The 57,671-nt window shown below is 62.2% G+C and carries 52 protein-coding genes and 1 pseudogene (1 of these 53 running past the window's edge); 21 read left to right on the top strand and 32 right to left on the bottom strand.

Features of this window, described 5'->3' with window-relative positions:
* The 15 genes from gmd to FJ319_03730 form a co-directional block, all read right to left on the bottom strand.
* Window positions 1-138 carry the 5' portion of a GDP-mannose 4,6-dehydratase gene (gmd, locus tag FJ319_03800; protein ID MBM3933417.1) on the bottom strand. 909 nt of this gene lie to the left of the window's left edge, so 138 of the gene's 1,047 nt are visible here — the first part of the coding sequence; the start codon lies at window positions 136-138; its stop codon lies off the left edge, out of view.
* 59 nt (window positions 139-197) lie between these two features.
* Window positions 198-1,037, bottom strand: coding sequence for a glycosyltransferase family 2 protein (locus FJ319_03795; GenBank protein ID MBM3933416.1), 840 nt, complete (start codon window positions 1,035-1,037; stop codon window positions 198-200).
* A gap of 149 nt (window positions 1,038-1,186) precedes the next feature.
* Window positions 1,187-2,404 (bottom strand): glycosyltransferase, encoded by a 1,218-nt coding sequence (locus FJ319_03790; protein ID MBM3933415.1) that lies wholly within the window; start codon window positions 2,402-2,404, stop codon window positions 1,187-1,189.
* Window positions 2,401-4,134: a carbamoyltransferase gene (locus tag FJ319_03785; protein MBM3933414.1), complete on the bottom strand. Its 1,734-nt coding sequence runs from the start codon at window positions 4,132-4,134 to the stop codon at window positions 2,401-2,403. The genes FJ319_03790 and FJ319_03785 overlap by 4 nt, the downstream gene beginning before the upstream one ends.
* A 43-nt stretch (window positions 4,135-4,177) precedes the next feature.
* Window positions 4,178-4,999, bottom strand: coding sequence for a glycosyltransferase (locus FJ319_03780; protein MBM3933413.1), 822 nt, complete (start codon window positions 4,997-4,999; stop codon window positions 4,178-4,180).
* The gene (locus FJ319_03775) at window positions 4,992-5,960 is read right to left on the bottom strand and encodes a glycosyltransferase family 2 protein (GenBank protein ID MBM3933412.1); all 969 of its coding nucleotides are present in this window, start codon (window positions 5,958-5,960) and stop codon (window positions 4,992-4,994) included. Before FJ319_03775 ends, FJ319_03780 begins: the two co-directional genes overlap by 8 nt.
* A complete protein-coding gene (locus FJ319_03770; GenBank protein MBM3933411.1) occupies window positions 5,950-6,843 on the bottom strand; it encodes a glycosyltransferase family 2 protein in 894 nt (297 codons plus the stop codon). The genes FJ319_03775 and FJ319_03770 overlap by 11 nt, the downstream gene beginning before the upstream one ends.
* Window positions 6,844-6,850: 7 nt before the next feature.
* Window positions 6,851-7,729, bottom strand: a complete 879-nt coding sequence (locus FJ319_03765; GenBank protein MBM3933410.1) for a glycosyltransferase — start codon at window positions 7,727-7,729, stop codon at window positions 6,851-6,853.
* Window positions 7,726-8,949, bottom strand: coding sequence for a colanic acid biosynthesis glycosyltransferase WcaL (locus tag FJ319_03760; protein ID MBM3933409.1), 1,224 nt, complete (start codon window positions 8,947-8,949; stop codon window positions 7,726-7,728). Before FJ319_03760 ends, FJ319_03765 begins: the two co-directional genes overlap by 4 nt.
* Window positions 8,946-10,046: a glycosyltransferase family 4 protein gene (locus tag FJ319_03755; protein ID MBM3933408.1), complete on the bottom strand. Its 1,101-nt coding sequence runs from the start codon at window positions 10,044-10,046 to the stop codon at window positions 8,946-8,948. The genes FJ319_03760 and FJ319_03755 overlap by 4 nt, the downstream gene beginning before the upstream one ends.
* Window positions 10,028-11,071 (bottom strand): class I SAM-dependent methyltransferase, encoded by a 1,044-nt coding sequence (locus FJ319_03750; protein MBM3933407.1) that lies wholly within the window; start codon window positions 11,069-11,071, stop codon window positions 10,028-10,030. The genes FJ319_03755 and FJ319_03750 overlap by 19 nt, the downstream gene beginning before the upstream one ends.
* A 1,619-nt stretch (window positions 11,072-12,690) precedes the next feature.
* Window positions 12,691-14,259: a lipopolysaccharide biosynthesis protein gene (locus FJ319_03745; protein ID MBM3933406.1), complete on the bottom strand. Its 1,569-nt coding sequence runs from the start codon at window positions 14,257-14,259 to the stop codon at window positions 12,691-12,693.
* A gap of 76 nt (window positions 14,260-14,335) precedes the next feature.
* Entirely contained in the window at window positions 14,336-15,703 is a 1,368-nt protein-coding gene (locus FJ319_03740) for a UDP-glucose/GDP-mannose dehydrogenase family protein (GenBank protein ID MBM3933405.1), read from the bottom strand.
* 140 nt (window positions 15,704-15,843) lie between these two features.
* A complete protein-coding gene (locus tag FJ319_03735) occupies window positions 15,844-16,464 on the bottom strand; it encodes a hypothetical protein (GenBank protein MBM3933404.1) in 621 nt (206 codons plus the stop codon).
* An 88-nt stretch (window positions 16,465-16,552) separates the two neighbouring features.
* Window positions 16,553-17,227 carry a winged helix-turn-helix transcriptional regulator gene (locus FJ319_03730; GenBank protein MBM3933403.1) on the bottom strand — a complete coding sequence of 225 codons (675 nt, stop codon included), beginning with the start codon at window positions 17,225-17,227 and terminating at the stop codon, window positions 16,553-16,555.
* Window positions 17,228-17,478: 251 nt separating this feature from the next.
* Between FJ319_03730 and FJ319_03725 the strand changes: the two genes are divergently transcribed.
* From FJ319_03725 to FJ319_03710, 4 genes are read left to right on the top strand one after another with little or no spacing between them, the layout of a single operon-like run.
* Window positions 17,479-20,082 (top strand): DUF4012 domain-containing protein, encoded by a 2,604-nt coding sequence (locus tag FJ319_03725; GenBank protein MBM3933402.1) that lies wholly within the window; start codon window positions 17,479-17,481, stop codon window positions 20,080-20,082.
* Between the two features lie 53 nt (window positions 20,083-20,135).
* Window positions 20,136-20,870, top strand: a complete 735-nt coding sequence (locus tag FJ319_03720) for a hypothetical protein (GenBank protein MBM3933401.1) — start codon at window positions 20,136-20,138, stop codon at window positions 20,868-20,870.
* A gap of 57 nt (window positions 20,871-20,927) precedes the next feature.
* A complete protein-coding gene (locus tag FJ319_03715) occupies window positions 20,928-21,764 on the top strand; it encodes a hypothetical protein (protein MBM3933400.1) in 837 nt (278 codons plus the stop codon).
* Between the two features lie 8 nt (window positions 21,765-21,772).
* On the top strand, window positions 21,773-22,600 hold the full coding sequence (locus FJ319_03710; protein MBM3933399.1) for a hypothetical protein: 828 nt from the start codon (window positions 21,773-21,775) through the stop codon (window positions 22,598-22,600).
* 121 nt (window positions 22,601-22,721) lie between these two features.
* Here FJ319_03710 and FJ319_03705 read toward each other — a convergent pair whose 3' ends face one another.
* Complete coding sequence (locus FJ319_03705) at window positions 22,722-24,245, bottom strand: cupin domain-containing protein (protein MBM3933398.1); 1,524 nt, start codon at window positions 24,243-24,245, stop codon at window positions 22,722-22,724.
* Between the two features lie 324 nt (window positions 24,246-24,569).
* Between FJ319_03705 and FJ319_03700 the strand changes: the two genes are divergently transcribed.
* Window positions 24,570-25,025, top strand: coding sequence for a hemerythrin domain-containing protein (locus tag FJ319_03700; protein MBM3933397.1), 456 nt, complete (start codon window positions 24,570-24,572; stop codon window positions 25,023-25,025).
* A gap of 48 nt (window positions 25,026-25,073) precedes the next feature.
* Here FJ319_03700 and FJ319_03695 read toward each other — a convergent pair whose 3' ends face one another.
* Window positions 25,074-27,194 carry an O-antigen ligase family protein gene (locus FJ319_03695; GenBank protein ID MBM3933396.1) on the bottom strand — a complete coding sequence of 707 codons (2,121 nt, stop codon included), beginning with the start codon at window positions 27,192-27,194 and terminating at the stop codon, window positions 25,074-25,076.
* A gap of 142 nt (window positions 27,195-27,336) precedes the next feature.
* A complete protein-coding gene (locus tag FJ319_03690; GenBank protein ID MBM3933395.1) occupies window positions 27,337-28,311 on the bottom strand; it encodes an NAD-dependent epimerase/dehydratase family protein in 975 nt (324 codons plus the stop codon).
* A 73-nt stretch (window positions 28,312-28,384) separates the two neighbouring features.
* Here FJ319_03690 and FJ319_03685 point away from each other — a divergent pair, with 73 nt between their 5' ends.
* From FJ319_03685 to FJ319_03660, 6 genes are all read left to right on the top strand, one after another.
* Window positions 28,385-29,830 carry an FAD-binding protein gene (locus tag FJ319_03685; protein MBM3933394.1) on the top strand — a complete coding sequence of 482 codons (1,446 nt, stop codon included), beginning with the start codon at window positions 28,385-28,387 and terminating at the stop codon, window positions 29,828-29,830.
* Window positions 29,831-29,928: 98 nt separating this feature from the next.
* Complete coding sequence (locus FJ319_03680) at window positions 29,929-31,113, top strand: FAD-binding oxidoreductase (GenBank protein MBM3933393.1); 1,185 nt, start codon at window positions 29,929-29,931, stop codon at window positions 31,111-31,113.
* The gene (locus FJ319_03675; GenBank protein MBM3933392.1) at window positions 31,113-32,438 is read left to right on the top strand and encodes a 4Fe-4S dicluster domain-containing protein; all 1,326 of its coding nucleotides are present in this window, start codon (window positions 31,113-31,115) and stop codon (window positions 32,436-32,438) included. Before FJ319_03680 ends, FJ319_03675 begins: the two co-directional genes overlap by 1 nt.
* Window positions 32,438-33,232, top strand: a complete 795-nt coding sequence (locus FJ319_03670) for an SDR family oxidoreductase (GenBank protein ID MBM3933391.1) — start codon at window positions 32,438-32,440, stop codon at window positions 33,230-33,232. Before FJ319_03675 ends, FJ319_03670 begins: the two co-directional genes overlap by 1 nt.
* Before the next feature lie 5 nt (window positions 33,233-33,237).
* Window positions 33,238-33,498 carry a DUF4258 domain-containing protein gene (locus FJ319_03665; GenBank protein MBM3933390.1) on the top strand — a complete coding sequence of 87 codons (261 nt, stop codon included), beginning with the start codon at window positions 33,238-33,240 and terminating at the stop codon, window positions 33,496-33,498.
* Complete coding sequence (locus tag FJ319_03660) at window positions 33,495-33,692, top strand: DUF2283 domain-containing protein (GenBank protein MBM3933389.1); 198 nt, start codon at window positions 33,495-33,497, stop codon at window positions 33,690-33,692. The genes FJ319_03665 and FJ319_03660 overlap by 4 nt, the downstream gene beginning before the upstream one ends.
* A gap of 37 nt (window positions 33,693-33,729) precedes the next feature.
* Here FJ319_03660 and aroC read toward each other — a convergent pair whose 3' ends face one another.
* Window positions 33,730-34,839, bottom strand: coding sequence for a chorismate synthase (aroC, locus tag FJ319_03655; protein MBM3933388.1), 1,110 nt, complete (start codon window positions 34,837-34,839; stop codon window positions 33,730-33,732).
* A 201-nt stretch (window positions 34,840-35,040) separates the two neighbouring features.
* On the opposite strand from aroC, the gene FJ319_03650 reads away from it, so the two are divergent.
* Window positions 35,041-36,393 (top strand): MFS transporter, encoded by a 1,353-nt coding sequence (locus tag FJ319_03650; GenBank protein MBM3933387.1) that lies wholly within the window; start codon window positions 35,041-35,043, stop codon window positions 36,391-36,393.
* Window positions 36,394-36,559: 166 nt separating this feature from the next.
* Here the strand turns inward: FJ319_03650 and FJ319_03645 are convergent, their stop codons facing one another.
* The 5 genes from FJ319_03645 to FJ319_03625 form a co-directional block, all read right to left on the bottom strand.
* Complete coding sequence (locus FJ319_03645; GenBank protein MBM3933386.1) at window positions 36,560-37,132, bottom strand: peptidylprolyl isomerase; 573 nt, start codon at window positions 37,130-37,132, stop codon at window positions 36,560-36,562.
* A 210-nt stretch (window positions 37,133-37,342) separates the two neighbouring features.
* Window positions 37,343-39,727 (bottom strand): pyruvate dehydrogenase, encoded by a 2,385-nt coding sequence (locus FJ319_03640; GenBank protein ID MBM3933385.1) that lies wholly within the window; start codon window positions 39,725-39,727, stop codon window positions 37,343-37,345.
* 81 nt (window positions 39,728-39,808) lie between these two features.
* Window positions 39,809-40,591, bottom strand: coding sequence for a hydroxypyruvate isomerase (gene hyi / locus FJ319_03635; protein ID MBM3933384.1), 783 nt, complete (start codon window positions 40,589-40,591; stop codon window positions 39,809-39,811).
* Between the two features lie 115 nt (window positions 40,592-40,706).
* Window positions 40,707-41,156, bottom strand: a complete 450-nt coding sequence (locus FJ319_03630) for a VOC family protein (GenBank protein MBM3933383.1) — start codon at window positions 41,154-41,156, stop codon at window positions 40,707-40,709.
* Window positions 41,157-41,259: 103 nt separating this feature from the next.
* The gene (locus FJ319_03625; protein MBM3933382.1) at window positions 41,260-42,243 is read right to left on the bottom strand and encodes an ATP-NAD kinase; all 984 of its coding nucleotides are present in this window, start codon (window positions 42,241-42,243) and stop codon (window positions 41,260-41,262) included.
* 179 nt (window positions 42,244-42,422) lie between these two features.
* Here FJ319_03625 and FJ319_03620 point away from each other — a divergent pair, with 179 nt between their 5' ends.
* The 5 genes from FJ319_03620 (at window position 42,423) to FJ319_03600 (ending at window position 46,660) form a co-directional block, all read left to right on the top strand.
* A complete protein-coding gene (locus tag FJ319_03620) occupies window positions 42,423-42,848 on the top strand; it encodes a hypothetical protein (GenBank protein ID MBM3933381.1) in 426 nt (141 codons plus the stop codon).
* Complete coding sequence (locus FJ319_03615; protein MBM3933380.1) at window positions 42,845-43,750, top strand: hypothetical protein; 906 nt, start codon at window positions 42,845-42,847, stop codon at window positions 43,748-43,750. Before FJ319_03620 ends, FJ319_03615 begins: the two co-directional genes overlap by 4 nt.
* 283 nt (window positions 43,751-44,033) lie before the next feature.
* Window positions 44,034-45,143 (top strand): hypothetical protein, encoded by a 1,110-nt coding sequence (locus tag FJ319_03610; GenBank protein MBM3933379.1) that lies wholly within the window; start codon window positions 44,034-44,036, stop codon window positions 45,141-45,143.
* A complete protein-coding gene (locus tag FJ319_03605; GenBank protein MBM3933378.1) occupies window positions 45,115-45,555 on the top strand; it encodes a GxxExxY protein in 441 nt (146 codons plus the stop codon). The genes FJ319_03610 and FJ319_03605 overlap by 29 nt, the downstream gene beginning before the upstream one ends.
* A gap of 37 nt (window positions 45,556-45,592) precedes the next feature.
* Window positions 45,593-46,660 carry a 3-isopropylmalate dehydrogenase gene (locus tag FJ319_03600; GenBank protein ID MBM3933377.1) on the top strand — a complete coding sequence of 356 codons (1,068 nt, stop codon included), beginning with the start codon at window positions 45,593-45,595 and terminating at the stop codon, window positions 46,658-46,660.
* 155 nt (window positions 46,661-46,815) lie between these two features.
* Here FJ319_03600 and vsr read toward each other — a convergent pair whose 3' ends face one another.
* From vsr to FJ319_03570, 6 genes and pseudogenes are all read right to left on the bottom strand, one after another.
* A complete protein-coding gene (gene vsr / locus FJ319_03595; GenBank protein MBM3933376.1) occupies window positions 46,816-47,199 on the bottom strand; it encodes a DNA mismatch endonuclease Vsr in 384 nt (127 codons plus the stop codon).
* 37 nt (window positions 47,200-47,236) lie between these two features.
* Window positions 47,237-47,800: an HNH endonuclease gene (locus FJ319_03590; GenBank protein MBM3933375.1), complete on the bottom strand. Its 564-nt coding sequence runs from the start codon at window positions 47,798-47,800 to the stop codon at window positions 47,237-47,239.
* Window positions 47,793-48,550: pseudogene (locus FJ319_03585) on the bottom strand (DNA cytosine methyltransferase). Before FJ319_03585 ends, FJ319_03590 begins: the two are co-directional and overlap by 8 nt.
* Window positions 48,551-48,848: 298 nt before the next feature.
* On the bottom strand, window positions 48,849-49,676 hold the full coding sequence (locus FJ319_03580) for a sugar phosphate isomerase/epimerase (protein ID MBM3933374.1): 828 nt from the start codon (window positions 49,674-49,676) through the stop codon (window positions 48,849-48,851).
* A 126-nt stretch (window positions 49,677-49,802) separates the two neighbouring features.
* A complete protein-coding gene (locus tag FJ319_03575) occupies window positions 49,803-50,654 on the bottom strand; it encodes a sugar phosphate isomerase/epimerase (GenBank protein MBM3933373.1) in 852 nt (283 codons plus the stop codon).
* 221 nt (window positions 50,655-50,875) lie between these two features.
* Window positions 50,876-51,715, bottom strand: coding sequence for a sugar phosphate isomerase/epimerase (locus FJ319_03570; GenBank protein MBM3933372.1), 840 nt, complete (start codon window positions 51,713-51,715; stop codon window positions 50,876-50,878).
* Between the two features lie 214 nt (window positions 51,716-51,929).
* Here FJ319_03570 and FJ319_03565 point away from each other — a divergent pair, with 214 nt between their 5' ends.
* From FJ319_03565 to FJ319_03555, 3 genes are all read left to right on the top strand, one after another.
* The gene (locus FJ319_03565) at window positions 51,930-52,856 is read left to right on the top strand and encodes a hypothetical protein (GenBank protein ID MBM3933371.1); all 927 of its coding nucleotides are present in this window, start codon (window positions 51,930-51,932) and stop codon (window positions 52,854-52,856) included.
* 90 nt (window positions 52,857-52,946) lie between these two features.
* Window positions 52,947-53,576, top strand: a complete 630-nt coding sequence (locus FJ319_03560) for a hypothetical protein (protein MBM3933370.1) — start codon at window positions 52,947-52,949, stop codon at window positions 53,574-53,576.
* Window positions 53,577-53,676: 100 nt separating this feature from the next.
* Complete coding sequence (locus FJ319_03555) at window positions 53,677-54,579, top strand: hypothetical protein (protein MBM3933369.1); 903 nt, start codon at window positions 53,677-53,679, stop codon at window positions 54,577-54,579.
* A gap of 143 nt (window positions 54,580-54,722) precedes the next feature.
* Here FJ319_03555 and FJ319_03550 read toward each other — a convergent pair whose 3' ends face one another.
* Both FJ319_03550 and FJ319_03545 read right to left on the bottom strand, forming a co-directional pair.
* Window positions 54,723-55,946 (bottom strand): hypothetical protein, encoded by a 1,224-nt coding sequence (locus FJ319_03550; GenBank protein MBM3933368.1) that lies wholly within the window; start codon window positions 55,944-55,946, stop codon window positions 54,723-54,725.
* Window positions 55,947-55,976: 30 nt separating this feature from the next.
* A complete protein-coding gene (locus FJ319_03545) occupies window positions 55,977-56,903 on the bottom strand; it encodes an exonuclease (protein MBM3933367.1) in 927 nt (308 codons plus the stop codon).
* Between the two features lie 164 nt (window positions 56,904-57,067).
* Between FJ319_03545 and FJ319_03540 the strand changes: the two genes are divergently transcribed.
* On the top strand, window positions 57,068-57,671 hold a 604-nt coding region (locus tag FJ319_03540; GenBank protein ID MBM3933366.1), incomplete at its 3' end, for a hypothetical protein.

Genomic DNA, 57,671 nt, shown 5'->3' with positions numbered 1-57,671 from the left:
ATGGTCGATTCTGTCGGTGTTGAACGTGCTGGCCTTGCGGATGAGGCCGTGCACCTCGTACCCCTTGTGGAGGAGGAGCTCGGCGAGGTAGGAGCCGTCCTGGCCGGTGATGCCGCTAATCAGCGCGCGTTTGACCATGTGACCTCGGAGGGGAGATTAATCGCAGGGTTCGCAGAGAACGCAAAGTTTGAACAGAGTTATGACCGTTTGGCTTCGCGCCGCGCTTCAAGGATGTATGCATCCACCAGGAAACGGTACCAGAAGCCCTGGAGGAAGTGGAAGACGAGCCCCTGTCTCCCATCCAGGAATCCAAGCTGTATGAAGTACCGGAAGAGGAAATATATCACAGGGCGGACAAACAGGGGCATGCGGCCATATACCTTGACCTTGAGCCAGCGCCTCCGCGCGACCGGCCCACCGCGCAGGGACGGCTTGACCTCGTTGTCCGCGGGCGGGGCCATGATCGTCTGGGCCTCGCGCCGCGCGTAGCCGTTGTGGCGGGCGATCCAGTGGAAAAGCCCCTTCCGGTTATCCTCCCGGATATCGTGCCGCAGCTTGCCCGCCCTGCCCTGGCTCAGCACCATGTGCTCGTCCATCGGCCTGTCCTCGGCCCTGGCCTTGCCGCAGCGCCATGCTCGCAGTATCCACGTGGGATAGTACCCCCCGCGGCGTATCCACTTGCCCATGAAGAAGACGCGGCGCTTTACGTAGAGGCCGGTGACGGCGGCATCCATCTTGGGCAGCGAGACGGGGAGCTCCTTCGCCAGCTCCGGCGTGAGCCGCTCGTCTGCGTCCAGCCGGATGACCCACTCGCCGCTCATGGGCACGTTGTCGAGCGCCCAGTTGAGCTGGCGCGCTTGTGTCTCGAACTGGTGCGTTACGACCCTTGCGCCGAAGCTCTCGGCGATCTCCACGGTGCGGTCCGTGCTGCCGGAGTCGACGACGACGATCTCCGCCGCCAGCGGCTTGAGGCTGGCGAGGCAGTCCGGGAGGTTGGCCTCCTCGTTGAGGGTGAGGACGATGACAGTGAGATTCACGGAGATATTAACCGCAAATTGCGCAGACCTTTCATTGGCGAAAATCCTTGTAGGGGCGCACAGCAGTGCGCCCGTTACGTTGTGAACGCAATGTCGTGCCCTGGCAGGGCGCGGGCGCCCCGATGAATCGGGGCGCCCCTACAAGGACTTCACGTGACGGTTGGTGCTCGTCTCGGAGCCACTTGCTCATATAGCCCTGCGATCCTTTTTGCAGCGATGTCCCACGTGAACTTCTCCGCCACGAGCTGGCGGCCGTTCGCGCCCATGCGCTGCCGCAGCTCTGCGTTGTCAAGCAGGAGCGCCAGCGCCTCCGCGACTTCTATGGGGCTCATGCCGGTGACGACGCCCGCGCCGGCGTCCTTCACCTCGTGCCAGATGTTCACGCGATCGGAAATCACCACCGGCAGGCCGGATGCCATCGCCTCAACGACCGCCACGCCGAAGTTCTCGTGGTAGGATGGAAGCACAAACACATCCGCGTCCGCGAAGTACGACCACTTCTGCTCGGCGTCCACCAGCCCCGTAAAGACCGTCTGCGAGGTCAGGCCGCTCGAATCGACCATCGCCCTGACCTGGTCTTCGTACGGCTTGTCTCCGATCCCGGCGATGACAAACGCGAATTCCTTAGTCTTTGCCAGCTCGGCCAACGCGGGGACCAGGATGTCCATCCCCTTAACCGGGTCGAGGCGCGAGAGGTGCAACACGATCTTCTTGTCGGCCAGCTCGGGGTACCGCGAACGCAGCCCAGCGACGGGAGTTGTCACCGACTCCCCGGGGAGCTCCACGCCGAGCGGGAGGACACGCCTGGGCGGCTTCAGCCGCATGCGGTCGGTGGCGTCCTTTTCCGCCTGGGAGGTGAAGTGTATGGCTGAAGCGCGGTTGATGTCCGACCGGCCAAACGACTTCAGGTAGATGTTTTTCCGCACCTTGCTGAGCATCGAAGCCTTCGAGCCGGCGTACGCCTTCGAGAGCATTGCCGGGCTCAGCATCCCCGCCGGCCGGAGAATGTACGGTACCTCGTACCGGCGGCACCAGGCGGCAGCGACCGTCGTTGGCCACAGGAAGACGGAGTGGATATGCACGACGTCGAACTCCTGCACGCGCTCCTTCAGCGCCCTGGCGAGCCCGCTGGAGTAGCAGTACCACCGGGGACGCTGCACCGGGAAGTACCATACTTTCACGCCGTCCAGGTCCACAGCCTCGCCCGTCGGTACGTCAAGGACGCCGGGGCCGTCGATGTTGGTGGTGAAGACGGTCACCTCGTGTCCGAGCCTCACGAGCGCCTTCGTCATGCCGAGGCCGGCGACGATTGGCCCGCCGTAGCGCCACCCGGGCGCGAAACTCGGGATGATGTGGAGGACCTTCACGGCTCCTCCGCGCCGTTGCGCTCCACCATGAACGGGCCCATCGCCAGCACGTCCATCTTTGTCCGCAGGAAGCACGCCACCGCCTCTTCCGGCGTGTTCACTATGGGCTCGCTTTCGTTGAATGAGGTGTTCAGCACCATCGGAACTCCTGTCAGGCGGTCGAACGCGCTGATAAGGTCCCAGTACAGCGGGTTGGCGTCCTTCGTTACCGTCTGCAGCCTGCCCGTGCCGTCCACGTGCGTCGGCGCCGGAATCTGCGCGCGCTTCTCTTCCCTCACCGGGTAGGTCATCAGCATGAACGGCGATGGAAAGTCCTTTTCGAACCACTCGCCTGTGCGCGTCGCCAGGACGGACGGCGCGAACGGCCGGAAGGTCTCGCGCATCTTGATGCGACGGTTGAGGATATCCTGCATGTCCGGTCGGCGTGGGTCGGCGACGATACTGCGGTCACCGAGCGCCCTGGGACCCCACTCGCTTCGGCCCTGGTACCAGCCCACGACCTTCCCCGCCTCGATGTGCTGGGCGGTGCGGTCGATCAGGCTGGGCATGGCGAGCCTCTTATAGCTGACGGTCTGCGCCTTCAGGGCCGCCTCCATCCGGTCGACGCCGTATTCCGGTCCCCAGTAAGAGTGGGTCATTCGCACCTTGCGCGGCTGGCCGAGCACCTGGTGGTAGACGTACAGGGACGCGCCTATCGCCAGCCCTGCGTCTCCCGCGGCGGGCTGTATGTAAATGTCCCTGAACGGCGTGCGGTCGAATATCTTGCCGTTGGCCGAGCAGTTGAACGCGACGCCGCCCGCGTAGCAGAGGTTCGCGTTGCCGGTGCGCTTGAAAAGCTGGTTCATCAGGACGAACAGGACCTCTTCCGTCCGCCACTGGAGGGTGGCCGCCACGTCCTGGTGATGCTTCTCCACGGGGCCGCGAGGGACGCGCGCGGGTCCGAGAGCCTTTTCAAGCTCCGCTGAAAAGAGCTTCCCGATCTTGGGCTCGCCTTCGGGCCAGGACATCTCCGGCCCGCCCTTGTGGTGGGCGAAGTACCTCAGGTCAAGGCTGAAGGTCAGGTCATTGTGCGCGCGGACCAGCTTGTCGAACATCTCCTTGTACTTAGGCTCGCCGTACGCCGCAAGGCCCATGACCTTGTACTCGTCGCCGTAGCTCCAGAGTCCCAGGTACTGCGTTATGGCCGTGTAGAAAATGCCCAGAGAGTTGGGGAATAGCGTGAAGCCCTCCGCCGACATGTCTCGCCCCTTCCCCGTTCCCCAGAGCATGCTGGCGAAGTCGCCAAGCCCGTCCAGAGACAGGACCGAAGCGCTTTCGAACGGCGAAGCGTAAAACGAGCTTGCGGCGTGCGCGACGTGGTGCTCAACGTAGTGGTACTGCGCCTTGAGCCGTGCCGCCGGCACATCAACAGCGGCTGCGAGGAGGTCCTGCACAGTGCCGAACTTCTTCCAAACCTTCGCCCTGTCCAGCGCCAGCGAAGGCATCCGGGCGGCCCACAGGGCCTTCCGGGCCAGGTGCGCCGAACGCTTCCGTGGAATCGCCACGTGGTCGATCTCCTCGGGCCGCACGCCGGCAGTCTCGAGGCAGTACCTGATCGCACGGGACGGGAATCCCGCCTCGTGCTTGACCCGGGTGAACCGCTCCTCCTCCACCGCCGCCACCAGCTCGCCGTCTCGGAAGATAGCGGCTGAGGCGTCCCCATGAAACGCATTGAAACCCAGAATTATCATGAAGAATATTTCCGCAGATTACGCCGATTACGCAGATTAGGGATCAAGGGACGAACCTGTACTTGTCTTTGAGGCGGCCGAACTGGTAGCGGCCGCCCGTGTCCACTATATCGTAACCCAGACGCCAGGCCCGGCAGATGCTGCGGACCGCGAGTTTGTATGCCGCTGGCCGTGGCGGGACGTATGAGGAGATACTCGCCCACTCCTTCCTGGCCGTGTCCTTGATAGTGGATGTCTTTGATGCCTCATGGACGCGGAAGTAGACAAGCTCGCGCCGGATGAACTTGAACCTCGCCCCTGCCAGGGCGAATTTGACAAATAGGTCCGTGTCCATGGCGAATCGAAAGGTTGGGTCAACCCCGCCGACGCTGTCATAGAGCCGCTTTGTCCAGAACGCTGCCGGCTGGTAGACTCCGAACCCGCCGTAGAGCATGCCGCGGCGAGAAAAGTACGGAAGGAAGGGGCTCAGCCTGCGCTCCCCTAGCCATCGCCCGTCGGCGTCGATGAGCCCCCTATTCCCGTACACAACGTCCGCGCCACTCTTTTCCAGGGCCGTAACAGCCGTTTGCACGGCGATGGGCGGGTAGACATCGTCGGAGTTTACCCAGGCAAGAATTTCGCCTGAGGCCATTTCGAGACCCTTGCGGAGTGCGTCCGCCTGTCCTCCGTCCTTTTCGCTGACCCACTTCGTCACCGTGCCGGCGTGTTGCTTGATGATATCGACCGTCCCGTCGGTGGAGCCGCCGTCCACGATAATGTATTCGATGTTCCTGTATGTCTGCGCAGCCACGCCCAGGATAGTCTGCTCAAGGAATGCAGCGCTGTTGTAAGACGGGGTGATGATGGAAACGAGCGGGTCAGCCACGGCGCGCCGGTCTCAGATCGTAAACTGCGCCGGCAATTGCGCGACCCCCGGTGATGTAGGCCTCCGGCCTGGCCGGCCAGCGCCGCACCACCCTGGCCAGAGCGCCGATACCGTTGCGGTAGCGCCCCGAACGAAGCGCGTCCCGCCCTGCTGCGCCCATCACCCGCATGAAGTACGCCGTCTCGTAACGCGCCGCGCCCTTCTCGCCCATCCATTCGACCAGGTGCGGTCGCCATTTCTTGAAGTACATGGCGGTGGCCTTCCATCGGGCCTCCGTGTCGCTCGTCATCCTCCTCCCTGTGGGCGCTCCGACCGTCACGAGCGGCTCGTTGACGTAGTCCGCTCGCAGGCCGGCGAGGGCCATCGACATCCATACATCGTGGTCGAGGTGACTCGGGAGCGTCGCATCGTACCCGCCTACGCGTCGAAGCAGGTCAGTCCTGAAAAGGGGCGTCGATGGAATTGTGCTCAGCCGGCCGGACGCTACGAAATCCTGGATAGGACCCCGGAAAGCCGGGAGAGAGGTTGAAAGGATGCGACCGTCGCGGGCCGCTATTCTTCCGCCGCAGTAAACAACGGCACAGTCAGGGGCCACGCCCTCCGCGACAGATACCTGCTTTTCAACCTTTTCAGGAAGCCACTCGTCGTCATCGTCCAGGTACGCGATGTACATCCCGCTCGCAGCATCCAGGGCCGTGTTGCGCGAGGCCCCGAGCCCCCGGTTGCTGTAATGCCTGATGTACCGCGCCCGCCCGTTGCCGGCTTCCGCCACTACTGCCTCCGTTTCGTCCTGTGAGAAGTCGTCGACGACGATTACCTCGATGTTCCGGTACGTCTGCCGTAACGCGCTTTTCAGCGCCCCTGCCAGAATGTGCGGCCGCCGAAAGGTCGTGATCGCGGCTGTCACAAGCGGCGCGGGACGAACGATGCCCTCGTTCAAAGGCGGTCGCTCAGCGGCCAACGTTGGCCTTCACGAACCTGGCGAGGTCGAAAAACAGCCTGCCCGGCTCCGGCGAAAGAGTAGCGCCGCGCATAAAATTCCGCCACGCCGAGCGGCGCCTCCCCAGACGGGCCTCCAGGACCGCCAGGTGGCGCAGCGTTGCCCCTCGTTCGCGGGGTCGCCGGGCATATTGCGCCTTGAACTTCTCCAGGCGGATTTCCACTCCCCTGGCGTCGGCTGCTATGCCCCTGGCCGTTGAGCTCGTGAGGCGGGGGCCGTGTCCCACATGCACCTTAACCAGCACCTTCGGGAGCACGTCGACCTTGTACCGCAGACAGACCCGGCGAATGAAGTCGCCGTCGTTCCCTCTAACGAGGCGTTCGTCGAACCCGCCCATTTCCCGCGCGACTTCCGCCCTCACGAGTAGCGTAGGGCAACCTGCCAGCCGCTGCCTGTCCAGGAGCTGGTCGAAGACGTAACCCTTCAGCGTCGGGTGGGTCTCGCCGACCAGCTTGCCATCCTCGTCGAAATAGTCCATCCAGCAGTAGACCATCCCAACGTCCGCGGGCTCGGAATCCAGCTGACTGACCTGCTCCTCCAGCTTGGTCGGCAACCACTCGTCGTCATCGTCGAGGAACGCAACGTACGTTCCGCGCATGTTCGCCAGGCCAGTATTCCGGGCTCCGGACGCGCCGCGGTTCTGCTCGTGCCGGAGATAGCGGACGCGAGGGTCCGCTATGGCCTTGACCACCCCCTCCGTGCCATCGCTCGATGCATCATCGACGACCAGCAGCTCGAAGTCGGCGAACGTCTGCGCCAGCACGCTGTCTATTGAGCGGCTCACCAGGTGCGCCCGGTTGTGGGTGGGGATTATGACTCTTACCTTTGGTCCGTTGGACTGCATGGCCACGCTAGCCCTCCGCCTTCACTCGGGCGGTCGACCAGCGGATGGCGGTCTGGACCCATAAAAGCTGTGCCTTCTCGATGAGCGTAAGGGTGCGGTCCCACTTGCCGTCCTTCGGCCACGACCTGGCCGGAAGGATCTGCCTCCATCCGGCTCGCGGCCGCTTGAGGAGGCCGCGCTGAGCAAGCTGTCGCTGGCCCTGGGCCACCCGCCTGCTCTTCTTGACTATTTCCCTGTATGTGCGCCGCGCCGGGTGACCGACGACGGCGTCTTCAATGTATATAAGCTTCTCACCACGGGCGGTCACGCGCCGGCCGAACTCGTAGTCGCCGCCGGACACCAGGTCGCCGAGAAATGGCCCGTAGTCTGTGAACAGGCGAGCCCTGGCAAAGAAGTTCGCGGTTGCCGCGAAGCCGGAATCCACCACGTAGCTGCGCTGGTTGAGCTTGCGCGCTGAATCGAAGTATTCGTACACGTTCGGGCGCTCCCGATGAAACGTGAACTCAACCCCGCCTCCGCCGCATGCTGCGTCTTCACGCACCAGCCCCGCAACGCCCGCTTCAATCCAGCGCGCGTCAGGGATGCAATCGGAGTCCGTGAAGGCGAAGACTTCCCCCCTGGCCTCCTCGATTCCCTTGTTCCGCGCCGCGTAGGATGTTTGCACGCGCGATTCCACTACGCGGCGCACACGCCCTGGATAGCGCTCCGCAAGGGTGTCCACAATGGCGCCGGTGCCGTCGTTCGAGTTGTTGTCGGCGACAACAACCTCGAAGCGGTCCGCTGGGTAGGTCTGGGCCATGAGGGCGGTGATAGCCTTGTGAATGCCGTCCGTGTTGTTGTAGACGGGGATAATCACGGAGACGAACGGGGGTGTCGTAGAAGTCATCTCTTTATCAGCCGCCGATATATGTCCACCTGCCTGTCGGCAAGCTTCCGGGCGTCGTACCGCTCCAGAACGCGTGCGCGCCCTGCCATTCCCATGCTGGAGCGCAATTCGGCGTCCTCGACAAGCTGCCCTAACCTGGAGGAGAGCGCCGGCACGTCGCGCTCCGGCGCCAGGAAGCCCGTGACGCCACCTTCAACGATTTCGGGGATGCCGCTGTGAATGGTTGAAAGCACAGGTATGCCCATTGCCTGCGCCTCGATCAACGTGGTCGGTGTGCCCTCTTTGTCGCCGTCCGCCGCGGTGACGCTGGGCAACAGGAACACGTCGGCCTCCCCTATGAGATCCTCTACCTGGCGCTGCGATTTTGCACCGAGGAATCGGACGCACTGCCCAAGGCCCAGTTCCGCGGCCGTCGCCTCCAGTGGAGTGCGCAACGGTCCTTCGCCCACAATTTTGTAGGACAGCGGAAGTGCGCCTGGCCGGGACGAATATTCCGCGACCGCCCTCAATGCGAACTCTATCCCCTTCTTTTCCACAAGCCGCGCGATCGTGATTACCTCTACGGGCCCCGGAACGGAGACGCGCTTTCGCGGCCGGAACCGGTCGGAGTATATGCCGAGCGGATGGATGAAGGTCTTTGCCTCAGGCAACCCCAGGGCTATGAGGTCCTGCCTCATGGGACCGGACAGTGCAATGAACGCATCTCCTTGCACTGCTAGCCGGTGGTACAGCCCTTGGGCGGCCTGGGTCTCGCGATAGACGTCGTGACCGTAGAAGGTTGTTACGAACGCTCCAGGCCGGACCGCCGGCACCGCGGGCACAACCCGCCTGCCCACGCCGCCGAAGTGGCAGTGCACGATATCGTATGGTCGCCCTGCGGCCAGCGGCATCCACGAATACAAGGCCCTCAGGTTCACAACGCCGGGACCGTTCGCAACGGGATTCAAAGAGCCGGCGACCCGCCCGATATTACCTGGCCCAATGCGAGGGAACATGCCAGCAGCCGCGGCGTACCGCCGGAGGGCGCCCGGAGGAGGTACGAGGTAGACCGTCCGGTCCAGGAGCCCTCGCTCAGCCACGTCCTCGTGAACGATCCCGCTCTCCGCCCCGAATGCGAATATTCGCACGTCGTGGTCAAGGTCGAGCAGCGCGGTGACCTGGCTCAGGATGAAGGTCTGCGAGATGCTGGGGAACGTTGACGTGACGAACGCGATCTTCACGCGGCGCCCCGCGGGAACAGGATGTCCGCGACCTTTGACGCTGTTGCCTCAATATCGAACAGGCGGCGGGCGGTGGCGACGGCGTTGGCCGAGAGCCTGGAGTATTCCTCGGGGACCGTCGCCGCTCGGGCAAGTGCATCGATGTCGCCTTCGCCGCCGCCCGGCGACACCGTCACGCCGAATCCGTGCTCCCTGACCAGGTCCCCTAGAGGGCCGTCCCGGTATGTCACTATCGGAATCCCCTTGGCCATGCATTCGATCATGCTTTGCGGTATGCCTTTGACGTTTCCGTCGTCCTTGAAAAGGCAAAAGCAGAAGTCGAAGTCGTCGAGGAAGGCGTTCATGTCCTCGACGTAACGTCTCACGGCCTTCACAGGCCCTGCCGGAGCGAGGAAGGAGTCTACCACCGCGGTGTCCTTGCGCCAGAGCATGGTGGTCTCGACGGGCATCCTCGCGGAGAGCGCCCCCGTGAGCTTTATGATATCGAAGACTCCCCTGCTCTCCATCACCGCAATCTCACGCTCCCGTGTGTCGTGCTCCGGCACTGTCGAACTCGCGAAGACAAATTTGACCTGCTTCCGTGGCCGGGACATCGTGCGCGGCCTGAACTTCGCGAGGTCCACGCCGGGATAGACGAGGTGTACCTCGTTGGAGGGATATGCCAGCTTCGCGCGCTCGTAGATCGAGTCGTTCTCAGCCAGAACAGCGGTGTCTCTCGAAACCTTCATGTCCGCGTCGAAGTGCTGGTGCGAATAGATATGCACAGCTTTGCGCGCCTTCAGGTCAAGGAAGGCGCCATGGAAATAGACTGCATCCGCGCGAAAGGCGCGGCAGAGGATTCGTGGCACAGCGCTGTTTGAGATGACCCGGTTTAGAATCCGGGGCCAGCGCGTCCGGTTGATGATGAGGTACGGCACGCCGTTTCTGCGCGCCCTGCGGGCGGCGTAGCGGGCACCTTTCCAGTACGAGAGCACCCGCACGCTGACGCCTTGCCGGGCGAGCGTGTCCGCAAGCAGAAGTGTGGCGTTCTTGACTGCGTCGTCGAACGGGGGATACGGGTCTAGCTTCCGGCCGATTATCAGGAGTCTCTTCGGCACCTTGCAACCCAGATAGCAGAGTTGTTTGTCGGCCGGGTCCGTGACCTGAGAAGGCGGTTCGCCGTCCTTGCCACGAATACTTTGCCGCGGACCGTGGGAGCGATTGAGATTGCCCGGTTCAGTCCGGGCCAGCTCACGGGCACACCGAGGAGACTTTCGACTTTGAACCCCGCCTCTGCCATCTCCGCTGCGAACTCGTCCCTCGTGTAGATTTCATCGAACACGTGGCGGTCTGCGATCGCCTTCTCATGGTACCGGCGGTTGGCAACGTCGATAACCAGGGTCCCCCCGGGTCTCAGCACCCTGCGAATTTCCGCGTGCAGCAGCTTGCGGTCCTCTTTCTTGAAGTGACGCACAAAAAGGAAGGTCACGACCGCGTCGAATGACCCATCGGCGAAGGGCAGGGAGAACGCATTGGCGTTCACGTAGGTGGGGCGCTTCGTTCGTCCTCTTGCCCTGGCAAGCATCAGCGGCGAATTGTCCGCTGCCACGACCGTAGCATAGCGTAAGCGGCCGGATACGGCATCGGCGAAGCGCCCGGTGCCGGTGGCCATGTCCAGGACGGCGCGGGGCCTCACGGGCGCAAGCAGGGCCACAACGGCATCGGTGTCCAGGGCGTGTCGGATGCGTCCCTTGATGCTCGTGAAGCGCTCCTCGTCGTAGGAATCGACGACTGTGGGGTCCTTGTAGAGGGCTTCGACGCTCTCACGGTCGAATGCGCCTCTGCCACCTAGTTTTTGAGCAGCCTTGCGGGTCTTTTCCATTTCACTCCATCCGGTGTGCCTCAGCCACCCTGCGTTCGAAGCTTTGGCAGCAACGGCCCAAATGCGCGTGACGGCGCTTCCTTCACGGCCAGGATGGCGTACTCGCCGGCGGGGATGGGCGCTGCGCCTTCGAACGGCGCAAGCGGCTCCGCGGTGGGATTGACCAGGAGCATGTCCTCTCCGCCGCGGAGGGGGATTGGGAGAATCCCGTTCTCCACGGAGCTGATCAGCGCGGAGACCCTCTCCCGGTTCAATGTCCATGCCGCGAGCATCAGGTCAACAGGGAAGCCGCCATTCTCGTAGGCCTGGTTGGCAAGCTTTACAATAACATCGGTCCGTTTGCCGTCCAGCGCGAAGACTTCCAGCAGGGTGCCGTACATCCACGGCTCGTCCACCTGCCGCCTCTTTATGCACCTGCGCTCCAGGTACGCCAGGCCGGCATCGATTGCCCCGTTCGCCCAGGTCTCTTTCGACACCAGCCGGTGGACCATCAGGTCCCGGAGGTTGATGAGGTTGTAACGCTGAGACAGGGAGGATGCAACCAGGTCCCGCTCAATGAAGCCGTTGGGCATCACCAGGCGCGGGTAGCGGGCCTTGGCCTTCAACATCGACCGCCCTGCCACGCGCGTTAGCCACGATGATGCCTTGCGTCCCACCCTGCCGCCTCTGGCCAGCCTGCCGCCTAGCTCGTAGACCTCGAACACGGATTCGAAGGCATCTGGTCGCGACTGTGCGGAAAGCACGGTCCTCAGGGCCTGGAGACCGAGGCGGTGCTGCTCGCGGTACTTGCCGGTCTGGTCATGCGTTGCCATCAGTAGCAGTGTTCGCAACGTGTTCACGTGCGTGTTGACGCACAGAGTGTTTGACGTTGACTTCCCAAAGGCGTTCGATTCCACCAGGTTATGATACCCGAGGCTGACAAGCTCCGGCTCCGCCTCCAGCTCGTCGTGCAGGAACCAGCGTCCGCTATCTAGCCAGTCCGAAAGCGAAAGCAGGTACTGGCTGGCCCTGTCCGCTGCGTGCAGGAAGGAGCGGTTCCTGGAGCGCTCGAAATGGTCTATCAACAGCGAAATGCCATCCGCCTGGAATCGCGTGTGCGTCTCCATCAGCCGCGTCCAGTGGCCGTGACGCCACCTGCCGCGCTCATCCAGCCTTATCATCACAGAATAGGCTATGAGGTGCCGGAGGGCAGTGTATACGCGCTTTCCTGAAGCCTCCATGAGCGACGCCACATTGTAGAGCAGGAGAGCAGCCTGCTCTTGCGGCACGCGCTTTCCGCCATTCGTTTCTTTGTGACGGGTCTCGAAGATCTGCCCCTTTACGAGGCTCCTCCAAAAATCGGAGATCCCTTCGTGCCTGAAGTACCGGTACTCGCTCAGGCGGAATTTTTCCACCCTGCTCACTTCGAACAGGTCCACCAGATACTGCGGAGCGCTCTCCCTGACCTCGATGACGGCCAATTCGAGGCGCCTGCTGCCCCACTGCGCAATGGAGATATCAAGGGAGGCGCCCACAAGCTCCCAGTTGAGGCTGAGGTCTGCCTCCGTCTCAATCCTGCCGTTCACGTCCCAGGTGCGGTCTACCGGAGGCCTCGGCAACCAGTAGAGCACCCCTTCCGAGATGGCGGCCAGACCGATCGCGCCCTCGTATCGCACGTCGGTCACATTCGACAGCTGGAGGCTCAGCAGCTGTGGCCTGCCGAGCTCGATGGTGAGAAAGTGGCTGCGCACCTCTTCCCAGGAGTCGGTCAGCCTCGCATACTCGGTGCCGTCGTGAAGCCTGCGCTGGGCCGTCTCCCTGAGGAACGCAGCGTCGGAGAACAGGGCAGTTAGCCCGGCCTGTTCGCGTAGTATGTCTGTCAGCCGTAGAATCATTGCGTCCTAATGCGAGATACCCGCAAGCCTTTTCAGGCTCGTTAACGCTTTAGACCCGGTCATTGTGTCCAGCGCCAGGCAGGCGCTGCCGTAAGCCAGGCACCCGACCGTGGCAAGGCCGCCCAGCCACACAAGCCCCGCCACCGATTCCGCCGCGCCCTCCAGCCCAATCAGCCCTCCTGCCCACACAATATTCGAAGAGGCAGTAAGCTGAAGCGCCACGAGGAGGATGGCCATCATGACCCCCGTTGCCGCGATAGCTATCCACACCGCCTCAACGAACTGCATTAACGACCCGCGGACAGCCTTCATCGCCTCCGTGAGCGACCATGGGATCGTTACCGCCGTTCCGATCAGCACTGCCCAGCCCGTCCCTACTATTCCCATTGTCTGCGTCAGCGGATAAATGAGCGCGGCGATTGCCGCGAGCCTTACCGCCGAGACAATGGTCACAAACCGCGGCCGCCCGAGCGCCTGAAATAGCGGAGCGAACGCGCCGATCGTCTTCAACGCCCCCAGCACGGCCAGAACTTGCAGCGCCGGCACTATCTCCAGCCATTTCTCCGTCAAAACGACGCGCGTGAAAGCGTCCGCCAGCACAAGCACCCCACCGGCGAGCGGTAGCGTCACTAGTGTGGACACCTGCACCGTTCTCAGATATGCCGCGCGCAGGCGGTCCACATCTTCCTGCATCTTGGACCACGCCGGAAACATTATGCGTGAGATAAGGTCCCCCACCTCCGTTGCCGGCATCTGCGAAATGCGGTAAGCCATCTGGTAATGTCCCAGCGCCACCGTGCCCAGCATGCGTCCAACAAACGCGTTGTCGCCGTTGAGGATGAAGTACTTGAGTACGTTCGTGCCGAAGACCCATTTGCCGTAGCTATAAAGCTCACGCGCCTTCCCGAAGTCGATCCTGGGCCTGGGACGGTATGGGTGTACGATAAATGATACGACTACCAGGGCGATGCTCGCCGCCACCGCGCCGTAAACCAGGGCGCGCACGTCCCTCAGCGCGATCCCAAAACCGACGCTCACGGCGACGTCCGACATTGTATGGACGATCTGAAGGACCGATTGCTTGCGGAACTCCAGGTCCCGCTGGAAGTAGACCACCGCACTGTTCGTCAGGCCTTTGAACAGCACCACCAGCGCCATCGTCCGCACAATGGACTCTGCCCCCGGCGAGTCGAAGAACCGCGACACCACGGGCGCCGCGAGCGCAACTGCCCCGGCCAGAACAACACCGCGCACCAGCTGGACCGTCCATGCGGTATCCAGGTACGGCCTGATATCCCCCTTACGCTGCACCAGCGCCGTCGCGAAGCCCGTCTGCGCCATCGAATCGAGGAAACCGACGACCAGCAGAGCGATGCTGATCAGGCCGAAGTCCTCCGGCGCCAGGAGCCGGGCCAGCACCATCACACGGGCCGTCCCGGCCACCGAGACGACCACCCGCATTGCCATCGTCCACGTGCCCGCGCTCAGCACGCGCCGGGAAAGGTCCCCCGCGGCTCCAGGCTCTATTGCTGCCGGCTTCGGGTCTTCGATCTTCTTGCTCTCAGAACAGGCCAAAATAAGGGCTGCACGCCCCGGGACTCATTGTCCCAGAACGTGCAGCCCATTGGTACCGTTTATCGTCCGTGAAGGTCTACGGCCTGCCGACGCTGTAGTATTCAAACCCTGCGCCCCGCACTTTCGCGGGGTCGAACAGGTTGCGGCCATCGATGATGAGAGGTACTTCCATCGCGGGCCTTAGCTTCGCCAGGTCCACGCCCAGGTAGTCCTTCCACTCCGTAAGCAGCACCACGGCGTCAGCGCCTGCCGCCGCATCCTCTGCCGAGTCGCAATACACCACTGACGGCGGGTTCGCGGGGATATCGCGCATGGCCTCCTTGTTGGCCTGCGGGTCGTGCAGGCGCAGGTGCGCTCCTTCCTCGATCAGCGCCCGCACCACGGCCAGCGCCGGCGCCTCGCGCGTATCGTCCGTTCCCGGCTTGAACGCCAGGCCCCACACCGCGATGTTCTTGCCCTTCACCACCCATAGCGCCTGCCGCACCTTGGCAGCGAACTTGCCCACCCTCGCATTGTTGATCTTCTCAACCTCGCGCAACAGAGAGAAGTCCACTCCGTGCTCCGAGGCGACGTATGTGAATGCGCGAATGTCCTTCGGGAAGCAATAGCCGCCGTACCCTATGCCCGCATTCAGGAAGCGGGGGCCGATGCGCGGGTCCATCCCGATGCCGCGCGTCACGTCCTGGATGTTCGCTCCCGTCGCCTCGCAAAGGTCGGCGACCATATTCGCGAATGAAATCTTCATCGACAGGAACGCGTTTGAACCGTGCTTGATAATCTCTGCGGCGTTGATGTCCGTGACTATGATCGTGGAATCCATACTCTTGCCGATCCGCTCAACAAGGGGTCGGTAGACGTCCATCATCATCTTCGCCGCCGGCTCGCTCTCTACCCCGATGACAATCCTGTCCGGGTTGAACACGTCGTAAATGGCCGTGCCCTCCCGCAGGAACTCAGGGTTGACCGCCACATCGAAGTCCACCGAGCCGCCGTTGCCGTTGGAACGGGCGGCAGCATAACGAATGATGCTTTGCTTCAGCCGCCCGGCAGTCTGCACGGGCGTTGTGCTCTTCTCGATAATCACCTTGTACTCATTCAGATTCGGCGCGATAGTCCGGGCCACCTTCTCCATATGGGAAAGGTCTGCGGCGCCATCGTCTTTCTGAGGCGTGCCCACGCACACGAAAATGACGTTGGAGTCCTTCACCGCCGAGGCCACATCCTTGCGGACGATAAACCTCCCGGAGTCCAGGTGCTTCTTGAGGAGTTCTTCGAGGCCCGGCTCGTAAAAGGTCGGGTCCCCACTCTGGATCCTCTCCGCCTTGTCCCGGTACTCGTCGGCGCCGATGACTGTCCAGCCAACCTCTGCCATGCCAAGAGCTGTGGGCAGACCAACGTGGCCAAGGCCCAACACCGCGATTCTAACGTCCTGTTTGTTTTTCAACTTCTCTCCTCTTTCGTTCCGTTGCGGTACGATCAGACGGCACACGACGTCCCCCCGGCCGGTCAGCCGAGTTAGCCGCGCGCGCCCCTGGGTCGCCCCCGGAGCAGAAGCTTCTACGGAGGGCGATGTCTTTCGTTATTCTAACTCTCCGCCGGCAACGCGCCCTGGGAGCCGCGCGGCCCGAAGCCCTTGATCCAGCGGCCCTTGCCCCGCGTTCGGCGGGGTGGACGCCCACTCCCTGCCTGCGCTTCCAGCCATTCCTGCCCGCCTGCCGGCTCCAGGCTGTACCAGGGCACCCTGGCGTGGACCAGGCCTCCCATGAAGCTCATGAGCACCTTTACCCGGGACTGTGGGGACTTCGCCTCTTCCAGCACCTCGGCCAGACTGTCCACGTGGCCGTTGACTACCCGCACCCTGTCTCCAGGCTGGTAGCGGCGCCACTGCCCTCCCGTTGCGTTTACTTCCTTGAGCCTGGCATCCATCTCCACTATTACGCTGTCCGGCACAACGGGTATGACTCCGTCGAACTCCACCCACCCGATAAGCCCGGCGATTCGGCCTACGGGCGGCAACGACGCACCTTCATCCTCGTTCCTCACGAAAAGGTATCCCGGGAAGAGCGGCGCGTCATTGTGTCCTGCCCGTGGCCGGGGTGTTATTACACGTGGGAAGAACGGCATGTACCCCGAGCGCTCGAGCGCAGAGGCAGCTACATATTCCGAAAGAGGCTTGGTCCTGACCAAGCGCCAGCCATTCGACAAGCGGGCCCCTCCATCTGCGCGATCGTAGTCAGCCTATATTGTACGTGCCGTCGGCAGTCTGTTCAAACCCTGAACACACCGGCGTTGTTCATCGGGGTCCTGCGTCGGTGCCGGTGGTGCTGTCGTTGGCCCTGGCGGCAGGCCGGCTTCTCCAGCCCATCACCTCCAGAAAGTCCGCTTCGGCAACCCCCTGGGAAAGGAGCATCTGCCGGCATTCATCGTTGTCTCCCCTCGCCGCCAGGAGGACCCTTGAGAATCGCCCGTTTTCGATCTCGCACACAGATCTGACTTTCATGCCGAGGAATCTCTGGCCGTTCGCGTGCAGATCGAAAATGTGTATCTCCTCAACGCCTATGTCCCGCAGCGCCAGGAATGCAAGCTCAGCCATTTCTGTAGAGCCCACAATCGCCACGCTGGACTCTTCCGTGATCTGCCCTTTCAAATCATCCCTGAGAATCCCGCGGACACGCTTGTAATGGCCAATGAACTGCTCAACGTATGCCGCTGCAAGGTGGACCTTACGCGCGACCCCGGAAGGGGAAACCACATAGGCCCATTTCCGCCAGCCAAGTTGGGTCACGCGAACGTATCCCCGCTTTGCCATTTCGCGCAGAAGCAGATTGGCTACACCAAGGGCAATGCCAAGCTCGGAGGCAAGTCGTCGCTGGCTAAGCTCGGGGTCCTTGTTTACTTCTTCAAGCACCCGCAGCTCGCGATAGACGTCGCCGCCTAATATGTCCTGATGTTCATTCGCAGAACGCATTGCACAAATGTATGAGGGGTTGGAAACTATGTCAAGTACCTATTTCGGCATCCCATCGTTTTAATTAAGGCGATTGAATTAACCACGGAAAAGCCCTGTAATTGTCGAAGGGATGAGGCTTCGTGAAGCGGCGGCCCAGTGAACTTCCTTCGAACCGCGCAACGAATGTGAGTGCGTTCATAGCAGGAACTGTGTATAATTCGTTGGGTTGTTAACGCTGGGAAAAATGGTCGAATTTGTAGGGACTCGATATGGGTGATCGGAAGCAGAAGAAGACCGGGTCCGGCGGCGTAGCTGCCGCACTGCCGCACCTCCTCGAGCGAGGAGGTCGCCGTGTCTGGCATTCGCTGGTATTTGTTACTGTATTAGCGATTACCGTGGTTTCCGCCAAAATCGCGATCGACCTTGCCCCGCTGGCCGCCGGAGCTTCGGACCGGATCAGGGACCTTCGGGATATCTCCTCGCGAGGCGTGACCGACGCAGACACGAAAGCCATCGATGACCTGAAATCCAGAGTTGCGACCATAGAGGGAGAGACCGGGGCGCTTGCGCGCTCCGCAGGATGGGCTTCGCGGCTCTCCTCAGCGGCGTCGTGGCTGCCATGGGCCGACCGCGAGGTCAAGGCATGGGCCACCCAGGCCGGGCGCGTCCACCGGGACGTTCTGTTTGCTGGGGATATCCTGGAGAGCTCCGCTGAGTTGATGTCCACCTTGTCGGACGCTCAGACGGTAATGCTCGCTCCGACCGGCAGCGCTGCGGTCGACGATCTTGCGAGCAAGGCGCAACAGCTTGAGGCCACGTTCGCAACAACCCTGAATGAGCACGCCAGGGCGTCGCGCAGTGTCAGCAAGGTCCGCCCCTCATACACTATTACTCCGGCCATCAGCGCCATGGACTTCATGACAGAGTCTGAAGCCCGCATGCAGAGCGCCGCCGTAATAGGACAGCAGGCCTCCGGCCTCCTCGCAGACCTGATGGAGATCGGCGCCAGCGCCAGGCCGTTTGTCGGTCAGTTCAACGGCTCTGCAACCGGGCCAATGGACTTTGCCGCGCTGAAGGCCACAATGGCGAAGCTCGACACCGACCTCCAGTTTGCGCTGGTCCGCTCAGAGTCGCTCACACGGCTCGTGGCCGATAGCGGACAGAGCACTGAGCTGCTCGCGCGCCTCAGGCTCCTGAATGACATGGAAAGCTCACTTCAGAAGGCCGCAAAGGCCGCTTACATAGGCGTCGACGTGCTTGAGCCGGCCTTCGCGGAGGTTAAAAAGTCCGGAGGCGGTCTGCTGGGCCCGGGCGGCACACTGGCACCCGTGATAACCGCCGTTTCAGCCAGGCAGCAGGATATCGCGTCCGCCGTCGCCCTCCCTGACGACTCCCGGCGCACACTCGCAAAGGCCGGTTCATCAGGCAGCGCCGCTGAGATTGCCGGCATGGCCGACCTGCAGGCGCTGGTTGCGAACCTGGCAGACGGTATGGGCCTGCTCAACGATATCGCACCCATCGGCGAGTCCATCATCGGCGCAGATGGCTCAGTCAAGCGTTACCTGGTGCTCGGCCAGACTGCGGATGAGCTCAGGGCCACCGGGGGCTTCGTCTCTTCCGTATGGCTGGTCACGTTCGAATCCGGCGGCCTCAGGGCCATCGATTATTACGATGCCGTGTTTGTAGACGATTGGGACAAGCTGGTCCTCTACCCTTCAGCGCCCGCGGGGCTCCGCGATCACATTAACGCAACCGTGTGGCTGATGCGAGACGTCTCATGGGAGCCGCATTTCCCGGTGACGGCGCAGACAGCCGCAGATATGTTTGTCATAGGCCAGGGCATACGGGTCGATGGGGTGGTCGCCATCAATCAGTGGACTCTGTTAGGCCTGGTCCAGGCCATCGGCGATATTCCCGCACCTGACGGCGGCCCCGACATTAACCAGAGAAACCTGTTCGCGCGGCTTGAAGAAGGCACGGACCTGCACGGACGCGCCTACATGGACGTGGTGCTCCAGGGGGCAATTAGAAGCCTTGACTCAAGGGCGTCTCTGCCGACGATGCTTCGCCTTGGCGCGGCTATGAGGGACAGCCTGGAGAAGCGGGAGATGCTGGTCTATATGAGCGACCCGGCCGCTCAGGGCCTCATGGCGCTCAAGGGATGGGACGGCAGCGTCACCCAGTCTGCCGATATGGACTACCTCTATGTAGTCGACTCCAACGTCGGATGGAGCAAGGCGGACAGGAACATCGAGAGGACAGTCCACTACCAGGTGGACCTGAAACGTGAAAAAGGGGCTAGAATTAATCTGCGACTGCGTTACAATAATCATAGTGGTCCGGGCTCCCCAGGCTGCGAGCCGCAGTGGCTGAACCGCGACACGAACTATAGCCAGCTCAAAAACGCTTGCTACTGGGACTTCTGGAGGGCCTACGTGCCACGGGGGGGCGAAGCTGTTAAGCAGTACCCCCTGCCCTTGTCCATGAATACGGTTGCGGCGGAGATCGGGAGGGGGGACCCGGGCAAAGATACCGTAGCTACAGGCTCAACCTACGACAAAACAGTCCTGTCCGGGCTGTTCGCCGTGGGCGCGCAACAGACGAAAGAGATTAACCTCGTCTATTACCTCCCGTCCAGGCTGACCTTCCGGGACGGCGAGACCATCAAGTACCAGCTTCTTCTACAGAAGCAGCCGGGCAGCAGGTACAGGGACGTTACACTCGAGTTCCTGCTCCCGAGCGGCTACCGCGTAGCCTCCAGCTCCGTCGCGCTTACCGCGAGCGGAGCAACCCCCAGGTTCCAGGTCCGCGTGGACCAGGACATGCTTTTCGAGGTGGTGTTCGCGAAGAAGTCCGCATCCGCCTCGGACTGATTCCCCAGGTCATTATCACAGTGGTGAGTAGTCTTTTGCCCAGAGCATTTGCAGTGTCAGAAAATCGAACGAGGGCGCTTCTTTCGGCCCTCGCGGTGGCGTCCCTCGCCCTCGCCTTCGTGGCGACCGCGTGCTCGCGACCCGCCACCGCCACGCCGGTGAATGAGAAGACCTTCGTCGCCAGGGTCGCCACCCCGGAGACCAAGCTGACGGTCCGCGCCTCGGTGGAGATCACCGCGCCGATCGTCCGTGTTGCACCTGTATTCACCTCCGTAAACATCGACCCCAACCCAGTCGTTATCGATGCCGGAGACTCCGCCACCTTGAAGGCGACGGCGTACGACAGGAACGGGCAGGTGCTCCCGGACGTGCAGCTAAGCTGGTCGGCGGTGGATGCCCGCGCGGGCTCATTCGCGGAGGACGGCACCTTTGTCGCTCGGTCCCGCCCGGGCAGCTACCAGGGTAGCGTCCTTGTAACGGCGGTGCAGAACACGCCGGATGGTGTTGTCACCAAATCGGTAACGGCAGACGTCGTGGTTGTCGGCGACGACCGCCCGCTGGAGATGGCCCACATCGAGTTCGTTCAGAACGGGGCAACCGTGCTCCGCCAGCAGATATTCCGGTTCCACGCCGTGGCATTCGACGTCGACGACTCCCTGATACCGGACGTTCCATTCGCTTGGCGCCTCCTTGACGAGAAGCTGGGCCGCATTGACGAGTTGGGCGTCCTCACAGTCCAGGGTGAGGCAGGCTTTTACGAGAACGCTGTCGAGGTGTCCGCCGTGTGAAACGGTGTCGAGATCACGGCCGTGACATCCGTTACCGTCAACGATTCATCGCAATTTGTGAACACTCTGACAGTGCATGCCCTGCCACAAAGGTATTTCACCGCACCGAACGAGCGCTCCCACTTCACCGCGCACGCGTTGAACGGCCTTGGCCAGGTCGCTGTGGGCACAACCCTCCGCTGGAGCATGGCGGACCCGAAGGCGGGGACCATAGATGAAAAGGGGTCCTTCATCAGCGGCGAAGATCCCGGCGTATATGCGGACGCGGTGCTCGTCGAAGCATTCATCCCGGGCGAGTTCGGCTTTGTGCATTGCAGAGACTACGCGACCGTCGTTGTCCAGCAGTCAAAGGCTATTTCCCGCCTGAAGTCTGTCGAAGTCCGCCCGACCGGCGTAGTGCTCCAGCCGGGGACTCTGACGACGTTTAGTGTGAAGGCCGCGGCAACGAACGGCAAGGCGGCAACGAACCTGGTGATTGCCTGGGAAATGGTCGACGGCAGCGCCGGAGAAATCAGCTCCAACGGCGCCTTCAAGGCCGGATCGATGGCCGGGATTTACACGGATGCCGTCCGGGTAAGCGTCACACAGAAGCTAGCGGGCGGTGAGACGATAACGATGACTAAGACAGGGACGATCACGATCCCTGGTAAGCTGACCACGGTCGACATCCAGCCGCTAAATGCGGTCGTCTCCGCCGGAAAGACCGTCCGCTTCAGCGTGAAGGGATGGGACGAGAACTCCGTCGAGGTCAGTAGCGTGATAGTCCGCTGGAGTCTGGCAGACAACTCTATCGGCACGATCAACGGCCTCGGGAACTTCAAGGCGTCCGCATCGACCGGCAAGTATGAGAACGCCATAATCGCCGAGATCGTCCAGATCCAGCCTGCCAGGTGATAGCCCCCATGCCCTCGCGTCGATACATCGTGGCTGTTGCAGCCGCCGTCCTTACCCTCTCTCTCCTGTTCGCCCTTGGATGCAAGAAGAAGACGCCCACAAATCCTACCCCAACGCCTGTTCAGCAGGGCGTATCCAACGGAGATGCCCGGTGCGCACCGGGCACGGCCGTGAATATTGTGGACTCCACTGTGATCGACGTTGAGACCGACGACAGAAAAGTTGTAAGGGTGCGCTATTATGGCATCGAAGCGCCCAGCATCGCGTCGGAATCCGGCGATAACGCGGCGTTCAGTTTCAACCGGTTCACGGTGGCGGGGCAGCGGGTAGAGATGGAAGAGGCGCCTGACCTCTTCGACGAGGAAGGTAACCTGCTGTGCTTCGTTTACGCAAACGGGGACATGGTTAATCGGGAGATGCTCGTCAGCGGCTACGCCCGGGTTACATCTGATGAAGGGAGCTTCAAATATCTCCAGCAGTTCCTGGCCGCTGAAGAGGAAGCCCGTAACCAGTTGCGCGGCCTATGGCAGCAGGCCTCGCACGACTTTGTCTCAATCCCCTACACGCCCACGCCCGTATCCGGCCAGCCTTTCGAAGGCGGCACGCTGCCGAACTTCGGGGGCATGGATGGAATCGGCGGCATCTGCGACTACTCAGGCACAACCGACGCGGTCATCAAAGGCAACGTGGACGGCAGGACGGGCCAGCGCATCTTTCACGTACCCGGCGGGTTCTTCTACGAGACGATAATTGTCTCCGCTGCCGACGGCGACGCGTGGTTCTGTACGGAGGCCGAGGCCCGCGCCTCCGGTTTCCGCAAGGACAAGGAGCACTGACGGCAGTCGGCAGTGAGCAGTTAGCCGGTCCCGCCGTAGTGGCGCACCGAGTGCGCCCCACTGTATCCTTTGCTCACTGCTCACTGTGGCTCTGAACCCCGATTGCATCGGGGCTCACTGCTCACTTCCTGTTGTAGTTGTCCTCAAACCTTACGATGTCGTCCTCGCCAAGGTACGCACCCGAGCCCACCTCGATCAGCTCCAGGGGCACCTTGCCGGGGTTCTCCAGCCGGTGTTTCATCCCCTTGGAAGCATACGCGGACTGGTCCTCCGTCAACAGGAATACCTCGTCGCCGCGCGTCACCTTCGCGGTGCCCGTCACAACGATCCAGTGCTCAGACCTGTGATAGTGCATCTGGAGCGAAATGGCGGCCCCCACGTTGATCGTAAGGCGTTTGACCTGGAACCCGGGTCCCTTGTCCAGGACCTCGTACGTCCCCCATGGGCGGTGGACCTTTCGGTGTACCACGTATTCCGGACGCCTGTCCTTCTTGAGTCTCTGGACAATTTCCTTGACTTCCTGGGCCCGGTCCTTCTTCGCTACCAGCACGGCGTCCCCGGTCTCCACGATCACCACATCCTCCAGGCCCACTGTTGCCAGCAGCCGGTGCTGTGAGAGCAGGAGAGAGTTCTTCGTAGAATGGGCATAAACGTCGCCCTGGACGACGTTGCCGTTCTCGTCGTGCCCCCGCTCTTCCCAAAGTGCAGACCACGCGCCGATGTCTGACCACCCGGCGTCCATCGGCACCACTACGCACCCGGTTGCCCCGTGAGACTCCCCAGAGGCGCCGTTGCCGTTACGACTGTAGATGGCGGCTGCGGCTTTCTCCATTACGGCGTAGTCGATTGAGTCGCTGGGGCATTCGGTGAATTGCTCCCTGCCCGGTCGGAAGAAATCGCCGTCGGTCTTGCCGGCTGAATAGGCGGCTACGCACGCGTCAGAAATGTCGGGCCGGTATTTTTTGAGCTCTGCAAGCCACACTGAAGCGCGCATCATGAAGATGCCGCTGTTCCACAGGTAGTCTCCAGAGGCGACGTACTTCTCGGCTGTCGCCAGGTTCGGCTTCTCGACAAATGCGGCCAGCTCCCTCGCAGTTAATGACGAGGCGCCGGCGGCAGTAGCAGCCTTCGTCGCAGGGGCGCCGGCGGCGGCGCCTTTCTGGATGTACCCGTAGCCTGTGACCGCAGCGTCCGGGACCACGCCAAACGTCACGAGGCGGCCGGCGGCGGCGTGTGCTGCGCCTTCGCGGACAACGTTATGAAAAACGCGTTGGTCCGTAATCACATGGTCCGCGGACATCACGAGGATAATCGGGTCCTCTTCCTTGTCCTTGACGATTTCGGCCAGCTTCAGGGCGGCCAGGGTAAGCGCGGGCGCGGTATTGCGCCCGGAGGGTTCGATTATCGACGCCAGCCCCTTGCGATCGATTTCCCGGAGCTGCCCCGCAAGGAGAAACTGGTGGACCTCGTTGCATACGATGATCGGGGGAGCGACGTTTTCCATGCCGTCCAAGCGGCAGACGGTCTCCTGCAGCATGCTGCGCTCCCCCATTAGGGAAAGGAACTGCTTCGGGTAATGGTCTCGGGAGAGGGGCCACAGGCGTGTGCCCGAGCCACCGGCGAGAATTACAGGGTACAGCTTCATAAATCCCTCCCGCGCCCGTTGGCGCACAGGCGTTAGCATCTTAACGGAAGGATAGCCGCGCCCCAAACGGGTGTCAACGGTCGAATGTGTAGCTGGAAAACGGCATCGTCTAGTCCATCCGGCTTATGACCACCGCCTTCCCCGAAGGCAATCGCCCTCCGAACGGCAGCGGCGGTGCGTTTAGCGGCGAGGCTGATAGTTATTTAAGACCAGATCTTGATGTCCGGACGGCTTATTGCCGTGAGCTCGCAGCCACCGTTACTCTCGACTTAGACGGCGTTTCACTCAGCGGCGGTTGTAGTAACACTGGAGGAGGAGGCGCCAATGAACGCACTGGAACTGCATAAGGCCGATCATAAGGCCGTTAAGGGGCTTTTCAAAGACTTCCGCAACTCGGGCGATGCAGCGTACAAGACCAGGGCGAGTATTGCAGAGAAGGCGTTCAGGGAGCTCATGGTCCACTCCCAGATCGAAGAAGAGATCTTCTATCCCGCAGTCGCCAGGGCAACAGGCAAAGAGGGCAAGGAGCTCGTGAAAGAGGCGAATGAGGAGCACCACGTTGTTGATGTGCTCATGGGCGAGCTGCAGAACATGAAGTCGGACGACGAGAACTACGTCGCCAAGTTCACGGTCCTCATGGAGAACGTGGAGCACCACATCGAAGAGGAAGAGGGTGAGATGTTCCCCGAGTTCGAAGAGTCCATCTCAGAGGAGGAGCTGGGGGCGATAGGCGAGAAGCTCCTCAAGCGCAAGGAAGCACTGGCGAAAGCCGTCGTTTAACCAGACGAAGAGAGGCGGATCGTACGGACCGCCTCTCTTTTCGCGCTATTATCCCGGTGCGGGCGTCTTCGCACTCTCGGCCTCGATTTCGTCTATTTGCTCCCGGATGCCCCTGAAATGGCGCTCCGCAGCAGGCGTTTCCGCCACGTACTTGTCGATTATGTCGCGCGCGCTCGCGAAGTTGCCCTCTACTACGAACTGGCCGATCAGCAGCAGCTGCACCTCTATCCTCGTCGGCGCAAGCGCAGCAGCCTCTTCCACTAGGACCCTGGATTTGGGGATGACCGTCGGATCGAAAAGCGAAGCTACCTGATAGAGCCCCGCCAGCGAGTTGTGCAGCCGCCACTCCTGCGGTTCGGCTTCAATACCCAGGCGGCCCTCCTTCTCAGCAAGGTCCAGCGCTGCTCTCGCGTCCGTCTGAGACATCGACTCCCATTCCACCCTCATCCGCTCAAGCATAACCCGGCGCGGGTAGTTTCCAAGCTCTGGGAACGTGTGGATCGACTCCTCAAACAGCGCAAGCCGCTCCGGCCATGGGCGCGAGCTGCCGAGCGGCTTGATCACCGTCTGGGAGGCAACCAGGGGCCGCAGAGTGTAGAAAGTGAACGCGACGAAAATGAGCACCGCCATGATGCCGGCGCCCGTCATCAGGCCGCCATCGGTCTGAAGGAATTTGAGGCCGCGCAAAGGTATATCTGCGGCGGCGCCCTTTCTCACCGGCGCAGCGGCGCCCTCTGGCTCCTCCCGTGGCGCGAACAGTCCGTCCACAAAAGCCACAAAAGCCACGAGCAGGTAGAACTGGGCGACCGTGCCGACGTTGTCAAACAGGAAGAGGTTCTGAACGAAGTAGGCAACCAGTGCCGCTCCGGCAAAGAGCACGAGAGCCTGCGCCCCGCTCTCAAGCGACCTGGTGCGCCTCACTACAATGAAGACCAGGTACCCCCAGAAGGCCATGTACCCAAGTAAGCCGAGAATGCCCTTCGTGGTCAACTCCTCGATCAGCTTGTTGTGCGCCTGGTCAAAAGTGACTGTGGCGGCGGCCACCACCTCAAGGGGCACCAGCCTGTCGTAGGCGATCGTGAAGTTCTCCGGTCCCCAACCGAGTATCGGCCGCTCCGCAAACCCCTGCAGTCCAACTTTGGCGGAACGAATGCGGCCCTGCATGCTCTCGTCGTTCAGGCCAGTCGTAGCCACCCTTTCGAGCACGCCGGTTGTGCCGTCTATCCCGCCGGACCCGGCGGAGACACGGATTACGACCAGGAGAAGGGCGAGCGCTCCAACGAAGCCTAGGGCGCCGTAGGCCGCGAGCTTCAGACCGCGGACCCTGCCCAGCGCTGCATATCCTGCAATGAAGAAAAGCAGTCCGGCAACCAGCCCAAGGAATGCGCCGCGCGTGCCGCTCAGGTAGAGCATGAGGAGGTCCATCAACAGCGCGGAAATCCAGAAGGCGCGCATGACGTTCTCGTTCAAGAGAGGAGCGCTCTCCGGTTTCTTGCGGGCAGGCCCGGAAGCCCGCTTCCTGCGGCCGGCGGTCGTCGCCTCAGGCTCCTGGACGACCCTATCCTTGAAGAACGAGCTCGCCAGAAAACCAAGCGCAATAAGGACATTCACCGCCATGTATCCGCCGACATACGTCGGGTTGCCAAGCGATATCTCCAGGCGTTGCGTGGTCCTCAGGAACGGCAATATGCCGAAGTCGAAGTACTGCGTCAGCCCCAGCAGCCCCATGACTATGCTGACACCGAGGTTGAAGTTGAGAGCAATCCGCCACGGCAGCCAGGTCCGGAACACCGAAGCGGCAACAACTACGTACAGGTACCAATGCGCCAGGTCCACCCACCCTTGCATTCGCTCGTACGTAGACCACAGGCTCCGCTGCATGCTCACGCCGAGGAGAGACGCCAGCAACGCAATAAACACGTACCCGCCCAGAATCGGCAATAGCCACGACTTCGGAGGCATATACGTTCTGTCCCGTAACACCAGGACTAACCAGATTCCGACGGCAATCTCGATCAGGGCCCGGTAGTAAAGGGCCTTGCCGACAATGAACGGGAAGAAGGTGCTGGGGAAGGGCTCGGTCATCACTATCAGTGGGGAAAGCAGCGCCATAACGAGCAAGACGCGGATGGTGTTCAGCAGGACGTTTTCAATGGGTGACTTTGCCATTTTCTCAACTCGGTTGAAGTGAGTCGATTCTAGTTGACGGCCTTGGCTGCGGTCAATTGCAGAGAGGGAGATGGGACGGGCGGCAGGTGAACACCTGCCGCCCGGGAGTTCGGTCACGGTCCGGCCTCGCTGCCGGAAGCGATTATGCCTGGGACTTGAGCCAGGCGACAGTCTGGCGCAGGCCGTCCTTCAGCGAGACTTCGGGCGCCCAGCCGAGCTGCTTCCTCGCACGGGTGTTGTCGAGCACGATGCGCTTGACCTCCCCGCGGCGCGCAGGGGCATAACCGGGCTTTAGCTTGTAGCCCGCCTCCGCCGTCAGGAGCTTCGTTACCTCATTCACGGATGTGGCCTTGTTTGTGCTGACGTTGACGGTAACCGGCCCATTGTGAAGCTGGGCCTTCTCGTGCGCCCGGGCGACGTCGGTTACGAAGATGAAGTCGCGCGTCTGCTCGCCGTCGCCGTAGATAGTGACGGGCTGGCCCTTGAGCATCCTGAGGCCAAATATGCCGATGACGCCTGCCTCGCCCTTCGGGTCCTGCCGCGGGCCGAAGACGTTCGCCAGCCGCAGGACCTTCACCGTGATCGTTTCCGGCGCAAGAACGCGCAGGTATTGCTCAAATGTCCACTTGCTCAGTCCGTAAGGGCTTATGGGGCGGATGGCGTCTTCTTCGCGGCACGGGTTGCGCTCCGGGTCGCCGTACAGCGCGCCGCCTGTGTTGATGTAGAGGAACTGCGGCACGCCCGCCTTCACGGAGGCGTTCAGCATGTTGATGCTGCCCAGAATGTTCGTCGTCGCATCGTGGATGGGGTCCTCCATTGACACGACCACCGAAGCCTGGGCGGCGCAGTGCGTTACCAGGTCCGGCTTGAATGCCGCGATTGCGTCGTACACTTTCGGGTCCGTGATATCCATTTGAACGAGGTCAGCGCCCGAGGGTACGTTGGACTTCTTGCCGCTCGAGAGGTTGTCCAGGACCAGCACCTGGTCCTTCCTGGCAAGCAGCCTGTCGACAATATGAGAGCCTACAAAGCCGGCGCCGCCGGTAATGAGAACGCGCACTATCTTTTCTCCAGTGTTGTTTCCTACAAGCTTATATCCGGTTATGGAAAGAAACAACTCCCTGCCGGCCTAACCCTGTACTGCTATGCGCCAATCTCATATTATGGTGCTACTTTGTAAGGGGGCCGATATGGCCAAGCCGGACGCGCTGGTAACCGAGCTGACGTCGGTAGTCGGAGAGCGGTATGCCCTGTACCGCCCTGAAGACGTCATCGTCTTCGAGTACGACGGGTCGGTGGACCGTGCGCTGCCGCGCGCGGTTGTGCTTCCCGGGAACACCGACCAGGTCTCGGCTGTGATGAAGACCGCCCGAAAGCACGGCGTCCCTGTCGTCGCGCGCGGCGCTGGCACCGGCCTCAGTGGCGGCGCAGTCGCGGAACGCGGCGGGATTGTGCTCGCCATGACCCGGATGAAGGCGATCATTGAGATCGACCCGGAGAACATGGTTGCAGTTGTTGAGCCGGGCGTCGTCAACATGGACCTTTCATACGCAGCCGGAAAGTACGGCCTTTATTACGCTCCGGACCCATCCAGTCAGAAGGCGTGCACCATCGGCGGCAACGTCGCAGAAAACTCCGGCGGCCCTCACTGCCTCGCGTACGGCGTGACAACCAACCACATCCTCGGCACGGAGGTGGTGCTCGCGGATGGGTCTGTGCTGTGGTTGGGTGGCAAGACTCGCGAGAAGCCCGGGTACGACCTTCGCGGTGTCGTAGTGGGTTCGGAAGGGACGCTGGCCGTAGTTACAAAGGTTGCCGTGCGCCTGCTCAGGAAGCCGGAGGCGGTCAAGACACTCCTGGCGGTGTTCAGGGAGATCGAGCAAGCGAGCCAGGCGGTTTCCGGCATCATCGGCGCGGGAATTGTGCCGGCCGCGATCGAGATGATGGACCACCTTTGCATCAAGGCGGTGGAGCCGGCCGTGAACGCCGGATACCCTGCCGATGCGGGCGCTGTGCTGCTGGTGGAGGTGGACGGGCTTAGCGAAGCAGTCGAAGAGGAGGCGGAAGAGATCGAGCGCATTTGCCGCAGGTATGGCCCGATGGAGATAAGGGCTGCGACCGACCAGGCGCAGAGGGACCGCCTGTGGGCCGGTCGCAAAGGCGTTCTGGGAGCGCTCGGCAGACTGGCGCCCAACTACTACCTTGTAGACGGCACAATTCCCCGCACCCGGCTGGTCGAGGTCCTCACACGGATAGCCGAGGTATCGGCCGAGGTGCGCCTGCCGATAGTTAACCTGCTGCACGCCGGCGACGGGAATCTTCACCCCTCGGTGCTTTTCGATGAGAGGGACCCTGACGAGCTTCGCCGCGCCCTCTACGCCGGTGGGGAAATTCTCAAGATTTGCGTAGAGTACGGCGGCGTGCTGTCCGGTGAGCACGGAATTGGCCTTGAGAAGCAGGAGTACATGCCGCTCATGTTTTCACAGGCAGATATGGCCGCAATGGCAATGCTCAAGCCCGCGTTCGTGACCGACGACATGCTCAACCCGGGCAAGGTCTTTCCGAAGGGAGGCGGCCACGCGCGCCTGGAGCAGGCGGCGGGAGTGGGCCGGGCCGGGCCGGGTGCGTACAAGTGAGCGTTCGGACCACAAGGGAAATTACCACATTCGAGAGCGACCTGGAAGCGAGGGGGATTACTGCCGGTCACGAAGTCGCCCCTTACGAGATTGACCGAATGGCTCCGGCGGTTGTGACACGGCCTTCAACCGTCGATCAGCTTGCGGCGGTGCTCGGCTCCGCGCAGCGACACGGGCTGGCCGTTTCTCCCACGGGCGGGCGGACGCGGCTATCAATAGGAAATGCTCCCAGGGCGTACGACGTTGCGGTGGACATGACCGGGCTGAACAGGGTGATCGCGCACAACCACGCGGACCTGACAGCCACTGTTGAGGCGGGTGTCACCTTCGCCGCGCTCCAGCAGAGGCTGTCCGCCCAGGGCCAGATGGTGGCTATCGACCCGCCGCTGCCCACGCTGGCTACTGTCGGCGGCACACTTGCCGTTGGGACGGCCGGCCCGCTCAAGTGGCAGTACCTGCACCCTCGCGACCTCGTTATCGGCATGAAGGTCGTGCAGGCGGATGGGACGGTCACGAAGAGCGGCGGGCAGGTGGTCAAGAACGTCAGCGGGTATGACATGTCCCGCCTGCACATAGGCGGCCTCGGCACCATCGGGGTGATCGCAGAAGTGTCGTTCAAGCTGACGCCCTTGCCGGTGCGTGAGGCGACGCTCATTGTCGATTTCCCGTCTGCCGATGACGCCGTCAGCGCGGGGCTCGCCGTATTCAGGAGCGCGGTGATGCCGCTGGCAATCACTTGCTTCGGCCCCTCGTGCACAAGGCTGGCGGTCCGGATGGGGGGGAGGCCCGCGGCGCTGGCGAGGCAGGTGGACGAGTGCGCGCGCCACGCGATGGCGGCAGGCGCCACCGGGCTGGAGACCATGGAAGGTGAGTCGGCGGCGGGACTGTGGCGGGGCCTGTCTGACTTCGGATGGGACGGCGACACCCCTGCGTTGGCGATGCGGGCCAGCGTCACCCCCTCCAATGTCGCGGCGCTTATCCATAGCGTCGCAGATGGAACGGTGGCGCCGGAGATGGTGGCGCACCCGGCGCACGGCACTGTGCAAATACTCTGGCGCGGCCCGATGGACGACGTACAGGCTTTCGGGAAAGCCAGTCAGGTCAGGGCCGCCGCAGCAGCCATGGGCGGCTCGGCGGTGATTGAGCGGTGCTCGTCCTCGATGAAAGCGTCTTTCGACGTTTGGGGAGAGGTAGGTAGCTCCATAGAGACGATGCGAAGGCTGAAATCTCAGTTCGATCCGAACGGCTCGCTGAACCTCGGCCGGTTCGCCGGAGGAATTTGATGCCTTCTGAGCCAACCGCCGCCGACCGGTCGAACGGGCCATTCTTTTCCGGCCCGGACGCCCCGAAGGAGTCCGAGCTATACAAGTGCGTGCACTGCGGGTTCTGCCTTCAGGCGTGCCCCACTTATCTCGAGACCGGCCTTGAGACTGAGTCGCCGAGAGGCCGGATCGCCCTCATGAAGGCCGTCAACGAGCGGCGTATAGGCATTACGGCGGAAACGGTCAGGCACTGGGACCTTTGCATCCAGTGCCGCGCCTGCGAGGTCGCGTGTCCTTCCGGCGTCCCATACGGCACCCTGATCGAGGCCACGATGGCCCAGGTAGAAAAGCACCGCAAGCGGGGCCTCCTCGAGAAAGCCGCAACCTACATTGTTCTGAAGCAGGTTGTGCCGAAACAGTCCCGGCTTGGGCTCGCCGTCGTCGGGCTGCGCATGTACCAGCGCACCGGCGCCCAATCACTCGTACGCAGGACGAAGGTCCTCTCTGCCATCGCGCCCGGCCTGGCGGCGCTTGAGGGCACGGCGCCGGAGGTCCCGGCCGAGCGGCTGGAGGCGAAGGGACAGGTTATTCCAGCCATAGGCCCGCTTCGGGCGCGCATCGCAGTTTTGGCCGGCTGCGTTATGCCGCTGGTGCACGGCCCGCAGATGAATGCCGCTATCCGGGTGCTGACGCGGAACGGCTGTGAGGTCCAGGTCACCCGCGGCCAGGGCTGTTGCGGGGCTATTCACTCGCACACAGGGGACCTGGAGCAGGCCCGCGACATGGCCCGAAGGAACATCGACGCCTTTCTCTCTGCCGGTGTGGACGCGGTCGTGGTCGCGTCCGCGGGCTGCGGCTCCAGGATGAAGGAGTACGGCCACCTGCTTGCCGATGACTCCGGTTACGCGGAGAAGGCCCGGGCCTTCTATGATCTTGTGAAAGACATCCACGAGTTTCTCGCCGCCCTCCCGCTCATCCCTCCGACCGGTCGCATTGAGCGAAAGGTGACGTACCAGGACTCGTGTCACCTCGCGAACCCGCAGAGGGTCACCGCGGCGCCGAGGGCGCTGCTCAGGGCGATACCCGGCCTGGAGCTGGTTGAGCTCGGCAGCAGCGTGTGCTGCGGCGCCGGAGGGACGTACACCGTGACTGAGCACGAGATGTCTATGCGCGTGCTGGACTCCAGGATGGAGGCGGTCAGCAAGACCGGGGCCGACGTTGTGGCCACCGCCAACCCGGGCTGCGTGATGCAGCTAAAGCTCGGGGCGGACCGGAGTGGCCTGGGCGTGCGCGTTTGCTACGTGACCGATCTCCTGGACGAGGCGTATGCCGCGGAGGGCAAGTAATGGAACTGGGCCTGAAAGGAAGAGTAGCCGTTGTCACCGGCGGTAGCGAGGGAATCGGCAAGGCCGCCGGCCTCAGCCTGGCCGCCGAAGGTGCAACGGTTGTGATATGCGGCCGCAGGGAAGATGCCCTTGCGCGGGCAGCCTCTGAGATTCGCGCCGCCGGAGGACAGGTCCTCGCCGTTCAGGCGGACGTGACCAGGACTGAAGACATCGACCGCCTTTTCGACAGAGTAATCGACCAGTTCAAGCGGGTCGATATTCTCGTCAATAACGCCGGTGTGTCCAACGCAGGCCCGCTCGAGTCGAAATCGGACGCAGAGTGGCAGGCCGACCTCGACCTGAAGCTCTTTGCGGCCATCCGCTGTTCACGAAGGGCCATACCGTTGATGCGTCGCGACAGGTGGGGCCGGATAGTCAACGTCACCAGCATCGGCGGCCGAACGCCGGGCGCGGGGTCAGTTCCGACGTCGGTCAGCCGGGCAGCCGGCATAGCGCTGACAAAGGCTATGTCCCGCGAGCTTGCGAAGGACAACATACTGGTCAACACGGTGTGCATAGGCCTGGTAAAGAGCGGCCAGCACGAGCGGGCGTGGCAGGAGCGGAGGCGCGACGAGCCCTCGCTGGGGTTGGAAGACTTCTATCGCAGCATGGCCCGGGTAGACGGCGTCCCGCTGGGACGGGTTGGAGAAGCGGGCGAGGCCGGCGACGTCATAGCCTTCCTCGCATCCGAGCGCGCAAGCTACCTGACAGGCACCGCGATCAATATCGACGGCGGCGAGTCGCCGGTGGTATAGAGTGTATGGACATTGTGGTTTCGGAGCATGCCAAGGAAGAAATGGCTCGAAGGGGCATATCCAGGAATATCCTGGATGAGGTGCTAAGGGAACCGGGACAAATAGTTGCCTCATACGACGGCAGAAAAGTCTACCAGTCGAAGTTCGCACCGCTTGGCGGTAAAATGTACTTGATCAGAGTGGTGGTAGCCAGTGACGTTAGCCCGCCCATGGTCATTACCGCGTACAAGACTAGCCAGGTAGGCAAGTACCGGAGGGACCATTGAAAGTCACCTACGACCAGCAAGTGGACGTGCTTAGAATCTTGCTTAGCAACGCGCCCGTTGATGAGAGCGACGAGGACCGGCCTGGCGTCATAATCGACTATGACAAGGACGGAAATGTTGTTGGCATTGAGATATTAGATGCGTCGAAGCGAATGGAGAACCCGCGCGCGCTCGATTACGCCGTGCAGGGCTAGTGGACCGCCTCGGGCATTCAGTCAGAATTCCTCGCCGCTACCCCGGCAATCGCCTCCCCGGGTCCCAGCCTCCCACCTGGCCTCGCTGCCTGAGGGCGTGGTCCACCAGCACCAGCGCCATCATCGCCTCCACCATCACCACCGCGCGCGGCAGTACGCATGGGTCGTGGCGGCCGCGCCCAGCGATCTCCGCCGGCGCGCCGGTCTCGTCCACGGTCTCCTGCGTGCGCATGATCGTTGCCGTCGGCTTGAAGGCGGCGCGGATGATTATATTCTCGCCGTTGGTGATGCCGCCTTGAATGCCGCCGGAGTTGTTTGTGCGCGTGCGAATGCGGCCGGAATCGTTATAGAACGGGTCGTTATGCTCTGAGCCGGTCAGGAGCGTTCCTCCGAAGCCGGACCCCGACTCGAAGCCCTTGCACGCCGGGAGCGAGAGCATCCCCTTGGCCAGGTCTGCCTCCAGCTTGTCGAAGACAGGCTCGCCGAGTCCCGCCGGCACGCCCCGCGCGACGCACTCCACTACCCCGCCGAGAGAATCGCCATCCTTGCGCGCCTCTTCAATGCGCTCAATCATGCGCTCGGCGACACCGGCGTCCGGGCAGCGCACGATGTTCGCCTCCACCTGGTCCAGGGTAACCTTGTCCGGGTCGATATCGGCCTTGATTTGCCAGACCTGCTTCACGTAGCCGACGATTTCAACGCCGTACTCGGCCTTGAGGATCTTCTTTGCGATGGCGCCGGCGGCCACGCGCCCGATGGTCTCGCGGGCGCTGGAGCGGCCGCCGCCCTTCCAGTTGCGAACGCCGTACTTTGCCTGGTAGGTGAAGTCGGCGTGAGACGGCCGGAACTTCGTGCGCATGTGGTCGTAGTCCTTCGACCGCTGGTCGGTGTTCCAGACGCCGAGCATGATGGGCGTGCCTAGAGTCATGCCGTCGAAAACCCCGGAGAGGATCTCGATCCGGTCCTCCTCCTTGCGCTGCGTGACGATGCGGCTCTGGCCGGGCCTTCGGCGGTCCATGTCCGGCTGGATGTCCTCGACGCTCAGAGGCACGCGCGGGGGGCAGCCGTCCACGACGACGCCGACGGCGTCGCCGTGCGACTCTCCCCATGTGGTTATTCTGAAGGCGCGTCCGAAAGTGTTTCCCACGAGGTCCTCTCTGCAAGCCTTTCCCCGTCCGGGGAAGTGTTTGTCCGAAGCCACTACAATGCTATCATCACCGGCACCCGTGTGGTATCATCAAGGACAGCACAGTTCGAACCGGGTCCGGGTTGAAACACCTATGAGCGCCTGCCTTCGGGATGAGCGCGCTCATAGCCCGGACCCCTTTTATTTGCCGGCTCTACAAAAATGCCTCCAGAACCTGGAACGAACCCGGAACCGTCCCCTAGCAGCCTGCCCTCAGCGACCGGTCCCCACTCCGCACCCCAGCCGTCCGTGCGGTCCAGCGGCCAAGCAGCCCCGAGGCGGACAGCTCCTCCAAGGCACACCAGCTCGCTTCCCTGGCGGCAGACCTTTGTTTCCCTGGGAGAGAAGAGCTTTCAGCGCCTGTGGCTGGGCACTCTTTTCATGATGGCGGGTGTGCAGTCGCAGCAGTTGGTCCGCAGTTACCTGGTCTACGATATGACGGACTCGGCATTCCTGCTTGGCGTGGTCAACGCCGCTTCCGCCCTGCCCATGCTCTTCCTCTCCCTCTTCGGCGGCGCACTCGCTGACAGGCTGGACCGCAAGCGGCTTATCCAGGCCGGACAGGGCGCGATCATGGTGATCGCCGTCGCGGTGGCCGTCCTGGTCTACACCGGGACCGTGCAGTGGTGGCACATCCTCATCGCCTCGGCGCTGCAAGGGGCGATGTTCTCATTCGTCGCACCCGCCCGGCAGTCGATTATCCCCGAGCTCGTTGGGAAGGACCGGCTCGGGAACGCGGTGGCGATGACCGCCGCGGCGATGAGCGCGATGACATTCGCGGCGCCGGCGATGGCAGGCGTTCTGTACGCGGTTATCGGACCGGGCCACGTCTTCATGCTCATCGGCCTGACAATGCTGATTGCGATGGTGTTGACGGCATCCATCCCCGCGACCGCTGCCCGGCTCAAGCCAAAGAACGCGATGATGGCGGACATCAAGGCAGGGATGTCGTATATTCGCCGCACGCCGATTGTTCTAGTGCTTCTTGGAGTTGGCCTGAGCACGGTGATGCTAATCATGCCGTTCCGGTTCTTGCTGCCTGTGTTCGTAGTGGACGTTTACCACCGCGAATCGGGCTCACTTGGCCTGTTGCTCAGCATACTGGGCCTCGGCTCCCTTGCCGGTTCAATCGGCGTTGCTGCCATTGGCCGGAAGAACCGGGGGCTCCTCCTCATCATGGGAGGCTTCGCCGCAGGCATCTCAATGCTGCTAATAGCGCTGATTCCCATCTATTACGTGGCTGCGGTGATCATGCTCGCGCTCGGCCTCAGCGACGCCGGTCACAAGGCGATAAACCTGGCGCTTGTCATGGAGAATTCCGACGAACAGTTCCGGGGGAGGGTTGTCAGCGTGTGGATGCTAAACTGGGGGTTGATGCCTCTTGGCATGCTGCCGATGAGCCTTGCGATAGACCTGCTGGGCGACAGGCTGGCTATCGGGATCATCGCGGGCATCGTGCTGGCGATGTCAGTCGCGATCATGCTGACCCAGAAGAAGCTGAGGGCATTGCAGTAGTGTCAGCGAGATGTGCCGTGGCCCGCGCGATTCATCGCGACCGTATTGATCTCCCTGTTCGCCTGTGGGCGACCCAGTCGCGATAAATCGCGAGGGCTACAGAAAACGAAGGGGCGTCCGTGAAACGGACGCCCCTGATGCGTTTATCCCTTAGAGCTTCTCGCTCTTACTCTTCCTTGATGGTGATCGACCGGATCGCGTCGCCGGGAGTGCGGGCGGTTGCGGGGTCGCGGAGCGTGATAGCGTTGACCACGTCCATCCCTTCAATTACCTTGCCGAAGACCGTGTGGCAGGAGACCCGCGATGCCCCGCAGTCCTTGGCGCTGCCGTCCGGGTTGAGGCCGTCCAGGTAGCCCGTGTCTGTGAAGGTGATGAAGAACTGGCTGCCGTTGGTCGCCTGGCCGTTCCGCAGGCCGGCGTTGGCCATGGAGATGATGCCGGGGCCTTCGTGGCGGCGGATGGGCGAGAACTCATTCTGGAATGTGTAACCCGGCCCGCCCGATCCCGTGCCGGTGGGGTCGCCGGTCTGGGCCATGAAGTTGGCGAGGACGCGATGGAATGTCACGCCGTTGTAGTACCCCTGCCGGGCAAGGAAGACGAAGCTGTTGACGGTGTGGGGGGCCTCCTTGGCATAGAGCTCGATGACGAACTTCGCGTTGTCCGACTTCGCCAATTGGACGGTGGCGGTGTAGCGCTTGTTCGGGTCGATTGTCATCGGCGGCTCTTTGTCCCAGCTCATCGACTTCGGCGTCGGCTGGGCGGCGGCCGGCCGCGATGTGGCCGTTGGGTTGGCAGTCGATGTCGAGGTCGAAGCAGAGTCGCCGCTACATGCAAGTACCACCGGAACGATGGCAATGGCCGCTGCTGCAATAAGGTGCTTGAGCCGGAATAGCATAGGTTACATCACACTCCTATGATGCTTTGGACGGCCTATTCTAACACCTAACACCTACATCCCCAGCGCGCTGAAGCTCGCGGCCATGATGCTGTCGGCATCGATGCCGTACTCGCGGTAGAGGTCCCACGGGTTGCCGGACTGGCCGAACTTCGTGACGCCCAGGGGGTAGGTCTCCGTCTTGAGCGCGGCGCCGAGCCACGCCAGCTGGTGCGGGTGGCCGTCGCAAACCGTAACGATGGGGGCGGTGCGCTCACCCACGCCGATCACGTCCGCCAGGAATGGCCGGGAGCCCCTGCCCTCCTTGATCGCTGCCCGCACGGAGTCCTGGAACTCGCGGTAGAGGGGACCGGGACCCGTAACGTTGAACACGTTAGCGAAAACACCCTCGTCCAGCAGGCGGTTGCTTGCGGCGACGGCCTCCGGCGCCATAGCGCCGACCGCCATGATGTTAACGATGTTGTAGCCCTTGCCGTAGCCAGGCTCGGCGCTACGGTCGATGAGCTTGTACGCGCCGCGGATCACCTGCTTGCGCAGCGTCTCCACGGCCTCCGGTGTCGAGGGCATCTTGAAGATGTCCTGGTCAATGCGCTTGCTCGTCAGGCGCAGATACGTAGAGTGCTCGCGACGGCGGATCTGCTCCATAGCGGAGAGCATGATCCACTCCAGCTCATGGCCGAAGGCGGGCTCGTAGAAGTCCATCTCCGGCATCTCGACTCCTATGGACGGCGTGATCTCAGACTGGTGCGCGCCGCCCTCCGGGCCGAGGGTGATGCCTGAGGGCGTGGCGACGACGATAAATTTGCCGCCAGAGTAAGCGGCATAGTAGAAGGCGTCCAGGCCGCGCCGGACGAACGGGTCGTACAGCGTGCCAAGCGGGAATAGCATCTCGCCGTTCATCTCGAACGAGGTGCCGAGCTGGCCGAGAGCCATAAAGAGGTTATTCTCGGAGATGCCGAGCTCGATGTGCTGGCCGGTGGGCGACTCTGTCCACTGCAGCGCGCGAAGCTCTTCGTCCTGCGGTAGCTCCTGGTGCGGGAAGCGCGACCAGACGCCGGCCTTGTTGATCCACCCGCCGAGGTTGGTGGAGGAAGCGACGTCCGGGCTGATGGTCACCAGGCGCTGGGCGAGCTCCGGCACCCGGCGCGATATCTCCGTCAGCACCAGGCCGAAGATCTGCTGGGTGGACATCTTGCCTTTGTAGGCCTGCTCGAAGCCGGCCGGGATGGACATCTCCGGTGTGACGGGCTTGAGGCGCTTCGTTATTTGCAGCTTCTCCGCCGTCTCGATGCACAGCTTGCCTGCCGGGGAGTCCGCGGGGAGCCGCGCCATCTTCTGGTCTTCGGGGATGCCCAGGGCGATGCGTGTCTTCTCCATCTGGTACGGCTTCAGGTTGGTCGAGTGGTTCTGGGGGTCGCCGGCCGTGGGCAGCTTCCACCCCTTCAGGGTGTACGCAAACAGCACGTGCGGACCCTTTGAAAGGTCCATCTGGTCGAACGCCTCGCGCAGCATGCCGAAATCGTGTCCGCCGAGATTACGGAACATGTCTTGCAGGTCGTGGTCGTTCCACCGTCCGAGAAGGCGCTCCATGTCTCGCGGGTAGCGGCTCGCCTTTGGAAGCCACTCGCGCAGCGTCGACGGCTGAACGCGAAGGAGGCGCTGGTAGAACTCGTTGGACATTTCGTCTATGGCGGTGCGCAGCAGCTCGCCGTTGGGCTCGTTGAATGCCGCCTGCAGCTTCTTGCCGTACTTTGCGTCCACCACGCGCCAGCCGTTCGCCGCGAACATGTCGCGCCAGCACCGAACACGGATGCCGGGGATAATGCGGTCCAGGCTCTGGCGGTTCAGGTCGACGATCCACAGGATATTCTTCGAATCGAACAGGGCGGGATCGGCGATAGCCTCCCAGACGTTGCCCTCGTCCAGCTCGGCGTCGCCCACGAGCGCGATCCACCGGCGGTCGACGCCGCTCTCCTTGTTCAGGTGGTGGCGGACGTACTCCTCGGTTAGCCATGCGAAGTTCGGCGCCACGGCGCCAAGGCCGACGGAGCCGGTGGAAAAGTCCACGCCGTCCGGGTCCTTGGTGCGGCTGGGGTAGGCCTGGAGGCCGTGGAAGGCGCGGAGGCCCTTCAAGTGCTCCTCAGTGAGGTTGCCCAACAGGTACTGGATAGCGTGAAAGACCGGCGAGGCATGGGGCTTTACCGAGATCTTGTCCCCGGCCTTCATGAACTCGAAGTAGAGATGCGTCATGAGAGTGACGACGGACGAGCTGGACGCCTGGTGGCCGCCGACTTTCACACCGCCCGGGTTAGGGCGCACGTTGTTGGCGTAGTCCACCATGTTGATGGCCAGCCAGAGCACGCGTTCCTGTATCTCTTCGAGCAGCTTCTGCCGCTGCTCGATAGAGGTAATGTCGGGTATGGACTTCACGGTGGCCATGGGGAACCTCACACTTTCGCCTTACAAGGAGGGCGGGTCTCAGACCCGCCCCTACCGAAGGGTTACCTGAACGGCTCGCCGTTACTTCCCCAGGTACCCTTTTGCCCAGCCGAGGCCCTCTGCCGTGGTCTTGGCCGGGCGGTACTCGCACCCTATCCATCCATCGTAACCGAGCTTGTCGATCTGCGCGAACAGGAAGGGGTAGTTGATCTCGCCGGTGCCGGGCTCGTTGCGGCCGGGCGTGTCGGCAATCTGGATGTGCTTGATGATATCGAGGTTGGACTTGATCGTCGGCGTCAGGTCGCCCTCCATCACCTGCATGTGGTAAACGTCGTATTGCAGGAAGAGGTTCTTCGACCCCACATCGGCGATAATCGACTTTGCCTGTGCCGTCTTGTTGAGATACATGCCCGGGATGTCGCGGGTGTTGATCGGCTCGATCAGGAGCTTGATGCCTTCCTTCTCCAGCTTGCCGGCGGCGAACTTCAGGTTGTCCACAATCGTCTTGCGCTGCTTGTCGGCGTCCACGTCCTTCGGCGCGATGCCGGCCAGGCAGTTCAGCATCTTGCAGTTGAGCGCCTTCGCGTAGTCGATGGCCTTGCCGACGCCGTCCTGGAATTCTCCGACGCGGTTTGGATGGCAGGCGATGCCGCGCTCGCCCGCGCCCCAGTTCCCTGCGGGCAGATTGTGAAGCACCTGCCTGAGCTTGTTCTTGCCTAGCTGGTCGGCGAGGAGGCCCTTATCGAAGTCGTAGGGAAAAAGGTATTCCACCCCTGTGAATCCGGCCTTCGCGGCGGCCTGGAAGCGCTCCGGGAACGGGACCTCGTTGAACATCATCGTCAGGTTTGCGGCGAACTTGGGCATTAACGGCTCCTGGGTAGGCATCACCCTGCCCGGCTGCACCGGGGACGGCGCCGTTGGACCGGGCGGGTATCCTCATTATATGGGATATGCAGATAGCGTCAAGGCGAAGGGCCGTTCAGGCGGTCTTCGTCCTCTCCATGAACTCCATGAGGTTGCCCTCCGGGTCATAGCCGTAGACGATGCCGACGCGAACGCCGCCTGCGATGTTGCGGAACTTGGGGGGCGTTACATACCTGATGACGCCCTTCGAAGTCTTGTCGTAGAAGGCCTGCAAGTCCTTCACGTTGAAGCAGATATGCGAGGCGTTCACCTGGTGTTTTTCGAGCCCGCCTGCGGGACTGGGTGGGTTGATGTAGTGGACAAGCTCCATGCTGTGGTCGCCGTCCGGGAAGCTTACAAAGACGAGTTTGCGCTTCGCGCCCGGAAAGCCGGTGTGATCGCCTTCCGGCGGCGCGACGCTGTCCACCTCGCGGTCGACCTTCATGCCTAGTGTCTCGGTGTAGAAGGCAATCATCTTCTGAAGGTCTTTGACGACGATGCCGGAGTGGTTGAAACCCATGACCATCTGACCAGCTCCTCAAGTGAAGTGGTAAGAGTGTATAGGGTCTGGGGTCAGGGGACAAGCGCGGGCGGGGTTTTCGGCGGGATGAGGACGACACGCGGCGCCTTCAACTCCTCCTCCATACGCCCGCAGCGGCGGCCCGACGGAGCGCCTCGGGAACGTCAACAACAAGTGGGCCGTTGGCCGTCAGAGTAACGGACGCTTCGTCGCCGTGCCTGAGGGTGACGGAGCGCTCGCCGTCCAGGGCGATCGTGCAGGGCACCAGGTCGATGGGCACGCCCTGCCCCAGCGTGAGCGGCCGGTAGTCGCGGATGGGAATTGGGCTGACGGCGCCCGGCGCTAGGGGAGCGAGCACCGTGCCGCCGCCCTGGCCGAATCGCACGCGCAGGCCGGAGGGCTCGTCTGCCGGCGAGGGATGCACGGCGGCGCCGATTGCGGATAGGCCGATGCTGCCGGGCTCCGCGCGAGATAGGAATATCTCGTGAACGGTTTCGATGTCCCAAATCGCCCTCGCGCCGACGAATCGCTCGTGGCTGACGGCGATGTCCACCAGGGCGATATCGCGTGGCTTTCCGGCAACCGATACCTCGAGAAATGGCGCGGACCGCGCCACGCCGGCGAGGTCCACGAGGCCCTTCGCGACAACTCCGGCGGCCATTCCGGCTACGGTGCCTTCAATAGTGCTCGGGAAGACGTTGTTTGTCCCGGTGGAGATCGGCACCATCGGGATTGTGGCGGCGCCCTTTACGGCCGCGCGGTTTGTCCCGTCGCCGCCGAGGGTGATCAGGCAACGCACGTCCATATCGGCCATCATACGCGCCGCGTGGGTAGTATCGGACTCGTTTCCCATGACCTCCATCTCGAGGAATTCGAGACTGATGGTCGCCGGCGCGCCCTCCATGGCGCCGTAACCCAGGCCCGCAGAGTCCGGCATCATGACGACGCGCTGGATGCCGGTCGCCGCCAGTCCCGCCAGGATACGTCGCAACGTGTTGATCTTCTCCTGGTTCGGGACGAACCGGCCCTGGGCGACAAGGCGGCGGATGTCCTTCCCTGAAGCCGGATTGGCTATTATTCCCACCAGAGACATGGTCCCTCCAGCAGCAAACGCCAGGCGATTGCGCCCGGTGTACCGATGCCATACATTCTTGGCGTGCCCGGGCCTAAATGACAATAGGATAAGGGTTGAGGCACGTGCGAACAGTACGCCGTCCGGTTCAGGACGACGGGGCGTTGACTGAAACGCATATATATGCGTATAATGCCGTTATGAGACGCAAACCTGGACAGTTGAGGCCAATCGAATTCAGCATACTCGAGGCAGGCATGGGCCTGGCGGGTCGCGGTTTGCCTGAATTCCACGGGTTCCTGATAGCCAAAGAGATGGCGGAGGGGCCGGAGCTCAAGCTGCTGACGGGCCAGGGCACCCTGTACCGGGCGCTCAATCGACTCGAGACCTACGGCCTGCTGGAAAGTCGGTGGGAGGACGCCATAGAGGCAGCCCGGTCCGGGCGGCCTCTACGCCGGCTGTACCGCATCACGGCCGCGGGAGAACGCGCCGTGGAGGGACAGCGGACAGAGCAGAACAGCCGGAGCCCTCACCCTTTGCCCAAAGCGGCAAAGGCCTCTCCCTCGGGGAGAGGAGGAGACGAACTGTCACCCGGGCGGACATCCTCCGGGAGGGCCACGGCATGAGCGGTTCTTACCGGCTGTGCGAGTGGATTGTTCGCGCGTGGGTGTCGACGTACCTTGTCGGCATGGACGGCCTGACGAGGAAGCGCCGCACAACGGAGATTGAGTCGGATCTGTACGAGCAACGTCGGTACGTCCTGGAGCGAGGGCGCTCGGAGTCAGCAGCCGCGGTAGGGTTGGTGATGCGGTGCTTCATTGGAGCCGTAGACGACCTGTTGTGGCGCTCTGAGCAGGGCGCCCGGAGAGAGGCAGGTATGTCCGGCACCGTGCTGAAGTACGTTGTGCGCGCGGCGATAGGGTCGGCAGTCTTCCTGCTGCTGCCCTTGGCGGGCGAGCTGTTAATGGAAGACTTCAACTGGGGGCCGGGCGACTTTATCGGCGTCGGGGTCGCAGTGTTCCTGGTTGGCGTCGCATTCCAGTTGATATCCGGTCTTATGAGAGATAGCCTTGCGTACCGCGCGGGCGTTGGAATCGGGCTCCTCGGCGCGCTGCTCCTGTTCTTCATCGTCCCGGCGGTTGGCGCAATCGGCGGCGAGGACAACGCCGCGAACGCGATGTACCTGGCGGTGTTCGCCGTGGGAGGCGTTGGTGCGCTGGTCGCGCGGTTCAGGCCCACCGGGATGGCGATAACGCTATTCGCGGCGGCTCTCGTTCAGGCAACAATCGGCGTAATCGCGCTGGTTTCCGTTGAGATGGACCCCGCGTGGTGGGGCGGCGAGAACGCGGTGGACAACGCCATCACGCTGTCGCAGATTTTCCGGGTCACGCTGGGCGACCCAACCCCGGTGCAGCAGATACTGGGGATCAACGGAATGTTCACTGCGATGTTCGTGGCGTCGGCCCTGCTGTTCGCAGCCGCGGCGCGCGAGGGCGGCCATGCAGCTGCGCGGCGGGCGATGGCGTGAGGGAGCGAGGGGGCGATTCTTCCCCCCTGATCCCTCTACCGCCCCCAAGCCCGTCACCCTCTCTGTCACGCGGGGCCGTGACATCTCCCCCTGAGGGGGAGATACAAAACACACCGTCCCCTACCCTACTCTGCCCTAACCCTGCGCTTAATCTTCCCGGCCTGTTGTGCTAAACTCCCCGGAACCGGCGGCCCCGATCCCATTTCTCCTCTCCCCTGGGAGAGGATGTCCCGATGAAATCGGGACAGGTGAGGGCTGCAATTTCACACGAAGGACGCCAACAATGGAAATCGCTGGGTACCGTATCAACCGGCCGGAGGAGATCGAGACTCCCGCGTTCCTGATCTATGTGGACATCGTCAAGCACAACATCGCGCAGGTGGTTAAGGTGTGCGGAAGCGCGGACCGCGTGGTGCCGCACTTCAAGACGCACAAGTCTTCGGACATCCTCAAGCTGCAGATGGCGGGCGGGCTGACGGCTTACAAGTGCGCGACGATGAAGGAGGCGGAGGTGCTGGCGGCGAACGGGGTGAAGGAGATCATCGTCGCCTACCCTACCATCCACCCGAAGAAGCTGGCGAGGTTCGTCGCGCTCGTCAAGAAGTATCCGAAGATCGAGATCAAGACGATCATCAGCAAGCCGGAGCACCTCAAAACCTTGTCCGAGCTGGCGCTGGCGAACAAGATCACGATCGGCGTGTACATGGACCTGAACACCGGGATGCACCGGACCGGCGCGCAGCCGGGCAAGGAGGCGGCGGACCTGTACATCCAGACCGCCAAGACGAAGGGGCTGAAGGCTATCGGCGTGCACGTCTTCGACGGCGAGAATCTGTACAAGCCGGACATCGCGGAGCGCAAGGCGCTGGTGGCGCAGGGCATCGGCTATATGCGCGATATCTGGGCCGCGGCCGAGAAGGCGGGCGTCCCGGTGACGGACAACGTCGCGGCGGGGTCGTGGGGCTTCCACCTGTACATGGACGAGCCGAAGATACGCGTATCGCCCGGGACGTTCGTCTACTGGGACCACCGGAACGCGACGATGTCCGAGCTGCCGTTCAAGCCCGCCGCGCTGGTGCTGGGCCAGGTGGTGGACGCGCACGCGGGCAAGGACACCGTGACGTGCGACATCGGCTCCAAGGCGGCCTCGCCGGACCAGCCCACGAACCTGCGCTTCAAGGTGGCTGGCTACCCCCAGGCTGAGCTGGTATCGCAGTCCGAGGAGCACGGGGTGATCAAGCTCAACGGCGCTCCTCTCAAGGTTGGCGACTACATCCTGGCCATCCCCGGCCACGCGTGCACCACCACCGTGAAGTTCCCCTACGGCCTCCGCGTGAACGCCAAGGGCGACGTTACCGGCCGCTATGAGCACGACGCGCGGGACCGAGATTAATCCGCAGATTACGCAGATTATTGAGAAAGATCCAAGAACTTTCGCGATCATTGGTGCAGCTTTCGAAGTCCATAGGCAATTGGGATCCGCGTTCTTGGAAGCCGTTTATCAGGAGGCGTTTCAGCTGGAATTGGCCGAGCGGAGCATCCCCTTCAAACGAGAAATAGACCTCCCAATCGAATACAAGGGCCGTCTTTTATCCACTGGCTACCGCGCGGACTTCATCTGCTACGATTCTGTGATAGTCGAGCTAAAGGCCGTATCGCAATTTGGTGGAGTCGAGGAGGCCCAGGTCATCAACTACTTAAAGGCTACCGGATACGGCGTCGGCCTTCTTATCAACTTTGGCGCAAAGTCATTACAACACCGCCGATTCGCCCTTACGCACTCCAAGTCTTCAAAATCTGCGTAATCTGCGTAATCTGCGGATAAATTCTTAAGGGGTTTGCATGGCTGAGTACAAGATTGCGGTTATTCGTGGCGATGGTATTGGGGTGGATGTGATCGAGGAGGGGCTGAAGGTCCTGAACGCCGTTGGGAAGGAGTTCAAGATCGGGTGGAAGTTCACGGAGTTTCCGTGGGGGTCCAACTACTACTTCAAGAACGGGCGGATGATGCCGGCGGACGCCCTCGACACGCTGCGGGGGTTCAACCATGTATTCTTCGGCGCGGTGGGCCACCCGGAGATACAGGACCACATCACGCTGAACGGGCTGCTGCTGCCGATGCGTCGCGCGTTCGACCAGTACGTGTGCGAGCGGCCGAGCGTGCTGTACCCGGGCGTGGTATCGCCGCTGGCGGGCAAGAAGCCGTACGACATCGACATGGTGGTCATCCGCGAGAACACCGAGGGCGAGTACGCCAACGTGGGTGGCTTCCAGTACCGCGGCTTCCCGGAGGAGGTCGGCATCCAGACGAGCGTCTTCACGCGGCACGGGTGCGAGCGCGTGATCACGTACGCCTTCGAGCTGGCCCGCAAGCGCGGCAAGAAGAAGCACGTGACCTCGGTGACCAAGTCCAACGCCCAGGGTTACGGCCTGGTGGTGTGGGACGACGCCTTCAAGCGCGTCGCGGCGAAGTACCCGGACATCAAGACGGTGTCGCTGCTGGTGGACGCGGCGTGCATGGACTTCGTGCGCCGCCCGGAGATGTTCGACGTGGTGGTCGCGAGCAACCTGTTCGGCGACATCCTCACGGACATCGGCGCGATCATCAGCGGCTCCATGGGCCTTGCCCCGAGCGGCAACATCGACCCGCAGCGCCGCTTCCCCTCGCTCTTCGAGCCGGTGCACGGCAGCGCGCCGGACATCGCGGGCAAGGGCATCGCGAACCCCCTGGCCACGGTGCTGGCCGCCGGCATGATGCTCCGCTTCATCGGCGAGACGCGCGCGGCGGACGTGACGGACAAGGCGGTGTTGAAGGTTTTGTCTGAGGCGAAGGTCCTGACGCCGGACCTGGGCGGCAAGGCGACGACGTCGCAGGTTGGCGACGCGGTGGTGGCGGCGCTGGGGAAGTGAGCCGGGGAGAGTTATCCGCAGATTACGCAGATTAGACAGATTTTGGGGAGGCGGTCGCGGCCTCCCCGATATGTTTCTCCCCCTCGATGGGGGAGATGTCGGCGCTGCGGGCGACAGAGAGGGTGATCGGGGCGGGGCGGCGGGGCTGGGCGATCTTACCCGCCCGATTGCTGCTCCCGCAGTTGCGTCAGCCGCCCAACGAGCCGCTCCGTGGCGGGGCACAACTCACATTGCCAGACGACTTCCACATTCCACCCTGCCTGCTCTAGGGTCTGTCTGTGTGCCGCGTCCCGCTCAACGTTGCGGGCGAGCTTACGTGACCAGAACTCGATGTTTGAGGTGGGAGCGGCGGAGCGTTTGCAGCCGTGGCCGTGCCAGAAGCAGCCCTGGACGAAGACTGCGGTGCGAAACCTGGGGAGCGCAATGTCCGGGCGGCCAGGTAGTTTGCGGTCGTGGAGACGGTAGCGGAACCCTGCGGCGTGGAGGGCCTTCCTTACGGCGAGCTCGGACTTGGTGTCCTTGGAGCGCACTCGCCCCATAATCTGGGAGCGCTTGGCCGGGGTGAAAGCATCCACGTCACTCGCCGAACTTCCCGCGAAGCCATTCGTACACCGCGCGTTGCTCGTCCTGCCCCGCCCGCCTAACCTGGCTCAGCAGCCAAATCTTGGAAGGCTTTTCAGCCGTTATGTTCTTGGCACCTTGATTGCACGTGGAGCAAAGCTCCCGGAGATTGCTTATCTCATCCTTGCCGCCCAAGCTCTTGTCTTTGATGTGCGCGATGTGCAAAAGAACCTTGCGACCTGTATCCGGATCGGTTTGGCCTGGAGTCAGACCGCACATCTGGCAGGTATGTCCGTTGCGATCCAGAACCACTGCTTTCAATTTGGCCGACATCTTCCGAGAGAATTTGACGTCAGGTGCCACTGGAGGCAGTTCTTTCAGCATGTATTGACCCGGCTTAAGGGTCGTCGTATCTTTGTCTGAAAGAATCGCCCAACCCTCTTCCTGGCGAATCTCTCTTACACGCCGCGGGCTATCGAAGATTCCGGAGATCTCCTGGATTTTATGTATGGTGACAACTTCACCGAGATGCTCCAAGAAATACGTTTTGATCTTACTCTTTGCTGAAAGCTTACGCACTCGCTAGCCGCCTTACACCGGTCTCTTCAACGGAAGAAATATATGTTAGAAGTTGCCCGCCGATAAACTTCGTATACGTAGGCGGAATGGCTTCGTTAAGCTCTTTCTTGCTCATCCAGGTTATGCCCATTGCATCGCGGGCCGCCGCCACGGAGCAATTGCCCCCGCCCGTAACCTGTACGAAGTCCTTGAACTGGTCGGTCTTTCCGTAGTGAGCCTTGCGCTTGTCAAGGGTATGCACTAACGGGTGCTTTCCATGCGGCGGGGATACTATCTGGAAGTTGGCTTCGAACAGACGATGCCGGATGACGCGCAGTCCACGGAACATTGTGCCGCAAAGCCTGACGGGATTGAGCAGCGGAGCGCCCTCCACATTCTCAATAACGTACGGCTTGCCGGTCGCCTCCAACATTTCCCGCACGGGCTCAATCAGCCGCGGCCAAGCGTCGGCGTTGCGATTGCGCTTGGCGAGGTCGGAGTAGGACTGGCACGGCGGTGAGGCGTGAATCGCATCGAACTGGGCCAAGAATTCGGCGTCGAGCTTCAGCGCGTCGTATTGAATGAACCGAAACGGGTAGTTGGGCTGGGGGTAATATCTATGCCCACAACGTCGAAGCCCGCGCGGTGGTAGCCCATCCCAGCCCCGCCGGCACAGCAGAACAAATCCAGCAGGAGCGGCTTGCTGCCGTGCGGATGTTTGCCGTTGCCGTTGACGGCACCGTTGGTGTCTGCCCCAAAAAGAGATTCCATATAGGCCTGTCGGGCCCAATACTTCTCCCTTATCACTTGGAACAGCCGCGCGTTGTGGTCGGATGTCTCGTAGACCAAACTGCTTGAGCCGTTCCGTGGCTTGGCACCGCCGCTCATCGCATGCACCTGTCGTTTGTTTCGGCTTAGTCTGCGCGGCGTATCGCGCATATCCGCAGTATACACTGTAGCGCCTAAAATCTGAACCAGGGATTGACAGCCGCAAAACGCCAGACAGCCGCCCCGATGGAATCGGGGCGGCTGTCTTACATCTGCGTAATCTGCGGATTACATCTCCGTCCTACTTCTTGTTGTAGTCTGCCAGGAGGGTGCGGAGGTATGTGGCGGCGAGGCGCATGACGTGGTTGTACTCGTAGGACTTGTCTACGTGCTCCATGACTATGGACATGGTGCCGTTGAAGTTGACGTCCTTGAGGATTTTCATGATGCGCGGGTAGTCCAGGTACTCCTCTTTGCCGGTGTGGATGCGGTAGATTTTGGCGCGCACGCAGGTGGCGATGGGCGCGGTGGCCTTGATGTAGGTCTCGTAGATGTCCAGGTTGGGGTCCTTGATGACGCCGCGGGGGTCTGCGCCGATGGACTTGTACCACTGGCCGGTGTCAAGGATGAAGCTGAAGTTGTCGCGGGCGACGTCCTTGTAGATGCGTAGCACCTGGTCCGCGGTCATGCAGAACGAGCTGTTGTCGTGGTTCTGGAGGGAGATGAATACGCCCTTCTCGGCGGCGTAGTCGCAGACCTTCTGGAAGTCCTCGATCATGGGCTTCCAGAACTTCTCCTGCTCCTCTTTGGTCTCCGGCCACTTGTGGCGGGCGAAGGCGCGGATCATCTGGGCGCCCATGAACTCGGCGAGGTCGATGTCCTCCTTCATCTCCTTGATGCGGGCCTCGCGCTCTTCCAGCGGGCCGGTCATGGAGCCGGAGCCGAGGTAGCCGATGGGGAGGCCGAGCTGGAGGCACTGCCTCTTGATGCGGCGGACAAAGAGCGGGTCGCGGGGCATGCCGCCGACGTGGAAGTCGATGGCGTCCAGGTTAAGCTCGCGCGCGAAGTTGACCTGTTCCTGGAACACCTCGTTGGTGTTTGCGCGGGCCATCCAACTAAGCTTGATCATCAGTGACTCCTGAAGAAAATTATGGAGACAGTAGTTGGTAGTTAGTAGTAGGTAGTAGGCCAGACGAACAGCCGGCTGTTGGATTGGCCGACTACCTACTACCGACTACCAACTACTGAATTTGTCCTAAACTCTCCCGCCCCTGTCGTCCGAGCGCTTGATTACCTCGCGGAGGTACGGGACTGCGATTTTGAGGCACTCTTCCTTGCTGTAGCGGTTGCGGGGCGGATCGCCGCCCTCGAACACCATGGAGACGTTGCCGTTGAAGTCTACAGCCTGGAGCATCTTGAATACGCGGGGGTAGTCTATCCACTCCTCCCAGCCGTTATCGATCTTGTATATCTTGGCGCGGACGCAGGTGGCGTACGGCGCGACGCGCTTCATGTAATGGTCGTAGATGTCCACGGAGGTGTCGGTCCACCCGCGCGGCGAGCCGCCGATGGAGCCCTGCCATTGGCCGCAGTCCATAATGTACGTGAGGTTCTTGCGGCCGGTCTCGCGCAGGATGCGCAGGACCTGGTTCGCGTTCATTGCGAACGAGCCGTGGTTGTGGTTCTGGAGGCCCAGGACGACGCCCTTCTCGGCCGCGTAGTCGGCAGTTGCCTGGAAGTCCTCGATCATCGGGCCCCAGAACTTCTCCTGCTCCTCTTCCTTTGCCGGCCAGTTGTGGCGGGCGAAGGCGTGGCAAAGCTGCGCGCCCATGACGGACGCGCCGTCCACATCTGACTTAGCCTGGGCGATCCGCGCCTGCCGCTGCTCTGCCGGGCCGACCATGCTGTGGCCGGATGAGAAGTAACCGATCGGCAGTCCGGCGTCCAGGCACTGCTTCTTGAGCGTGGCCATGAACTTGGGCTCGCGGTTGATGTGGCGGTCCATGTGTATGTCTATGGCGTCGAGGCCGATCTCTTTGCCGTGCTTGACGAGGCCGGCGTATTCGCCCTGGTCTTTGCCCCGGGCCATCATGCTGATCTTGATCATTTGTGTGTGCTCCGTGCGACGGATTTTCTACTGCGCTTCGCCATTGGGGAGGGAAGGGGGAATAAATCCCTGGGGCTTCGCCCCAGCCCCCGGCAAGGGACGAAGTCCACTGCAATTCCTAAATCCCTGAGGGCGCTGCCCTCAGACTCCCGCAGGCGGCTGTGCCCGCCGTCCTTACCCCCTCTCCCCTCTCAGGGGAGAGGGATGGGGAGAGAGGTCTCTTAAACGTCGTAAAGGTTAGAGAGCGCCGCCACTTCCCGCAGGTGCTTGGCCGCCAGGGCCACGCACTGGTCGTCGTCGAAGCGGTTGCGTGGGGGCTCGCCGCCTTCGAACACTATCGATACGTTGCCGTTGAACTTGGCCTTCGCCAGTATCTTGAACACGCGGGGGTAGTCGATCCACTCCTCCCAGCCGTTATCGATCTTGTAAATCTTGGCGCGGACGAGCGTGGTATGCGGCGCCATCCGTTCCATATAGTCCTTGTAGATGTCCACGTTGATATCGCGGAAGCCGCGAGGCGAGCCGCCGATGGAGCCCTGCCACTGGCCGGAGTCCATGAGGTAGGTGAAGTTCTCGCGGTTCACTTCCTTGAGGATCCTCAGCGCCTGGTCTGCGTTCATGCAGAAGCTGCTGTGGTTATGGTTCTGAAGGCCCAGAGCGACGCCCTTGGGCGCGGCATAGTCCGCCAGCTCCTGGAAGTCCTCGATCATCGGTTTCCAGTACTTCTCCTGCTCCTCAACGGTGGCCGGCCACTTGTGCCGGGCGAACATTCGAAGCATCTGGGCGCCAAGGAACCCGGTGAGGTCCACGTCCTGCTTGGCCTGGTCCATGCGCTTCTTGCGGCCATCGGCCTCGCCCACCAGGGTGGGGCCGCCCAGGTAGCCTATCGGCAGGCCGGCCTTCAGGGCTTCCTTCTTGATATGACGCAGGAACTTGGTTGTGCGAGGGAATTTGCCGATGTGGAAGTCTATAACGTCCAGATCGATCTTCCTGGCGTACTTGAGCTGGTTTTCCAGCTCGGCCTCGCTGTCGGCCCGCGCCATCCAGCTGAGTTTGATCATCCTTGACGCTCCTGGCTATAGAGTGGGGTCAATCGTTCGCAAGCCGTCAACGGATCGGCAGTCTATCACACTTTCAAACAGTTCGCATGGGGCAATTTTATCGATCACCCTCGCTATTTGACACGAAGTCGCCGTCCTCGCTACCCTAACCCCGTCTTATACCAAATCCAGGGCCGGCGGCATGGCGCCTTCCGGTCCAGCCTGCGAGGCTTCAATGACCGACAAGCGCTGGTTCAAGGGCAACCTTCACACGCACACGAAAGAGTCCGACGGAGACGCCGACCCCGAGACTATCGTCCGCTGGTTCCGAAACCACGATTACGACTTCCTGGTCCTCAGCGACCATAACCACCGCACCATCCTGGACCATGGCGCTTCTGGCAGCCAAGCCGGCCCGCTGCTGATCCCCGGCGAAGAGGTTTCCGCGCTTGTGCAGCAGGGGGATGCCGCCCACCCCGTGCACATCGGCGCGATCGGTATCGAACGGTATGTCGAGCCGATAAACTGCGACACGCTTGTGGAGACGATCCAGGCGAACGTAAACGCCATCCTTGGGGCCGGCGGGATCGCCTCGATCAACCACCCGAACTTCCGGTGGGCGTTCGACCAGACCCATCTCAAGCAGGTCGTGGGCGCCCACCTGCTGGAGATATTCAACGGCCACCCGGGCGTGAACCTCTTTGGCGCACCCGGCAAGCTGAGCAACGAGGAGATATGGGACGCCGTGCTCAGCGCCGGCCGCGTGATATGGGGAGTCGCCGTGGACGACTCTCACCACTACCACGACTACCATCCCCTCAAGGCCAACCCCGGCCGGGGTTGGGTGATGGTCAACGCTCCGGACCTCTCCAGCAAAGCGATAGTAGACGCGATGTCCGAGGGGAGTTTCTACTTCTCCACGGGTATCGACCTCAAAGGCCTTGCAACCGAAAAGGACCGCGTCAGCATCGAGATAGACCAGTCGCGCGATTTCATTTACACAACGCGCTTTACAAGCAAGCACGGCGTGGTGCTGAAGGAAAGCACCGGCCTCTCCGCAAGCTACGCCATACGCGGCGACGAGGGGTACGTTCGCGCCACGGTCTACTCCTCATCCGGCCAGAAGGCATGGACCCAGCCGGTCTTCACCGGCGGAAAGTAAGGACCGACCGGAACATTCGAGCGCCCGCCGTCGTCTTTTCCATAACGAACACCCAGTGTTCGTATCAACCCCCAAGGATGGAGGAAGACGATGGTGAGGATTGGGAATCGTACCGGCAGGTTCATAATTGGGCTGTCCGCCGGAGTCGTGGTGATCGCAGGTGTGGCGTGCGCGGGGAACGATCCCGCCACCCCGGCCGCCGGCGACGACATCTCCGGCGCGCCCGCTGCGTCGCAAGGACCCGGTCCCGGCGGCTCGACTTCCATGATGGTCCAGCGGCCGCAGAGCGTGGGCCAGCTCGTTGAGCGCTCCGAGGTAATATTTGTCGGCAAGGTGGAATCTGCAACTGAGCGCATGCTCGAGCCGTACGGAGATGAAGGCAAGACCGACATCAGATCGCCTTACACCGACTACGCTGTGCGCGTTGAAGAGGTGCTGAAGAGCGACGGCAAGATCGGTGCCTCGTCCGTTGTCACGGTTCGTATGTATGGACACGAGGGCGACGAGAAGGAATATGCGTCTTTGATCCAGTTCGCGCTGCCGGACGTGGGCGACCACCTGATCTTAGCGCTGGCAACGAACCCGGACGGCACCTACGGCTCCGGCCCGGAGGGCCTTATTGAAGCGGAAGGAGCAAAAGCCGAGTATATCGACGGCGAAGACTTCGCGGAGAGTATCTCGCCCGCGGAGCTCAAGTCGCGCGTCAAGGCCGCCCTCTAGCCTATTCAAGATGAACTGAAACGCGGGCTACCGGTAGCACGGTAGCCCGCATTGCTTTCTCCTGTTAAGATATCTCAATCCCGAATTTAGAGGAACGCTCGTGTCCAATCTCAAGTGGTACAAAGGTAACCTCCATACTCACTCTCACGGCTTCAAGGAGAGCCCGCATTCAGCGTCCAACGCCCTCAAGTGGTATGCCGACCATGGCTACGACTTCCTGTGCATGACAGAGCACGACCATCTCGTGGACTACGACTTCGACAGGCTGTTGCTCATCCCCGGGCAGGAAGTGGGCAAGGCGATGAAGAGCCAGAAGGGCACGGTGCACATCAACGGCTTCGGCATTACCCGCACGGTAGAGTTCGTTGATGCGTGGGACGTGCTGCCGACCATCCAGGCCAACGTCAACGCGGTGATCGAGGCCGGCGGTCTCGCGTCGATAAATCACCCTAACGACCGCTACAGCTTCGACCACCGCGAGATACTGCAGACGCCGGGCGCGAGGTTCGTGGAGATATACAACGGCGGCGGCACGAGCAAGAACAACGACGGCGGCCCCGGCCGCATGAGCTGCGAAGAGATATGGGACGGCGTCCTCAGCGGTGGCATGGTGATCTGGGGCATTGCGACTGATGACGCCCACACGTACGACGAGGACCTGCCCACGCGCGCCTACCCGGGCCGTGGCTGGGTCCACCTCCGGGCGGAGGAGCTTACCGTCCCCGCCATCCTGGCGGCGCTAAACGCCGGCGAGTTCTATGCGAGCACCGGAGTCACCCTCTCAAGCCTTGATTGGTCGCAGGCAAGCATATCGCTGGAGGTCAGCCCCGTCGAAGGTGTCACCTATACCACAACATTCAGCGGAAGAAACGGCGCCGTCCTTGCGACTTCTGACGGCGCCAGGGCCGCCTATGCGATCAAGGGTAATGAGGGCTACGTGCGCGCCACCGTGCGCTCATCCACCGGCAAGAAGGCGTGGACCCAGCCAGTCTTCCTGAAATGACCCCAACGCAATGCGCCACCCAACAGAACAGGGGGCGATTAGCATGCCAATCGCCCCCTGCGAGATCCTTCAGGATGAGGCCGTTAGGGCCAGTGTCATCCACCATTCATACTTCATAATTCATAATTCATACTTGCCTGCGCTCAGCACCGCTGCCAGGAGCCCATCACGCCCGCCGCCAGCGGCCTGACGGGGCGCTCCCCAAACACGTCCACCAGGAAGACCGACGGCCCTTGGGTCCTCTTGTGGTCTTGCTGGTACTCGTCGGTGAGCGTCCCTGTGAACACCAGCTTTGTCCCGTCCGGTGACCAGGGATTGTGCGTCTGCGAGTACTGATCGAAGAACATAAGCTGGGTAAGCTGCTCCTCAGTCGGCTTGAAATCGACCATGTAGCGGGTGTACCCGTTCTCAGTGTTGACGATGCCCAGGCGCATTACGCCTTCCATGTTGGGCGCAGGTGTGACGTATGCGATGTGAGCGCCGGATGGGGACCAGTAGAAGGCAAACACCGGCTCGCCGATCAGCTGCTGCTCATCCCCTCCGAACAGAGGCGCCAGCCATAGCTCCTTGAAGTAGCGCGACTGGCCTATCTGGCCCCGGAGCAGGCCAATGCGGTCGCCCTTCGGCCACAAGGAGAAAGCGCCTGCCCCATCCACCTCGGCGATTTCCTGCACACAGTCGCCCTTCGGGTTCACAAGCTGGAGGGTCTGCCGGCCGCCGGGCACTTCGTGCATCAGGGCGAACTTGCCGCCGCGCGGCGACCAGGATGGGGCGGAATAGAGACCGGACTTGTAGTTCAGGCGGGTGACGTAGCTGTCATCGCGGAAATCGACTATGTAGTGGTCGAACCGCGAATGAACAAGGAGGAACCTGGAGTTCGGGGACCAGGAGAAGAACAATGGGGCGCCGTCGATGAACTTCTCCGGTGCATCCCCGCGCGATGGATCGAGTAGGTAGAGCGAGAGGCCCTTCCGGAGCATGTTCCGCGCCAGCATCGCCACGCGCCGGCCGTCCGGCGACCACGCTGAGTAGTGCGGCGTTCGTGGGGCAATGGCGTCTGCTCCCGGCTCGCTGTCGTAGATGATTTGAGCGTCGCCGTTGCCCAGGTCATGCAGCAGCAGGCGCTGGCGCCCGTGGCCGTTCATGATAGTGGAGTAACCGGAAAAGAGGACCTGCTGCCCGTTTGGCGACCATACGGGCCACATGTGCATGTTGCCGTAGCCGTTAAATGTCCGGCAATCGCCATTTTCGGAGCTGACCACCTGAACGCGGAAATCCGCGTTGACCACCGCAACCTTGCTCATCAGTTTCGGAGCCTCGATTCGGTCCGTCCATGCTGCCTTGCGGGCCACTTCACTAAATGCCACCCCACAACCCCTCCAGATTGAGTTCTCATATCAATATGTACGCACGCCCCGCTGCTCCGTGAACGGGCGGTCCCACACCTTTGCTCCGGCCAGCCTGCGCACCACGGATGGATCGTAAGGAAGGTCAATAACCGGACGGTTCCATAGCCTAACCGGCTCGACCGGAAACGGAATGTCGTCCAGCAACTCGTTGTACGCGATATCCGCCAGAGCAGGAAGCGATGCAACGTCTTCCGCGTTGTAGCGGACCAGCGTATCGAGCGCGCCGCGCTCTCCACGCTCCCACATCTGCCACATGATCACTGCCTCGAAGCCGCCGAGCTCGGACAGCTCCGACGGGCGCGCCACCCGAAGCTCCCTCTCGATTTGCTTCAACCCACCCCCGTACCCAAGCCTCTTCAGCGGGTATCGCAGGTCCAGGTGCGCGGCGTGCCGGAATATCTTTCCGAAGAAGTACTCCACGAACGGTATATCGAACGATGCGCCGTTGTAGGTCACTATCAGCGAATACCGCTCCATCGCTCTCGGCAGCTCATCCAGGTTCTCGCCCGCCACAAACGCCCGGTAACCCTCCCTGTCCAGGACCCCAACCATCGTTATGCGGCTGGACTGGGGAGAGAGGCCTGTAGTCTCGATGTCCAGGAACGCCGCCTGGTCACGGAAATCAGAGTAGATCCGCCACCGGTCGTGCGACGTGAAACACGCGCTGAAGAAGGCCCCGTCCCTGGTTTCCAGCCGCTCTCGGGACTCGTCAATCCGGGCGCAAATGACGTCGCGCATCCCGCTCGCCCGCAGCGGCACTGTAGTCGCCGCCCTGAAGTCGTCCCACGTGCGAATCCCTGCTTCCCACAGGTGCTTTTCCGTTGTTGATCCCACGCCGGGAAAGTGAATGAAAGAATGGCGTAGCACCTTTAGACTCCCGCACGGTCCTTCTTGACTAAGACAGTTTAGCGACATGGTTGGACTGTGTCTAGAAAATTTCTAAATAGGGGCTGGCACGGATTTTAAGCAGGTCACTCGTACGTACAATCATCTACGTAAATGCCGTTTGCACCGCTATAACCTGGCCGCACAGACCATCGTTATAAGTACGTGCCACGCAAAATATTTGTTTCCACGATATGAGGTGTCACTTGGTCCTCCACACGTTACGGCCGGCTGTCCGGCTCCTGATATCCGCCTCCGCACTTTCAATACTTGCTGCATGCACGTCCGGCCCGGACCCAACCCCCACCTCGGCGCCGGCCACTGCCCTGCCCTCCGCAGCCACCGTGCCCGCGGCCGCGCCTTCACCCACCTCGCCAGCGGCGACTGCAACGCCTGAGCCCCCCACCGGAACGCCGACGGCAGTCATCGACACCCCGGTCACTGAAGCTTTCATCATGAACTTCGCATTCCCCGAGATCGAGATACCGGTTGGCCAGCGGGTGCGCTGGGTAAACCACGATAGCGCCCCGCACACCGTCTCCTCGGGAGCGCCGGGGCAGAAGTCCGGCCTCTTTGACAGCGGGCGCCGAGACCAGAACCAGACCTTCGAGTTCACGTTCGCCCAGGCCGGGGCCTTCGCCTATTTCTGTGAGTACCACCCCAACATGACGGCCCTTGTAGTCGTCGGCGAGGGCGGCGCGCCAGCCCCGACTGCCACGGCGCTTCCGCCGACACCGGCGCCCACGGCTACACCCCAGGCGGCCCTGCCGCCCGCCACTCCCGCGCCCGCCGCGGCCA

The organism is SAR202 cluster bacterium, assembly GCA_016872355.1.
Classification (GTDB): domain Bacteria; phylum Chloroflexota; class Dehalococcoidia; order Lucifugimonadales; family VGZY01; genus VGZY01.
The sequence above is the reverse complement of the archived record's forward strand: the minus strand, read 5'-3'. Positions and strand labels throughout refer to the sequence as shown.

Excerpts from the sequence above, each read along its gene's own strand:
- FJ319_03730 (MBM3933403.1), bottom strand. The coding sequence starts at position 17,227 with ATGCGTTCTGCGAATGAACATCAGGACATATTAGGCGGCGACGTCTAT.
- FJ319_03770 (MBM3933411.1), bottom strand. The coding sequence starts at position 6,843 with ATGCAGTCCAACGGACCAAAGGTAAGAGTCATAATCCCCACCCACAAC.
- FJ319_03575 (MBM3933373.1), bottom strand. The coding sequence starts at position 50,654 with ATGATCAAGATCAGCATGATGGCCCGGGGCAAAGACCAGGGCGAATAC.
- hyi (MBM3933384.1), bottom strand. The coding sequence starts at position 40,591 with ATGCCCAAGTTCGCCGCAAACCTGACGATGATGTTCAACGAGGTCCCG.
- FJ319_03680 (MBM3933393.1), top strand. The coding sequence starts at position 29,929 with ATGGCTCCGGCGGTTGTGACACGGCCTTCAACCGTCGATCAGCTTGCG.
- FJ319_03620 (MBM3933381.1), top strand. The coding sequence starts at position 42,423 with ATGAGACGCAAACCTGGACAGTTGAGGCCAATCGAATTCAGCATACTC.
- FJ319_03615 (MBM3933380.1), top strand. The coding sequence starts at position 42,845 with ATGAGCGGTTCTTACCGGCTGTGCGAGTGGATTGTTCGCGCGTGGGTG.
- FJ319_03565 (MBM3933371.1), top strand. The coding sequence starts at position 51,930 with ATGACCGACAAGCGCTGGTTCAAGGGCAACCTTCACACGCACACGAAA.
- FJ319_03710 (MBM3933399.1), top strand. The coding sequence starts at position 21,773 with ATGCCCTCGCGTCGATACATCGTGGCTGTTGCAGCCGCCGTCCTTACC.
- FJ319_03695 (MBM3933396.1), bottom strand. The coding sequence starts at position 27,194 with ATGGCAAAGTCACCCATTGAAAACGTCCTGCTGAACACCATCCGCGTC.
- vsr (MBM3933376.1), bottom strand. The coding sequence starts at position 47,199 with ATGGGGCGAGTGCGCTCCAAGGACACCAAGTCCGAGCTCGCCGTAAGG.
- FJ319_03545 (MBM3933367.1), bottom strand. The coding sequence starts at position 56,903 with ATGTCGCTAAACTGTCTTAGTCAAGAAGGACCGTGCGGGAGTCTAAAG.
- FJ319_03610 (MBM3933379.1), top strand. The coding sequence starts at position 44,034 with ATGGAAATCGCTGGGTACCGTATCAACCGGCCGGAGGAGATCGAGACT.
- FJ319_03665 (MBM3933390.1), top strand. The coding sequence starts at position 33,238 with ATGGACATTGTGGTTTCGGAGCATGCCAAGGAAGAAATGGCTCGAAGG.
- FJ319_03605 (MBM3933378.1), top strand. The coding sequence starts at position 45,115 with ATGAGCACGACGCGCGGGACCGAGATTAATCCGCAGATTACGCAGATT.
- FJ319_03670 (MBM3933391.1), top strand. The coding sequence starts at position 32,438 with ATGGAACTGGGCCTGAAAGGAAGAGTAGCCGTTGTCACCGGCGGTAGC.
- FJ319_03725 (MBM3933402.1), top strand. The coding sequence starts at position 17,479 with ATGGGTGATCGGAAGCAGAAGAAGACCGGGTCCGGCGGCGTAGCTGCC.
- FJ319_03765 (MBM3933410.1), bottom strand. The coding sequence starts at position 7,729 with ATGACTTCTACGACACCCCCGTTCGTCTCCGTGATTATCCCCGTCTAC.
- FJ319_03650 (MBM3933387.1), top strand. The coding sequence starts at position 35,041 with ATGCCTCCAGAACCTGGAACGAACCCGGAACCGTCCCCTAGCAGCCTG.
- FJ319_03560 (MBM3933370.1), top strand. The coding sequence starts at position 52,947 with ATGGTGAGGATTGGGAATCGTACCGGCAGGTTCATAATTGGGCTGTCC.
- FJ319_03785 (MBM3933414.1), bottom strand. The coding sequence starts at position 4,134 with ATGATAATTCTGGGTTTCAATGCGTTTCATGGGGACGCCTCAGCCGCT.
- FJ319_03625 (MBM3933382.1), bottom strand. The coding sequence starts at position 42,243 with ATGTCTCTGGTGGGAATAATAGCCAATCCGGCTTCAGGGAAGGACATC.
- FJ319_03580 (MBM3933374.1), bottom strand. The coding sequence starts at position 49,676 with ATGATCAAGCTTAGTTGGATGGCCCGCGCAAACACCAACGAGGTGTTC.
- FJ319_03705 (MBM3933398.1), bottom strand. The coding sequence starts at position 24,245 with ATGAAGCTGTACCCTGTAATTCTCGCCGGTGGCTCGGGCACACGCCTG.
- FJ319_03675 (MBM3933392.1), top strand. The coding sequence starts at position 31,113 with ATGCCTTCTGAGCCAACCGCCGCCGACCGGTCGAACGGGCCATTCTTT.
- FJ319_03630 (MBM3933383.1), bottom strand. The coding sequence starts at position 41,156 with ATGGTCATGGGTTTCAACCACTCCGGCATCGTCGTCAAAGACCTTCAG.
- FJ319_03645 (MBM3933386.1), bottom strand. The coding sequence starts at position 37,132 with ATGAGCTGGGACAAAGAGCCGCCGATGACAATCGACCCGAACAAGCGC.
- FJ319_03640 (MBM3933385.1), bottom strand. The coding sequence starts at position 39,727 with ATGGCCACCGTGAAGTCCATACCCGACATTACCTCTATCGAGCAGCGG.
- FJ319_03685 (MBM3933394.1), top strand. The coding sequence starts at position 28,385 with ATGGCCAAGCCGGACGCGCTGGTAACCGAGCTGACGTCGGTAGTCGGA.
- FJ319_03600 (MBM3933377.1), top strand. The coding sequence starts at position 45,593 with ATGGCTGAGTACAAGATTGCGGTTATTCGTGGCGATGGTATTGGGGTG.
- FJ319_03570 (MBM3933372.1), bottom strand. The coding sequence starts at position 51,715 with ATGATCAAACTCAGCTGGATGGCGCGGGCCGACAGCGAGGCCGAGCTG.
- FJ319_03700 (MBM3933397.1), top strand. The coding sequence starts at position 24,570 with ATGAACGCACTGGAACTGCATAAGGCCGATCATAAGGCCGTTAAGGGG.
- FJ319_03750 (MBM3933407.1), bottom strand. The coding sequence starts at position 11,071 with ATGGACATTGAACCGGGAGAGGGTCTCCGCGCTGATCAGCTCCGTGGA.